The 57,671-nt window shown below is 45.2% G+C and carries 36 protein-coding genes and 6 pseudogenes (1 of these 42 running past the window's edge); 21 read left to right on the top strand and 21 right to left on the bottom strand.

Annotated features, from left to right (window positions below):
• From EJF25_RS15215 to EJF25_RS15200, 4 genes are all read right to left on the bottom strand, one after another.
• Positions 1-171, bottom strand: the start of a protein-coding gene (locus EJF25_RS15215) for a copper resistance protein NlpE N-terminal domain-containing protein (protein WP_200832922.1). Its footprint begins 306 nt before the window's first position; only the first 171 of its 477 coding nucleotides appear in the window; its start codon is at positions 169-171; the stop codon falls past the left edge of the window.
• 56 nt (positions 172-227) lie between these two features.
• Positions 228-1,523, bottom strand: coding sequence for a hemolysin family protein (locus EJF25_RS15210; RefSeq protein ID WP_125041871.1), 1,296 nt, complete (start codon positions 1,521-1,523; stop codon positions 228-230).
• Between the two features lie 367 nt (positions 1,524-1,890).
• Positions 1,891-2,667, bottom strand: a complete 777-nt coding sequence (locus EJF25_RS15205) for a M48 family metallopeptidase (RefSeq protein WP_125041870.1) — start codon at positions 2,665-2,667, stop codon at positions 1,891-1,893.
• Positions 2,668-2,707: 40 nt separating this feature from the next.
• Entirely contained in the window at positions 2,708-5,086 is a 2,379-nt protein-coding gene (locus EJF25_RS15200) for a TonB-dependent receptor (RefSeq protein ID WP_125041869.1), read from the bottom strand.
• Positions 5,087-5,185: 99 nt separating this feature from the next.
• On the opposite strand from EJF25_RS15200, the gene EJF25_RS15195 reads away from it, so the two are divergent.
• Together EJF25_RS15195 and EJF25_RS15190 are read left to right on the top strand one after the other, a co-directional pair.
• Positions 5,186-5,623, top strand: coding sequence for a putative signal transducing protein (locus tag EJF25_RS15195; protein ID WP_125041868.1), 438 nt, complete (start codon positions 5,186-5,188; stop codon positions 5,621-5,623).
• A 24-nt stretch (positions 5,624-5,647) separates the two neighbouring features.
• Positions 5,648-6,460, top strand: coding sequence for an alpha/beta hydrolase (locus EJF25_RS15190; RefSeq protein WP_125041867.1), 813 nt, complete (start codon positions 5,648-5,650; stop codon positions 6,458-6,460).
• A gap of 662 nt (positions 6,461-7,122) precedes the next feature.
• Here EJF25_RS15190 and EJF25_RS15185 read toward each other — a convergent pair.
• Positions 7,123-7,923, bottom strand: coding sequence for a DUF4595 domain-containing protein (locus tag EJF25_RS15185; RefSeq protein ID WP_125041866.1), 801 nt, complete (start codon positions 7,921-7,923; stop codon positions 7,123-7,125).
• On the bottom strand, positions 7,920-9,332 hold the full coding sequence (locus tag EJF25_RS15180; RefSeq protein WP_125041865.1) for a S41 family peptidase: 1,413 nt from the start codon (positions 9,330-9,332) through the stop codon (positions 7,920-7,922). Before EJF25_RS15180 ends, EJF25_RS15185 begins: the two co-directional genes overlap by 4 nt.
• Positions 9,333-9,496: 164 nt before the next feature.
• Here EJF25_RS15180 and EJF25_RS15175 point away from each other — a divergent pair, with 164 nt between their 5' ends.
• Positions 9,497-10,783 (top strand): O-acetylhomoserine aminocarboxypropyltransferase/cysteine synthase family protein, encoded by a 1,287-nt coding sequence (locus tag EJF25_RS15175; RefSeq protein WP_125041864.1) that lies wholly within the window; start codon positions 9,497-9,499, stop codon positions 10,781-10,783.
• A 94-nt stretch (positions 10,784-10,877) separates the two neighbouring features.
• Positions 10,878-11,957: a tRNA 2-thiouridine(34) synthase MnmA gene (mnmA, locus tag EJF25_RS15170; RefSeq protein ID WP_125041863.1), complete on the top strand. Its 1,080-nt coding sequence runs from the start codon at positions 10,878-10,880 to the stop codon at positions 11,955-11,957.
• 397 nt (positions 11,958-12,354) lie between these two features.
• Here the strand turns inward: mnmA and EJF25_RS15165 are convergent, their stop codons facing one another.
• The 8 genes from EJF25_RS15165 to EJF25_RS15130 all read right to left on the bottom strand — a co-directional run bounded on the left by EJF25_RS15165 (position 12,355) and on the right by EJF25_RS15130 (position 25,883).
• On the bottom strand, positions 12,355-13,011 hold the full coding sequence (locus EJF25_RS15165) for a response regulator transcription factor (protein WP_125041907.1): 657 nt from the start codon (positions 13,009-13,011) through the stop codon (positions 12,355-12,357).
• 86 nt (positions 13,012-13,097) lie between these two features.
• Positions 13,098-13,685 (bottom strand): DUF4251 domain-containing protein, encoded by a 588-nt coding sequence (locus tag EJF25_RS15160; protein ID WP_125041862.1) that lies wholly within the window; start codon positions 13,683-13,685, stop codon positions 13,098-13,100.
• A gap of 67 nt (positions 13,686-13,752) precedes the next feature.
• On the bottom strand, positions 13,753-15,180 hold the full coding sequence (locus EJF25_RS15155; protein WP_125041861.1) for a Na+/H+ antiporter NhaC family protein: 1,428 nt from the start codon (positions 15,178-15,180) through the stop codon (positions 13,753-13,755).
• A 70-nt stretch (positions 15,181-15,250) separates the two neighbouring features.
• Positions 15,251-16,123, bottom strand: coding sequence for a VIT1/CCC1 transporter family protein (locus tag EJF25_RS15150; RefSeq protein ID WP_125041860.1), 873 nt, complete (start codon positions 16,121-16,123; stop codon positions 15,251-15,253).
• An 11-nt stretch (positions 16,124-16,134) separates the two neighbouring features.
• On the bottom strand, positions 16,135-16,569 hold the full coding sequence (locus EJF25_RS15145) for a hypothetical protein (protein ID WP_125041859.1): 435 nt from the start codon (positions 16,567-16,569) through the stop codon (positions 16,135-16,137).
• A 50-nt stretch (positions 16,570-16,619) separates the two neighbouring features.
• On the bottom strand, positions 16,620-17,795 hold the full coding sequence (locus tag EJF25_RS15140) for an MFS transporter (protein WP_125041858.1): 1,176 nt from the start codon (positions 17,793-17,795) through the stop codon (positions 16,620-16,622).
• 25 nt (positions 17,796-17,820) lie between these two features.
• Positions 17,821-20,232: a penicillin-binding protein 1C gene (gene pbpC, locus EJF25_RS15135; RefSeq protein ID WP_125041857.1), complete on the bottom strand. Its 2,412-nt coding sequence runs from the start codon at positions 20,230-20,232 to the stop codon at positions 17,821-17,823.
• A gap of 14 nt (positions 20,233-20,246) precedes the next feature.
• The gene (locus EJF25_RS15130; protein ID WP_125041856.1) at positions 20,247-25,883 is read right to left on the bottom strand and encodes an alpha-2-macroglobulin family protein; all 5,637 of its coding nucleotides are present in this window, start codon (positions 25,881-25,883) and stop codon (positions 20,247-20,249) included.
• 356 nt (positions 25,884-26,239) lie between these two features.
• Between EJF25_RS15130 and EJF25_RS15120 the strand changes: the two are divergent.
• A pseudogene (locus EJF25_RS15120) lies at positions 26,240-27,474 on the top strand (site-specific integrase).
• Between the two features lie 11 nt (positions 27,475-27,485).
• The gene (locus tag EJF25_RS15115) at positions 27,486-27,848 is read left to right on the top strand and encodes a hypothetical protein (protein WP_004291423.1); all 363 of its coding nucleotides are present in this window, start codon (positions 27,486-27,488) and stop codon (positions 27,846-27,848) included.
• Positions 27,849-27,925: 77 nt separating this feature from the next.
• Here EJF25_RS15115 and EJF25_RS15110 read toward each other — a convergent pair whose 3' ends face one another.
• Positions 27,926-28,231, bottom strand: coding sequence for a helix-turn-helix domain-containing protein (locus EJF25_RS15110; RefSeq protein ID WP_004291424.1), 306 nt, complete (start codon positions 28,229-28,231; stop codon positions 27,926-27,928).
• A gap of 31 nt (positions 28,232-28,262) precedes the next feature.
• Positions 28,263-28,562: a helix-turn-helix domain-containing protein gene (locus EJF25_RS15105; protein ID WP_004291426.1), complete on the bottom strand. Its 300-nt coding sequence runs from the start codon at positions 28,560-28,562 to the stop codon at positions 28,263-28,265.
• A 138-nt stretch (positions 28,563-28,700) separates the two neighbouring features.
• Between EJF25_RS15105 and EJF25_RS15095 the strand changes: the two genes are divergently transcribed.
• From EJF25_RS15095 to EJF25_RS15025, 15 genes and pseudogenes are all read left to right on the top strand, one after another.
• Positions 28,701-29,126 carry a helix-turn-helix domain-containing protein gene (locus EJF25_RS15095; protein WP_004291432.1) on the top strand — a complete coding sequence of 142 codons (426 nt, stop codon included), beginning with the start codon at positions 28,701-28,703 and terminating at the stop codon, positions 29,124-29,126.
• Positions 29,127-29,129: 3 nt separating this feature from the next.
• Positions 29,130-29,480 (top strand): helix-turn-helix domain-containing protein, encoded by a 351-nt coding sequence (locus tag EJF25_RS15090; protein ID WP_004291454.1) that lies wholly within the window; start codon positions 29,130-29,132, stop codon positions 29,478-29,480.
• A gap of 20 nt (positions 29,481-29,500) precedes the next feature.
• On the top strand, positions 29,501-31,072 hold the full coding sequence (locus tag EJF25_RS15085; RefSeq protein WP_004291455.1) for a DUF3945 domain-containing protein: 1,572 nt from the start codon (positions 29,501-29,503) through the stop codon (positions 31,070-31,072).
• Between the two features lie 60 nt (positions 31,073-31,132).
• Positions 31,133-33,220 carry a type IA DNA topoisomerase gene (locus EJF25_RS15080; RefSeq protein WP_004291456.1) on the top strand — a complete coding sequence of 696 codons (2,088 nt, stop codon included), beginning with the start codon at positions 31,133-31,135 and terminating at the stop codon, positions 33,218-33,220.
• A 162-nt stretch (positions 33,221-33,382) separates the two neighbouring features.
• Positions 33,383-33,835: a DUF1896 domain-containing protein gene (locus EJF25_RS15075; protein WP_004304266.1), complete on the top strand. Its 453-nt coding sequence runs from the start codon at positions 33,383-33,385 to the stop codon at positions 33,833-33,835.
• Positions 33,825-39,640 (top strand): annotated as a pseudogene (locus EJF25_RS15070) (helicase-like domain-containing protein). Before EJF25_RS15075 ends, EJF25_RS15070 begins: the two are co-directional and overlap by 11 nt.
• Positions 39,641-40,302: 662 nt before the next feature.
• Positions 40,303-42,249: a tetracycline resistance ribosomal protection protein Tet(Q) gene (gene tet(Q) / locus EJF25_RS15065; RefSeq protein ID WP_032595419.1), complete on the top strand. Its 1,947-nt coding sequence runs from the start codon at positions 40,303-40,305 to the stop codon at positions 42,247-42,249.
• Positions 42,246-43,367, top strand: a complete 1,122-nt coding sequence (locus EJF25_RS15060) for an efflux RND transporter periplasmic adaptor subunit (RefSeq protein WP_005809248.1) — start codon at positions 42,246-42,248, stop codon at positions 43,365-43,367. Before tet(Q) ends, EJF25_RS15060 begins: the two co-directional genes overlap by 4 nt.
• Positions 43,364-46,476, top strand: a pseudogene (locus EJF25_RS15055) (efflux RND transporter permease subunit). The gene EJF25_RS15060 and the pseudogene EJF25_RS15055 overlap by 4 nt, the downstream one beginning before the upstream one ends.
• A complete protein-coding gene (locus EJF25_RS15050; protein ID WP_005809240.1) occupies positions 46,477-47,835 on the top strand; it encodes an efflux transporter outer membrane subunit in 1,359 nt (452 codons plus the stop codon).
• Positions 47,836-47,956: 121 nt separating this feature from the next.
• Positions 47,957-48,184: pseudogene (locus tag EJF25_RS15045) on the top strand (hypothetical protein); the annotation flags it as partial.
• 2 nt (positions 48,185-48,186) lie between these two features.
• Entirely contained in the window at positions 48,187-49,230 is a 1,044-nt protein-coding gene (locus tag EJF25_RS15040) for an ABC transporter permease (protein ID WP_005809236.1), read from the top strand.
• On the top strand, positions 49,230-49,481 hold the full coding sequence (locus EJF25_RS15035; RefSeq protein WP_005809234.1) for an efflux RND transporter periplasmic adaptor subunit: 252 nt from the start codon (positions 49,230-49,232) through the stop codon (positions 49,479-49,481). The genes EJF25_RS15040 and EJF25_RS15035 overlap by 1 nt, the downstream gene beginning before the upstream one ends.
• A gap of 301 nt (positions 49,482-49,782) precedes the next feature.
• A complete protein-coding gene (locus EJF25_RS15030; protein WP_004291474.1) occupies positions 49,783-50,205 on the top strand; it encodes a dihydrofolate reductase family protein in 423 nt (140 codons plus the stop codon).
• A gap of 238 nt (positions 50,206-50,443) precedes the next feature.
• The gene (locus EJF25_RS15025) at positions 50,444-51,049 is read left to right on the top strand and encodes an RteC domain-containing protein (protein ID WP_032543186.1); all 606 of its coding nucleotides are present in this window, start codon (positions 50,444-50,446) and stop codon (positions 51,047-51,049) included.
• 81 nt (positions 51,050-51,130) lie between these two features.
• Here the strand turns inward: EJF25_RS15025 and EJF25_RS15020 are convergent.
• From EJF25_RS15020 to mobA, 5 genes and pseudogenes are all read right to left on the bottom strand, one after another.
• Positions 51,131-52,219 (bottom strand): annotated as a pseudogene (locus EJF25_RS15020) (TraM recognition domain-containing protein); the annotation flags it as partial.
• Between the two features lie 121 nt (positions 52,220-52,340).
• Positions 52,341-53,993 (bottom strand): group II intron reverse transcriptase/maturase, encoded by a 1,653-nt coding sequence (gene ltrA / locus EJF25_RS15015; RefSeq protein ID WP_118275192.1) that lies wholly within the window; start codon positions 53,991-53,993, stop codon positions 52,341-52,343.
• A gap of 640 nt (positions 53,994-54,633) precedes the next feature.
• Positions 54,634-55,557, bottom strand: a pseudogene (locus EJF25_RS15010) (YWFCY domain-containing protein); the annotation flags it as partial.
• 11 nt (positions 55,558-55,568) lie between these two features.
• Entirely contained in the window at positions 55,569-56,834 is a 1,266-nt protein-coding gene (gene mobB / locus EJF25_RS15005) for a conjugal transfer protein MobB (protein ID WP_200832921.1), read from the bottom strand.
• Positions 56,813-57,241 (bottom strand): conjugal transfer protein MobA, encoded by a 429-nt coding sequence (mobA, locus tag EJF25_RS15000; protein WP_005809224.1) that lies wholly within the window; start codon positions 57,239-57,241, stop codon positions 56,813-56,815. Before mobA ends, mobB begins: the two co-directional genes overlap by 22 nt.
• Positions 57,242-57,671: the final 430 nt, after the last annotated feature.

The raw sequence follows: 57,671 nt of genomic DNA, 5'->3' as shown, positions 1-57,671 counted from the left end.
ACCCGGACCGTCAGCAGCAGGGAGTGTGCCTTCAAAGACTTCCGTCACTTCTGTGATCGGAGGCATTGCAAGTGCAAGACTGTCTGCTTCTGCCTCTGCGGCTTTGTTTGCTTTTGACTGGCAAGATGCCAAAGCAGCTACAACAGCTGCTAACATAATTACTTTTTTCATCGTTAAGTGCTTTAAGTTAATATAAATATAGTGAGCTAGTGCTCGGTTTATTGTTTTTAAATATCCTTTTCATCTTCCCGTTTGATGACCAGCAGTTTGTCTACTCGTCCACGGTCCATATCCACTACTTCAAATTGCAGGTTCTGGTAGGTAAAGATATCTCCGGCTTTCGGGATACGTCCTATCAAAAACATTGCCAATCCACCAAGAGTAGTAAAGTCTTCGTCTTCCAGGTCCTCATAAGATAAGATTCCCATCTCTTCCATGAAGTCCTTAATGTTCATCGAGGCTTCCACCAGCATCGAACCGTCCTGTCTTCTGACGATATCTTCTTCTTCCGTATCATCTTCTTCAAGAATGTCTCCGAAGATACTTTCGGTCAGATCGTGCAAGGTAATAATACCTTCCGTACTACCATACTCGTTTACAACAACTCCGAACTTATTTTTGTTCTTCTTGAATAGCTCTAAAATTTTATTAGCATATAAACTTTCTGGAATAAACAACGGAGGACGAGCTATTTCATACAAGTTAAAGACCTTTTTATTGCCTACCATCAAAATAATATCTTTAACGGATACAACACCGATAATTTCATCTTTTCGTTCGTCCACTAGCAGATATTTACTGTAATGCTCTTCTTCGATGGTTTTCATTACTTTCTCCTGAGAATCATCGGGGCGAAGTATGACTAAATCTCTGCGGTGAGTCATTAATTCATTAGCACGTTTGTCTGAGAAACGAAATACATCACGCAACATTTCCGTCTCTTCTTTGTCAATCACTCCTTGTTCTGAACTTTGGTGAAGGATCATTTTGATTTCTTCCTGTGTCATCGGGCGGTCTTCGTTCTTAACACCGATGATTTTGTTGAGCAAGCGAGTGGATATGCTCAGTAACCAAACAAAAGGATAGGAAACCTTTGTAAGCAAAATCATGATCGGACTAAATAGCGTTGCGTAGCGTTCCGGATTGCTGAGAGCAATCGATTTGGGTACAAGCTCTCCAATGATTAGTGACAGATAAGTGATAATGGCTACTGTGGTAATCATCGCCAGATTGCGGGCATATAACTCTGCTCCAGGAATCAGCGAAAAGAGAGGAACGAGATCATCTGCAATAGCAACGCCACCATACGCACCGGATACAATACCGATAAGAGTGATACCAATCTGAATAGTAGATAAGAACTTTTCAGGTTCTTCCAATTGTTTTAGTACACCGCGGGCAGATTTGTTTCCCTTACTTGCAAGGGTTTCAAGACGAGCTTTACTAGAAGATACTAAGGCAATTTCGTACATGGCAAAAATACCATTAAGTACAAGTAAGAGAATAATGATTAAAAATTCCATAAATGGAGTTAAATGGTTAATGCGTCGAATTTACATGAAATCATGACATTATACAAATATGTACTGTTATATTAATGAATTTTTAATAATACAGCGGTTGAAGCTTTTGACAAATACTTCTTAACATTATAGGAATGCTTTATTTATTAAGTAATGCATCCTGATTAATTGATTATATACGAAAGTCTCTGTCATCCGGAACGTAAGTGAAGGATTTCCTCTCTCTCTCTTGATATTAAAACGAAGAAGAGATGCTTCACTACGCTCCGCATGACAGAGATAGTAGCATCATTGAGGTCATTAAGCATACACGATGCTTTACTACGTTCCGCATGACAGAGGCTCTATTGATAATTATTTTGATATACTACTTTGCGTAGGTAGCAGCTTTTGCCTTGGCTCGCTCTATACGTTTCATAGTGTCCGGATGAGAAGAAAACATCTTTTGCAGATAGGAAGCTTTGGGAGCACCGGCAGACAGTTCTTCCAATTTGGTCAATGCCTTGGACATGGCATAAGGGTCGATATTGTTCTTTACACAAAATTCAACGCCATAATCGTCAGCCTCATTTTCTTGCTTCTGAGAAAACTGAGCACTGGATAAATTATCGGCTATTGTTCCTAGCTGAGATTCGGTTAATTTGGCTAGTTTCTCACTAATTATGCCTGCTGCGTTTTTTACGGCAGAACGAATATACGCATTCTTCATAGCATCTTTGGAGTCAGTGTGAATTACGTGACCGATTTCGTGACCTACTACTGCCATGACTTCTTCATCTGTCATGGCATCCATGAGTCCGGCACAAATGCGAACACTACCGTCTCCGCAAGCAAAGGCATTTACATCTGCTACTTCGTATACTCCAAAATTCACTTGTAAACCGTCTACCTCTTTAATATTTCCGGTAAGTCTCTCCAATCGTTGACCATATTCACTGTCTGGTTTTGTCAGCTTATTTATAGAATCCATCCATACCATATATTCTTTGCTTATTTTGACAATATCCGCATCTGATAGAGTTATGGCTTGTACAGCGTCCTTCCCTGCTTGGATTGCTTTGCCAAGTTTCTTAAATTGGGCGGCTACTTCAAAACTATTCAAGCTCAGGAATAACAGGGTCAGTAGTGTAATTTGTTTTTTCATTATTAGTGATTTTTTGATTTGTAATATATGTATAGTTGCATTAATATTCAAAAGTAATACCCAAAGTAGGTAATAATGTGCCACTTTCTTGTTTGATAGCTTTCATAATGTAACGTTGTTCATTTACGGGAGCCTCGGGATTCGCTATCTTTCCAGTACTCATTAGTACATCTGCCTGTTTCAGTTTGCTGGCTGTGATATTTTGAAGATCAATATAGAAGCCCAGCATACAACGTTTCAGATAGAATGTTTTGTCTACTCGAATATCCACTTGAGTAAAGGCGGGTAATCGCTCCTTATTATATTGGGTATAGTCATAATAAGGTTTCCCTTGGGCATTCCAGGCAGTTACCAGTGATGATTTATCAGTATCGTATGGAGTATAGGGAGTTCCGCCAATGCAACTTACTTTCATTCCGAAACTCCATTGGTGAGGAAAATAGTAAGTACCTCGTAGGTTGAAGATGAAACGGTTGTCCCATGCAGATGCAATGTATTCACTTTCTTTATTGTTGCGATATTCACTTTTAAAGAGAGTGAGGGATGAAGCTAAATTCAATTTTTGTGCAATTAGCCATTTTATTAATAACTCTGTTCCATATGAACGCCCTTGAGCGGTAGAAGCTAGGAGTTCGTTACCGATTACACCATAATCGTTTCCTTTACAGGCCAGTGGAATATTATCTACTATCGAAAGGGGGATTTTATCATAATCTTTATAGAATCCTTCGAGGGATGCTTCAAAGGTGTCTCCTTTCCGCCAAGTGATTCCCAGACTCTCCTGACTGACTTTCATGTATTGAAGTGTATATTTATTGGCAAATAGTCCATTGTTGTTCTTAAAACCAAGAGCAGTGTAAGGAGGAAGTTGATAATAGAGTCCGGCATTTCCACTTAAAGCCCAATGATCGGTCAATTGATAGGAGAGGGACAGGCGGGGCGATAACTGATTGGAGAGGTCTTTCATTGCTGACGAATAATTATTAGCGTCTGTTCTTAATCCTAAAGAAGCAGTGAAACGATCATCTGTTGAAGTGTAATTGAATGTTCCGAAAATTCCCCAACGCATTATTCCCAGATAAGTATGATAATCGAACGTTTGCGCACGATCAGTATATACTTGTTGGAAAGTTGTGTTAGTGTATTGGCTATAGTCCAGATTAACACCAAGTTTAATTCTCCAGTTGCCGAAGGATGAACTATTTTCGAAACGTAATTTAGTTTCCTGCTCGGTAGAACGCAGACGGAGCATTAAATTATCCGGATTACTTTCATCATTTTGAAGATACTTGGTGTTACGGTTATTCATGTAACTATGACTCACTACGACCGATTGTATATGTGCACCCGCATAATGACGGTAAACAGTTCCTAAAGTGAAAGTGTTTTGTTCTATTTTGGGGAGATAACTCAAAATGTATTCGTTATCCTCATTATCGGCTTTGGTATTTAACTTCATCTTATCGATTCCACCCAACCCTAACACAATTAGCTCATTTTGAGCGTTAAACCGGGTTTTTATCTTGAATTGTGCATCAGTAAAAGTAGGCAGGAAAGGAAGTCCTAACATATCGAACAGAAATTGCAGATAAGATTGTCGTACTGATACCAGATACGATGTTTTTTTGCCAAGATGACCATTTGAAGCTAGAGAGACTTCGGAAGCTCCGAGAGTGGCTTTCACAGAATTACGTTCCATGTCTCCATCCCGTAACTTAAAATCGAGCACCGAACTGAGGGCATTTCCTTTATCGGCGGGAAAGGCACCGGTATAGAAATTTACTTCGCGAATCAAGTCTGCATTTAAAATACCTACCGGACCACCGGAAGCTCCTTGCGTACTGAAATGATTGATATTGGGAATTTCTACTCCATCAAGATAGAAACGGTTCTCGGACGGAGATCCGCCGCGTACAATCAGGTCATTGCGATAGCCTATTGGCGAGAAAGAAACCCCCGGATAGGATTGAACGATTCGGGAAATATCCCGATTGGCTCCCGGACTTTTTTCTATTTCCTGTAAACCAATGATTCGTAGGCTGACAGGGCTTTCTACATCGCGTCGGAAAGGTGATGTGGTGACTGTTACTCCATCGAGTTCGGTCAGATTCTCTTCCATCTCTATGGAGATATTCAGATTTTTGGTTGATAAGATATATTCAGGAGTCGTTACACTTTTGTATCCTATTGCGGTAGCTTGTAAACGATAGATGCCCGGTGGAACTTTCTCAATGGTGAAATGTCCTTCTGCATCGGTGACAGCACCTAGATCCAAACCAATGATCATTACATTTATGAATTCCAACGGCTCACGACTGTTTTTGTCAATCACAGTTCCTTTCACCTGATGGATAGGTTGTGCAGAAAGTAGATTGATTGCTGTGCAGAAAAGTAATAAGAGTGCCGAAAGTCTTTTCATAATGCTATTGTAGTTTAGTAAATGCAAAGTTAGTTGAATTTTGTTTTATCATCTCATTTTTATATCTTATTTTTGTGCAAACGATAAAACTTGTTCGCTATGAAAACAGTAAGATTAATTACTTGTAATGATGCGATGACAGCTCATATTCTTCAGGGAGCATTAGAAAATGAAGGTGTAGAATCTGTTTTGCACAATGAAAATTTCTCTTTCCTTTATAGATGTTTCGTGCAGAATATATCAGGAGTAGATGTATTCGTTATGGAAGAAGACTATGAAAAGGCAGTTCAAATATTAAAAGATAACCAGAGTTGGCCTGAAGATTTGAAATATTGTCCCTATTGCGGTTCATCAGACATTAAGTTTGTGCTGAAAAAAAGTACTCGTGGACGTGCAATAAGTGCGGCAATTATTTGTGCGTATGCATGTGTGCCTCCTGGAAATAGTTATTGGGAATATGTTTGTAAACAATGTCATCGGGTGTTTGAAATCCCTGCTTCTAAAGTCTTGCCCTCGGAGGAGGAAAAAGAAGAATAATCTATAATAATTATATATGTAAAGATGAAAAGATTTCTATTAATTTCCTTATTATTAGCTTTGGTAGCTCCTTCTTTTGCTGCCAAAGTAGATACTTTATTAGTTAAAAGCCCGTCTATGAACAAAGATGTGCAGGTGGTAGTTGTAACTCCGGATGTTGCAATGGGGAATAAGGCTGTGGCTTGTCCGGTGATTTATTTACTTCATGGTTTTGGAGGAAATGCTAAAACATGGGTCAGCATTAAACCTAATCTTCCTCAGATAGCAGATGAGAAGGGCATTATATTTGTTTGTCCGGATGGAAAGACAAGCTGGTATTGGGATTGTCCGAAGAATCCGTCATTTCGTTACGAAACATTTGTATCGTCAGAATTAGTGAAGTATATTGATGAGCATTATAAAACGATTGCTGACCGGAAAGGACGTGCAATCACCGGACTTAGCATGGGTGGACATGGTGGTATGTGGAATGGCATCCGACATAAAGATATATTTGGTGCCTGTGGAAGTACCAGTGGAGGAGTTGATATTCGTCCGTTCCCAAAGAATTGGGATATGGCAGTTCAGTTAGGCGATTACGACTCTAATAAGGAGATTTGGGATGCTCATACAGTGATTAATCAGATTGATAAGTTGCAGAATGGTGACTTGGCTATTATTTTCGATTGCGGAGAAGCCGATTTCTTTATCAATGTAAATAAGGATTTGCATAATCGTTTGTTGGAACATAAGATAGATCATGACTTTATCACTCGTCCGGGTGGACATACAAGTGAATATTGGAATAATTCTATTGATTATCAGATTCTCTTTTTTGATAAGTTTTTTAAAAAATGAATCTTAATTTAAGCTGAGTCTGTTATAATATTGAAATGGTAAGAATAGTAGATTTGTTCTTACCATTTTTTGTTCTCAGTCAATTAAAATATGTCCAATAAACATATTCATATTTCATTTTTTGTTATTATATTTGTTTTAATAATAAGTGATCTTATTATCTATAAATTAGTCGTTTAATTTATGAATGATTATATAAAGAATAGATGATTTGTTGTTTTTAAGTTGTTACTAACGTAGAACTGCTGTACTAAATCTTAAATATAACAGTATGAGATCCTTTAATTTTTGTGTTTTAAGTATTATTGTATGCTTGAGTTTCGGATTTTCTTCATGTAGTAACGAATAAGAAGCTGAGTTTGAACAAACCAATGGTAATCTTGGGAAAATAGTTATGCTTTACAATATATAATCGTTTACAATTTCAGTATCGATTGGCACCGGACCGCTATGAAGACTATCATACTGTAGAAGAGGCACCTGATTCTAAATGGCATAATATTGGTAAAGTATATCCTAAGGAACGTTATGAGGGTGGAATCATTAAAAGGACTGGAAATGTTTGTGAAGTAGATATAGATTCATATCATTTCCCAAAGGCTAAGTTAAATATACGTTATCGGTTGCTAAATAGAGATACTCATTTAAGTAGGTATCTCTATTTAATTATTATAACTTATTGAGATAGTACGGTAATTAGGATAATAACTACCGGAATCTCCCCCCGGATAAGTGGTTTGACTATGTATTTGAGTTAAGTTTCCTTCTTTATTAACTTGGTAGGTATAAGTTGTATATTCACTGTCATTTCCTTCTGGAGTAGTACAAACTGTAAAGTGATGGGGTGCTTTTCCTAATAATCCGGCATAAAGAGCCTCAGTATGAAATGTAAATGGATAAGTATCTAGTAAACTTAAACAGGGAATGTAATATTGCGAACTTTGTTCACCGGGTTTATAAAGGATTTTATTACTTATATCATTTATGTGAGAAGTGACTGATTCCAAGTTATCTGCGTTGTAGGTTAATGTTATTGTAGAATAGAGTTTGCCATTTATATTCTCAATGACTTTCGTCAGATATCCATCTGCAGAATAGTCAAACTGGTATTCACGTTGCTGGTCATCCGATTCGTTGTATATACATTGGTTAGCATATCCTTCAGCATTTAATGTATAGGTTAAAGTAGTCATTTCAGTGGCGACTATTACCTTATTATCAGAATAAGCAAGATTAACTTCATAATTAATCTCGCTTTCGAGTACGGTTTGCCGGACAGTGTGTTGTATCAATCGATCATGATCGTATAGGAACTTTTCAGTTTTTGTTACCGGATAGGAATCACTTGTCATCACTTCATTTAAAGTGATGACTCGTTGGTTATTTGTAGTATTCTCATCATTGTCGTCCGAGCAACTGACTACTCCCCATAGGACAGATAATAAAATAATGACCTTTTTCATTTAAGTTGTAATCCTCTGATAAATTTCCTGCTAGCGGGACTACTTACACTCTTTTCTATTTTAATGCTTTTGCCGGAGGTCGTTTCCGTCTCTGGCTCGTCCGGATTTGTTGGTGGATAGGTACCTTCTAATACTCCGATAGCTACACTCAACAATGCTTCTTTGGGATCGCCAAAAGGTAAGAATGTAGAATAATCTGTTGAAGAACTAACGGAATAATGAGGTTGGAATCCTCCGCTAAAGGTATCATGTTCCGAGTTATATACGGTACATACTACGGGATTAACTGCCCAAGAAAACTCTTCATTAATAAATTTTTCTGTAGCTACATTCTGACCTTTCGTAGAACTGCCGATTCCAATTAGCTTTTGTACCTTGTTATTTAAGTTATTCATTAACATTTCCGGTGCCCCTGCTGTTTCTCCGCTGATTAATACAATCAGAGTGTTCAGATCAAGATTCTTTCCATTCTTAAGAAGTTGTTGATCGAAAGTTAAAGTTGCATCCTTATCTATATTCTTGTCATTATATTCTAAGAAAGTCATATTCTGATCCAAGTAATAAGAAGGAGCAAGAATAGTGCTTAACAACTGTACACAATCTAGGGTTCCTCCTGCATTGTAGCGAAGGTCAAGAATTACTTTATTAATATTCTGTTGAGCAAGTTCGGCCGACCATTTACGTAATTCATTGTTATATTTTTCCGGATCATCTTTCGTACCGGCCGTAAAACTGTTGTACATGAGATATCCCACCCTTCCTGTACTTAAATCAAGTATTTCAGATTTATGGAGAGGGTTATCTTCTACTATTTGGGCTGCACCCATTTTTAAAGTGATATCATTGGGCACTACCTTATATACTGGCTCCGGTTCTTCTTCCCCTTCTTCTACTTCAGGAATTACTTCTTTCCAGACTCCCATAACCAAGTCTCTAGCCTGAGTACCTTGCAGTAGTGCTGTTTCATATTTCTTGCTGATATATGATGTATCCACTTTCATAATCCAGTTACCTCGTTGTAATCCGGCTTTTTCTGCTGGTGAGCCGGGGATAACATAAGTGATCAGTGCGTTGTAAGCAGTGTCAATGTCCTGACTACGAACCAGTGAATAGTCGAACCCATAAGTAGGCAACGGAGTTTCCATAACGGAATCAACAAATGAGTAACTGTCATTACTTGCTTTTACTTTAGCTAAAAAGCCAGCCGGGTCTAAAAACAGGTTTACATCATTGTAAGAAGGCATACTCCCATACCACAGATAATTCTGTTGCATAATATCGTACATCCAGGAGTCCAGAGCAGTTTGGTGAGCATATTCCGGCCAGCGGTCTACACCACAAGAGATAAAACCACTGATAAATGTGACAATCAGTGCAGGTATGAGGATTATCTTTTTTAAATTCATCATTATAAAAAGCTTTTCAGTGCGCAAATGTAGGAAATACTTTGCTTATGTACCACATTTATGGTATAAAAATACCTTCAATATGTGATAGGCTGTTAGCGAATCTTCCTTTACCTTTGCAACATCAAGTTTTACAAATAGGTATTAACTCTAAATATAGAAAACAGATGGAACCCAAGAAATTGCATTTTGAAACACTACAAATTCATGTAGGACAAGAAACACCCGATCCCGCAACAGATGCGCGTGCTGTCCCCATTTATCAAACAACGTCTTATGTATTTCGTGATTCGGCGCATGCAGCTGCACGTTTTGGCTTGCAGGATCCGGGAAATATTTATGGGCGTCTGACTAACTCTACCCAGGATGTATTCGAAAAACGAGTAGCCGCTCTTGAGGGTGGAGTAGCTGCGTTGGCTGTGGCTTCCGGTGCGGCAGCTATTACGTATGCCTTTGAAAACATTACTCGTGCCGGTGATCATATTGTTGCTGCTAAAACAATTTATGGCGGTACATACAATCTGTTGGCACATACATTGCCTACTTACGGAGTAACTACTACATTTGTAGATCCTTCTGATCTTGAGAACTTTGAGAAAGCGATTCAAGAGAATACAAAAGCCGTTTTTATAGAAACATTCGGTAATCCGAACTGTAATCTGATTGATATCAAAGCAGTGGCTGAAGTCGCTCATCGCCATCATATTCCTTTGATTATCGATAATACTTTCGGTACTCCTTTTTTGATTCGTCCGATTGAGTATGGTGCTGATATTGTAGTACATTCTGCAACTAAGTTTATCGGTGGTCATGGAACTTCATTAGGAGGTGTAATTGTCGATTCCGGAAAATTTGATTGGGTAGCATCCGGAAAATTTCCACAATTGACGGAACCGGACCCGAGTTATCATGGAGTACGTTTTGTGGATGCGGCAGGTCCTGCGGCTTATGCTATAAGAATCCGTGCTGTTCTGCTTCGTGATACGGGTGCAACCATTAGCCCTTTCAACGCTTTCATTCTTCTGCAAGGTTTGGAGACTTTGTCTTTGCGTTTAGAACGTCATGTGTTCAATGCCTTGAAAGTGGTAAACTATTTGAAGAATCATCCGAAAGTGGCAGTTGTAAATCATCCATCTCTACCGGAACATCCTGACCATACTTTATATCAGAAGTATTTTCCTAATGGAGCTGGTTCTATCTTCACTTTCGAAATAAAAGGAGGAAAAGAAGAAGCTCATAAAGTGATCGATAGTCTCGAGATCTTCTCTTTGCTGGCCAATGTGGCCGATGTAAAATCACTTGTAATTCATCCGGCAACGACTACCCACTCTCAGTTGAATGAAGCAGAACTTGCCGAACAAGGAATCAAGCAAAGTACCATCCGTCTATCTATCGGTACAGAGCATATTGATGATATTATTGCGGATTTAGATCAGGCTTTGGCGAAGATTTAATGGTATGATATGTTGAATAGAATTATATCCAGGAGGTTCCTAATCAAAAAACTGTTGATGAACGTTATAATACCAAGATGAAATTGGAACTAAAATGGAACATAATAAAAGTATAGCTGCATTATTATCAGGAGGTGTAGACAGTTCGGTTGTCGTACACCTTCTTTGCGAACAAGGATTTAAGCCCGAACTATTCTATATTAAGATTGGTATGGATGGCGCGGAGTATATGGATTGCTCGGCAGAGGAAGATATTGAATTGGCGACCGCGACTGCCCGCAAATATGGTTTATCTTTGCAAATCGTTGATTTACATCGTGAATATTGGGAGAATGTCGCTGCTTATGCAATTGATAAGATTCGGAAAGGATTGACTCCTAATCCGGATGTTATGTGTAATAAACTCATTAAGTTTGGCTGTTTCGAACAACAGGTAGGTAAGGATTTCGATTTTACAGCAACCGGACATTATGCCACTACAATACAGCGTGATGGTAAAATCTGGTTGGGGACAGCAAAAGATCCTGTAAAAGATCAGACCGATTTCCTGGCTCAAATCGATTATTTACAGGTTTCCAAACTCATGTTTCCCATTGGGGGATTAATGAAGCAAGAAGTGCGTGAGATTGCTCAAAAAGCAGGATTGCCCAGTGCTAAAAGAAAAGACAGTCAGGGGATTTGCTTTCTGGGAAAGATTAATTATAATGATTTTGTCCGTCGTTTCATGGGAGAAAAGGAGGGAGCGATTATTGAGTTGGAAACAGGGAAAAAGTTAGGTACACATCATGGCTATTGGTTTCATACCATCGGACAACGTAAAGGTTTGGGATTGAGTGGCGGTCCTTGGTTTGTGATAAAAAAAGATATTCAGGAAAATGTGATTTACGTATCTCATGGATATGGAGTCGAAACACAGTATGGTAATGAATTCCGAATGAATGACTTTCACTTTATTACGGATAATCCCTGGAATCCGGCAGAGAAGGAAATAGAAATAACCTTTAAGATTCGCCATACTCCTGAGTTTACACAGGGAAAATTAATACGAGAGGGTGATGGTCTCTTCAGTGTCTTGTCTTCTGAAAAGATACAAGGTATTGCTCCGGGACAGTTTGGAACTGTCTATGATACGAAGTCGGAGATATGTATTGGTAGTGGAGAGATAAGGTATTAATAGATAAATTCCATTACATTAAGACTAAACTTCTTTTCCTTTAGTAGTAAACCTTCTTTTTACTTAGTATGAATTGTAAATGAAACCTTTGATTGTATAACCGAAGCTTTCGGTTATACAACCGGAGGTTTCAATTATATAATTGAAACTTGCATTTATAGATTTGTCTTAAGCGATAATAATTTCTCTATTAAAGCAGAAGAAGTTTATTAAAGGGCAAGAAGAAGTTTTCTATTAATAGATTGAGAGGGAACTAATAATACTGTCGATGATATTATAGGTATTGCTACATAAAGAAATTGTTAAATCGACTGAGTTTAGAAAATTACGACTAACTAATAAGCTTAGCAGCGATTCGGACTTTTTAGATGATTTCAACTGCTTAAATTCTCTTTTGTCAAATATAATATTCCGCAAGATCTACAATACCTGCCCGCATCGCATATTTAGTAGCTTCATGTACATTGTTTACTCCTAATTTGCGGAAGATATTTTTTCTGTGACTGTTGATGGTGTGGAAACTAAGATTTTTCTCAGCAGCAATTTCTTTGGTTGTTTTACCTAATGCAATTTCTTTTAGAATGTTCTTTTCCGTTTGGGTTAATAGATGATCTTCGACAGCTGTTGCAGCGGGAGTGTGATTGCCTGAAAGTAGTAGATTACTGACATGGTTACAGATATACCTTTGTTTACGCGTGGCGCATTGGATAGCAGTCATGATTTCCTCTTTGGAGTTGTCTTTCATTACTACTCCGAAAGCCATACTACTGAATAATATTTGTCGTAGGAAGTTTATACTTAACTCATCAGAAAATAAAATCCAGTCTGCTTCTTTGAACCGTTCTTGTAAAACAATTAACTCATCCGCTCCTGCAAAATCGAATAAAGTATAGTCCAGAATAATCACTGCTTGTGGATGCAATCGTAGCAGTTGGATCAGTTCAACTTTATTGTCAGCTTCCAGAAGGGTAGTTACATCCTTCTGTTTGCTTAATAGGAACATCATTCCTGCCTTACTGATATCTTGGTTGTCTGCAATGATATATTCTCTCATAGGAATCGGATAAATTAAAAACTCCGCTACAAATGTACGCATTTTGCGTGATTTGTAGCGGAGTAATTATAAGAATCTTATACTTATTACCAAGAACGTCCTTTGAAGATATTAGATTGGTTCAAAGGAATAATGTTTCCGTTCAATGTCAGATTGTTACTATTAAAGTTTGGACTGACAGTAACTGAAGCATTGTTGCTACCACTGCTCATGTTTATAAATACCTGAGCTGAGATACCTATACCCTGAACATTGAATGAGCAGAATACATTTCCTTTTTTATCGATATTCATTTTCATATCTGCTGAGTTACCATCTACTGTCACACCACCGATACCGTTAGGACCAGGATAAGAGGTGTTGAAAGCTGTTTGTACAGTAGCTCTGTTACCATTCATCAAGACAAAGTTGGTATTGGGGGTAACAAATGCAGTCATACCATTTTTGAAAACAACCTGATTGGCTTCCAGAACAAATTGTTTGTTTTTTAAAGCCTGTATAGCCTCTTGATAGGAAGCCATATCCTGAACCTGTTCTTCAGCACGGAGTTTTGCTCTTTCTGCGTCTCTTTGAGCTTTTCTTTCTGCGCGGCGTGCGGCTGCGTCACTTTGTGCATACATCATTGTGCTTGCACTCACTAATACTAATGCTAATAATGCAATAAACTTTTTCATAACTTTTTTTTGTTTAGGTTTAATACGTTGTCCGTTTATTGCAAAAACAAAGTGTATGCCAGATTGTTCACGAACGTCTTGCAATTTTATATCCGATAGCAGCGACAGCAATACTCATTAACGGGCTGATAATGTTGAAAAAACAATATGGAAGATACACAATTGTGGGGACACTCAAAATGGTTGCTTGCGTCATTCCGCAACTGTTCCAGGGAATCAATACGGATGTAACAGTTACTGAATCTTCGGTAGTCCGACTTAACAAACAACTTTCGTATCCTTTTTTATAATATATATTGCGGAATATGTTTCCAGTTAGAATAATACTAATGTATTGATCGGCAGTTGCCATATTCAGGAAAAGGCCGGAACATACGGTTGAAGCTACTACACCGACAGTATTCTTCATAAAGCGAATAAAGAGTGAAGTGATACTTCCCAACATTCCACTTGCTGTCATAGCTCCGCCAAAACACATTGCACATAAAATCAACCAAACAGTATTCATCATTCCGGACATACCTCGTGTCGAGATTAAATCAGACAAGATGACATTATCTGTTTGCAAATTTGTCTTTCCGTAGATGGTCATCATAAAGCCTTTATATAAGGATTCAAAATTAGATGTTGTAGCTCCTGCAATCTCTTGTAGTAAATCGGGTTGGAGAATCAATGCAAAAATACCGGCTAGTAAGGTTGATAAGAATAAGGTGATGATAGAGGGAATTTTCCGGGCGATCAAAATTCCTGTTGCTACAGGAACAATCAGTAACCAGGGAGTGATCAGGAATTTCTCTTTCAAGGCAGCTGCTACTTCTGGGATATGTTGAGAGTTGCCTGCATCATGTGAGAAACCGGCTACTGTAAATATAATTAAAGTAATGACAATCGAAGGAACTGTTGTGATCATCATATAGCGGATATGTCGAAAGAGAGGTGTATCTGTGACGGATGCGGCTAATATGGTTGTTTCTGATAAAGGAGAGACTTTATCACCGAAGTATGCACCGGAGATAATAGCGCCCGCAATCCATCCTTCTTCGAATCCTTGTGCTTTTCCAATTCCCATCAATGCAATACCAATAGTGGCAATGGTAGTCCATGAACTTCCTGTCATAACAGATATTAGAATGCAAATGATGCAGGTAGAAGCAAGGAAGAAACTGGGATGGATAATTTGCATACCATAATAGATTAGGGTTGGTACTACTCCACTGATCATCCAGATTCCACTTAATGCACCGATAATTAGCAAGATAATAATAGCTGTTGCAACTCCGGCAATGTTATTCGTTATGGCTAGTTCATAATCTTTCCAAGGTTTTTTATAGATAGCCATGCCTATGAAAATGCAGACAGCGGTAGTGGTGAGCAGCGATATTTGGCTTCCACCATTTAAGGCATCACTGCCAAATGTGTGGATAGTACCAAAAAGTAATATTACCAGAACGATGATGGGTAATAGAGAAACGAGAGGGGAAGGGATCTTCTTCATTCTAATTTTATATCGCTTTATTATTTGAAATTATCTTTGAATTATTTGATGTATATGAAATCGTTTGTTATTAAGCATCTATACCGGTGAAAGTTTTCAGGGCATAGCCGATCAGAAAACTGATACCAGCTACACTAAAGCTGAGTACAGCCATTTCGGTAAAACGCTTTCGGAAGCTTTCACCACGAGCTACTGAGTAATAGTAATTGAACAATGCAATAATAATAAGTGCCATTGTAAGCATAATTCCTAAGGCTAGAATTACATTGCTGATAAGTATGAAAGGAGCAACTAAAGCTGCTACAGTTATCAGGTATGCAATACCGGTATATACTGCTGCTTTTACCGGACGTTTCTTTACATCTCCTTCAGATTTCGTAGAAAGATATTCGGATGAGGCCATGGATAGAGCCGCAGCAATACCTGTTATACTACCTGTCAGTGCAATTAACCGGTGATCACTGAGTGCTAATGTGAACCCGGCTAGTGCACCTGTAAATTCTACTAATGCATCATTCAGACCTAAGACAACAGAGCCCATATATTCCAGTCGTTCTTCATTAATTAGGGAGATTAACTTCTGTTCGTGTACTTCTTCGTCACGAGCGAGACGTTGCAGGTCGGGAATATTGGTATATTTATCGTAGTTGTGATGCGCATTCTTTTCGCTGGACTCCATTAATTTAATGGTGAATGTAATCCCCAGTATATGCGCCAGGAAATAAAAGCGGGCAATACGCTGGCGATCAGGTATCACATCTTTTCCTGTATATTTTTTAAAGATTTCATAATGTGATTTTTCTTCGATTGCAATTTGGTGGAGAACTTTACGATTGTTTTCATCTTTTTCGATAGAAGCAAGTCGTTCGTATACAATACTTTCTGTTATTTCATTTCGTTGAAAGCGGATAAACTTTTCAATGTCTTGTTTGGATATGTTCATCTTATTATGATTTAGTTGTGTAATATCTTACGTTTTTGCCACCAGTAGCGTATAAAAAGTATCCCGGTCAGGATCAGTGCTATGGATAGTCCGGTATAAAAGACAGATATGAAACTGTCAGCCAATAAATGCAAACTGCGGATAGTTATGCCTAATGCAATCATGAATGCCATCATAATCCAGCTTTTTACATCGAAAAAAGAAAAAGGGCAGTTTTTTTCTTCTTTCTTTTCTTCAATTCGACGGGTATGTTTATAATACAGCTTTCTGAAGACAAATACAAAGAATAATAAAAAAACGACTGTTGCTTCGCCTATTTTGAACATCCAATCCTGTGTACTATTTATCCAAGTGACAATTCCTATTCGCAATATATTAGTGCCGGCTATAATCCACACGATACCTGCAGTGATAAGTAAAAACTGTCTATTCACTCCGTATTTCATAGCTTACTTTTATTTTCTTATTAAACGGTTTTATCATCTGTTTTGTTGAGTCATTTCTTTGATGAAATCGTAATTAGTAACGAGATACAAGTCAGAAAAGCTCCTACACCAATAACACCATGCCAACCATGAAGTTGCCAAAATGTGCCTGCTAGAAAGGTGCCTGTTGCCCCCCCAATAAAATACGTGGTCATAAAGATAGTGTTTATACGGTTGGAAGCACGAGGATTTAGCTCAAAAATACTGGTTTGGTTGCTGAGCTGGATACATTGCATACCTATATCGATGCTAATAATTCCGGCTATAATACCTATATAACTGTTTTCTCCGATAAAGAATAACAACCAAGAGAATAGAATCAGTCCGCAACCTATAAAATTAAAACGGCGTACGCCTACTCGTTTTACATATTTTCCAACGAAAGAGGCGGTTAATGCACCGGCGATTCCACAGAGTCCCAGAAGTCCAATAGTGTTACTGTTTGCATAGAATGGTGCTCTTCCCATTTTGAAAGCCAGACATGACCACATAGCGAGAAAAGAACCGAAATTTAATGCAGCACGTATGGAATAAATGCTTAGCCGAGGATATTCTTTCAGTAAGGAGAATAGAGATTTCATCAGATCGCTATACTTTCCTTTGAAATTCGGTTGGATATCCGGAAGGATTTTCAATACAATGATTGCACAAACAAGCATCATGCAGGCAGCAATATGGTACATTTCCCGCCACCCGAACAATTCTCCGATAAATCCACTGATAACGCGTGAGGCAAGGATTCCGGTTAAAAGCCCGGAAACAACTATTCCTACGTTTCTTCCTTTGTTTTCAGGACGGGAGAATTGAGAGGCAATCGGTATAAATATCTGAGGTATCACTGAGCAGATTCCGGTAAAAAAGGAGGCAATGAGTATCAGATGAATATTTTTCCCAAATGCGATGGATAGTAATGAGAGAATAAGAATGGCAAAATTAGTGAGTATAATTTTCTTACGTTGATATAAATCGGCGAGGGGAATGATAAATAATAATCCAACTGCATAGCCTATCTGTGTAACCATGGCAATCAGGTTCGTTTTGAATTCCGATACACCTAATTCCTGGCGTATCATATTTAGTAAAGGTTGGTTATAATAGAGATTGGCTACCGATATGCCTGCAACAATAGCTAGGGTCCACAGGATAGAAGCCGGCAATCCTCCGTTTTCTTTTAATGGCTGTTTCATTTTGCAAAGATAGTAAATCTGTAGGTCACTCAATAAAGAATGTTGTGGAAACTGTATTTCCTTCGTTATCTACAGCTGTCAACAAATGTTTGCCGGGTGATGGTTGTAACGAGATATTGTGGAAGTTTTGTGTCTGAGCTATATAACTGTTGTCAAGATGCCAAAAGATAGTTTCATTAGCACTGGTATGTGCTAACTCTACAGTCATGAATCCTTTACTGCCATCCAATTGTTTCGGAAGCTTGATATGCGCATTCATTGATGGATAAATGAACTGCATTGTTTGAATAGCGTCTTCACCACAACCGGCTTTGAAGGGAGGTAACGGTTTGTATTCAGGATGATGTTGTTTGTAATACCATTCCCATACAGGTGGAAGAGTAAACCATGATTTCTGAATAGTTGGCTCTGTATTAGCACAGTTTTCGTAAACGCGGTGACTTTCATCTGCAGATAAGGTGATTTGACGATGATACGGACAAGCCTCTGTCCGTAATCCGACGGGGAGAATCAGGAGAGTATCTGTTTCTTCACAGAATCTTCCTTTCAAATGGCCGGATTGTTTGCACACTTCTGCTTCAACGAAGATTCCGGTAGGACGTTCAAACCAGGATGAAGAAGGAAGAAGGTTAAATATATCGAATAAAACGGGACCGGCAGTTTGTGCACCGACTAAGCCGGGTTTTCCTTCTCCGGTAGCATTCCCAACCCATACGCCGACTGCATAACGAGGAGTAACACCAACAGCCCATGCATCCCGGAATCCATAACTAGTACCAGTTTTCCAGGCGATTGTTTGCATAGAGGGTATTGATTTCCAATCAATTTCTTCCGGGCGATTTACTTCTGTTAATGCGGATAGTGTTTGCCAGGCAGCACCGGAAGCTTCTTTTATTTCTTCCTTTTTTATGATGAATGAACCTTGCTCATTATTAGTATGTTGATTGAATCGTTCGTAAGTATCTGTTTCCTCTTCACCATTCATTTCAAGTAGCATATGTGCCTTTTCATTTTGGGAGAGATTACTGTAAGCGTCATCTTTTTGTACAAGTAATATCCGTCCCATTTCGGCATACGCATTCGTCACATCCCATAAAGTGGCTTCTGCACCTCCCAGAATAAGTGATAAACCATAATGAGATGAAGGTTTATTGATTGTTTTAAATCCTATTTGTTGCAGAAAATGGTGAAATTTAGGTACTCCATATCTTTGTAACATAGTAACTGCCGGTATGTTTAATGAACGCGCAAGTGCTTCTGAGGCTGGAACGGCACCTTCAAATTGCAAACTGAAATTTTGAGGAGTAAATCCATTGATATTGATAGGGATATCCGGTAAAAGTGTGTGTGGTAATAGACTACCTTCTTTTAACATTGCATAGTAGAGGAAAGGTTTTAGTATGCTGCCCGTACTTCTGGGGGCTTGAATAATATCGACCTGATATCCTCCTTTCTGTTGTTCAAAGTGTACATTGCCACAATAAGCGATAACCTGATTGGTGGGAATGTCAATAATCAGAATCGCAAGATTCCGGATATCACTTCGACTGAATTCATTACTCCATCGTTCTGCCATGTCCTCTATTTGAGTTTGGATACCTCGGTCGATGGTTGAACGGGAATATGCTCCATTTCGTTCCTGATAAAAGTGGCTAACTAGGTGAGGTGCTATTTGAGGTAATGGGTGTGGTTCGTCCGGAAGCGGTTCACTGATGGCTAATTCATAGGTTGATGAATCGATTATTTTCTTTTCAAGCAGTTGTTTTAATAATCGGTTACGTTTGGCTAACAGAGTGGTTCTTCTTTTTGATAAGTGGATCATGGCAGGTGCATTGGGTAAAACGGCCAACATTGCCGATTCAGCCCATGATAAATCTTCGGCAGAATGTCCAAAGTAACGCCAGGAGGCTGCATCCAGACCTACAACATTACCTCCGAATGGTGCATGTGATATATACATGGATAGAATTTCCTCTTTAGTAGCCCGAAACTCTAACCGGGTAGCTAACCCCATTTCTATAAGTTTTTCGCTGACGGTGCGTGATTTGTTTCTGGCTAACCGGATTGTTTGCATAGTAAGAGTACTTCCTCCACTTACTACGCGTTTGTTTTTTATATTCTGATAGAACGCTCTTCCAATAGATAACGGATCCACTCCCAAATGATGATAAAAATGTTTATCTTCAAAAGTGATAAGACATTGCTTTATTTTCTCCGGTGTTGTTGTACGTGGAGGAAAACGCCATTGACCGTCAGATGCAATACGGGCTCCCAACAGTTCTCCGTTTCGATCTGTAACGACTGTGGAATAGGGGACATGGAATAGTTGTCTGGGTAGGCAAAAAATATATCCGATCACCAGAAGAGTAATGCAACTAAGCATTACTTTCCGGGTGATGGATAAATGTTTTAAGAATTTTAATAGCTTACCTCCCATAAACTATATGAATGTTAGCGACTAACAGTCGTTCTTCCCGCTTTAGTACGTGCCTGCACAGCTGCGTCGTACATCGCTTCACATTGAATTGCAGGAAGGATAAAGTTACCTGCATAGGTGGCTTGTAACCTTACAGTAAATGTTTTTTGTTCGCCACGACGCAAATTGAAATAAGTTAGTACCCGGTCGTCACGAATATCCTGATAAGTAAATGGACGATTTTTATTTTCTGGAGTACCAGCTGATTCCGTAGTTGCTGGCTCTTCAGGAATAAATATACGTTCATTATATATTTCCCATCCGGATGGTATAATATGTGTCAGAGCCAGATTGTTATAATCGGAAGTTCCACTAATGTTAGATACGGAAGTGATAGCCATAAAGTCAGTTCCTTGTTTGATGTCTTCAATGGAAATAGGTAGTCCTTCTGTACTGACGTATCTCACATCCAGACGAATGTTATCTGACATAGCAGGTAAAGTATCGTTTATGAGTTGGATACGTGTAATAATATCTGCATTCAGAGTTCCTTTGCCCTGATTTTTGATAGAAACAGTTCCGGACTTCGGAGAAGTAGCAAGCTCTTTCTCGAATACAGCTTTAGCCGATTTTACAACAGGTTGTTGTTTGCCATTCCATTTCCATGCAAAATCCAGAGTTCCGGATAATTTTTCAGCCAGACATCCCATTGCCATGAGAGCAAAGGCTGTTGATTGGGTACTGAACCAATTTTCCTCTGCCAGATTTTGAGATACTTTCTTTGCTTGTTGTAAAGCTTCCCGTTCGCGATTCATTAGAAGCAATGTTTCTAGAATCATGGCTTCGTCTCTATCATATGAACCATAAATTTGGTTTGTAGAAGAATAGGGGATTACTGTAGTTTCTGCATTATATACCAGTTCTTCTGCTGGCTTCATCTTTCCGGTTAATGCATAGGCTGCTGCCAGTCTCCATTTTGCCTGAAGAGATAGCCCTTTTTGTTCCTTCATTCGGTTCATAGCTCCATACTCCGGTGCATCGGCTAGCGCAAGGGTGTATAGACGGAATGCTTGTTGCAACTCAGATTGCCATAATTGCCATTCACTGGCATCCTGGGGCATTCGCCAATTTTGTGCGGCTGCTCGTTGGAATCGTTTCCATTTGTTAAATACATTTGGATGAACAGCATATCCTTTTTCTTGTGCAAGTGTCAAGAACATTCCAGTGTAAGAAGTAATCCATTCGTCGGCGACAGCATTTCCTGGCCAATAGACAAATCCTCCGTTAGGAAGTTGGCGTGTGTAAATCTGGCGGATAGCTTCCTGGACATTTGTTTTTATCTTTTCAGCCTCTTTCTTATCCACTGTTTTGAATTGGGAAACAAATAAGAGAGGTAATGCTTTAGATGTTAATTGCTCCGTACATTGGTGCTGATAATTATACAGAAAATCGAATCGACGGTTGATATCTACTGACGGTATACGTGATACTTCCAGTTGTACATGATTGTTGGCAGATGAAGAACCTTCTAAGTTATAAGATAATTCAGCTTCTTTTCCTGTTTCAATCCATTGGCTATTACGTAATGTAACTACCGGATTCGGATTTCGTACTTCTATTTCAATAGTCTCCTGACTCTGTTGTCCTCCGCCACTTGCAGTCAGATGAATGGTTGCTTTTCCTATTTGGTTACCCGTTTTCAATGTGAAGAAGGTTAATTGATCTCCGGGTTGATTGAATGTAAGTGTTTGTTGTTGTGGACCGCTAATCTGTACACCTTCACCGGAAACTTTTAATGATACGGTTACATTCTTTACCTGATTCTCCATTGCAAAGATATTTACTGGAACGGTAATTTCCTCCTGCGTACTGAGTACTCGTGGTAAACTGGATAGCAACATCAGAGGAGTTCGTACAGATGATGTTTTTTCAGCATTGCCGTATGCACCATCTTGTCCGGCAATTACCATTGTACGTACGGAACCTACATACATTGGAAGTTTCAATGTATGTGTCTGTTGCTTGCTTTTTCCTAAATAGAATGGGCCGATAAACTTGACTACTGGTTTGAAACGATTTGCCTTAGTATCTGCTGGTTTCAGTGTTACATCACCACCTATACTGAATAATGAACTGTACTGACCTGCTGAGGCTCCCAATACATTATCATACATATCCCATGTACGGATACCGAGTGCTTCACGTGCATAAAAATCACTCCAAGGATCGGGAGTCTTGAAATTGGTTAGATCCAGTAATCCGTCATCTACGATGGCTAAAGTGTATGTCATCGGTTTTCCTGTTTTCTCACTAACTGTTACATTGAAATCTGTTTCCGGGCGTAATACATCCGGCATTTTGATTTGTGGTTGCAGTATGGTCTGGCTATTGGTCACGAATACCGGAACAATTCCATACATCCGAATGGGTAGGTCATTGACTGTTTGTGCATGTGGTTGCAGCAAACTAATATGTAGGTATACATTCGGAGCCATTTCCGGAGTTGTTTTGAAAGTGATTTTGGTATCTCCTTCGTTAGATACTTCCGTCCACTTCTGTTGTAAAACCGTAGAACCATTTTCTATGGAAACCAATGCGCGTCCTCCTGCAGAGGCCGGAATAATGGCTGTAACTGTTTCTCCTATTTCATAAGAATCTTTGTCCAATGAGAATGCCAGCATTTTGACTCCACTTGGATTACTTCTATTGGAACGTCCACGCCAGTCGGGCCAATCTACATAGATAGTACCTCCTGTTGCATGTCCGCTTTCTTTGTCTTGTACATATACCAGATAACGTCCCCAATCCGGATAATTGACACGAAATTTAAAGGATGCTTTTCCTCTTGTCGTTTGTAGATTGCCACTGGCTACAGGAGTAAAGGAACTGCTATTGATGTAGGTCCCAATTGATGCTTCACTATTATCCCACCACCAACTCCAGTCGATTCGATATATTTTATATTCCAAATTGGAGCGGTCTACCAACTGTCCTTGTTCATCGACAGTTACAATATCGAATATATGGTCTTTATCTGTCTCGATATATTTCCCTTTTGGCTGATTAAGATTAATTCCTACATATGAATCAAATGGGGAGAATGGAACGCTATGAGTGTAAATACTTGCATCTCCTCCTGGTTCAAAAACACGAGCGATGAAGGTGGCATTCAACATACCTGGCGCTTGAGTTGCTGCCGGAAGATTTATACTGAATCCTACCATTCCTTTCTCGTCTAATACACCGTTGAATACATCAGATTTCATTGTCGTAAAATCTGTTGCTGGATTATTAAAAATATATTGGCTGTAATTCTTGAATTGAGTATTAACTTTAGATAAGGTCATTTCAACTTTGGTTTTCAGATGAGACGCCTTAGCACCAGTCAGCCATGCGGAGGTAAGAATTGCATAGGATTCCTTATAGGTAGCTTGTAAAATGGTAGGCATAGACAGGTCGATCTTTAATCGGTTGGGCTTTACGGTTTCAATCAACAGGCTCTTGTGAAAGGTAGTTCCTCCCACTTTAACATACGCATTCCATCTTCCTGTCGGATCACTTGTTTGTGTCGGGACATCAAATGTATAAAAACCATTCATACCTTTAGATGAAACCAACTTGGTGTAAAACTGTCCTTTGGGATTGTAAATTTCCAATGCTACAGGATGTCTGTCAGGGATTCTTTTTTCACGATCTTCCAGAATAAAGGAGATATGAAGCGTATCCCCGGGTCGCCATACTCCTCTTTCGCCATATATAAATCCTTTTAATCCTTTTTGAATATCTTTACCTCCTACGTCAAAACGACTAACGGATTGTTCTTCTCCATCTACAACGCGAACGTATGCCTTTTGCTTATCAAATTCTGCAACAGCAATAAAAGGTACTCCTTTCGGAGAGATTTCTACGAATCCTTCTCCGTTGGTTTCTCCTTTCCCTATTGGCTGTAATTGGAAGTTGTATATGGTTACTTGCGCTTTCTCGATAGGGTTAGTGTCTAATATATTGTTTACAGCAATCCATAATTTATTGAGTGAATTCTTTTTCACAATCATTCCTATGTTGGAAGCGAAAACGTTACAACTAGCTGCCCGATTAGAAAACATATAATAGGATGGGTGACAAGGATTATCACGCTCATTCCATTTATATTGACTCCAATCCATAGCTACACTGCCGTTATAATAGTAATATGCCTCCGGAGTATCCCAAACGGCTTCTTCTTCGTCGGACAATGTTTCGCTACTGATTCTAGTCAAACCGTTTGCTGTATCATTGTTTGTAAACTGTAATTCTTTATTTTCTCCTCCACAAGGATATGCTGAATACTCCTGACGGAAAGATAGAATAACCCGATAAATAGCTCCCGGTTCTTGTCGAATCAGTCCGGCAAGATCAATAGAATAGTCTTCCCAACGATGGATGTCTTTCGATGAATCTTTTGCGAGCCATAGTGTTTTTTTATAGACTAGTCTTCCTGAACGGCGTAATTCATTAGCTGATGAAAGCGAATTTGTCTGCATGAACATTAATACATTATTTTCAAAAATGCGAATAATGTTAATGTCTACTGCGGATAGATTTACAGCACGGAATGGAATAATCAGACTTTTGGAATCGGGTAGAATAGCAGCAGAAGTACCCATTTCTACCTGTGGTTTTAGATTCTGTTCGCTGAATGAGATCGATTGGAATGTATTTAATGTCTTTCCTTGACTGCTTTTTACTCCTTCATGAATTTTTAAGGTTAGTTGATTTAGTTGGTTGGCGTCGAAATATATAAGGACTTTATTGTCTTTAATTTGCGAGATGGAAGATGAGACTTCCGGAACTTCAATTAACCCTTTTAAGTCTTGTGTATTGGAAACAGGATCGGAGAAAATAACTTCAATCCCATTTTCCGGTTGGTCAATACGCTTAGCAGAAAGAAAACGGAAGTTACCTTTGGCAGGAATTAATACCTCTTCTTCTTGTATCCGGTCTATGTCGGCTACTTTTCCATTGGCTGTTATTTTTAACTGATAGTTTTCTTGTTTTCTTGGAACTTGGTTAATGACAAATTCATAGCAGGTAGGATTATCTGTTGCAGTTATTTCAATTGGGCTATTCCCACCATTCCCGATAGTCAACATTTTATCAACTTCTTCTTTTTTTACAGCGTCACTGAAGCGAATCGTTCCATTTATGGTGACTACATCCGGTTGAGTAGCGGTGATCGTTATTGGTTCTGTATGTAAAGTAAAGTTGTGTTCTTGTACCCGGAATGAAAAATTGAATTTTTTCAAGCGTTTATCCACTTCTACGAAGTTTCCTAATTCAAATATTCCTTCGTAAAATTCTCCGGGTTTTAAGGCTCCTTCTTCGGGAATGAATTCAATGGTATTATTATTAATCCAATATGCTTTTCCTTTTATAGAAGGAGAAAAATGAAAAGGATCATCTTTCAACTCGTTGTTAAGATCTACCATTGGTTGCTCTTGGGCTAGTTCAATTCGTATGGTAGAACTTTGTGAAATTACTCCCCCTGTATAAGCATTCACATATGAAGCATACTCAGCAGAAGGTATAATGTCTTTCTGACTGCTACTTGAGCATGAAGATAGGCCTAAGATCATCGAAATAAAAAAGAATAGTCCGGCAGCTTTGCTGCATCTAGTTCTGGTTAGTTCCATAACGAAGGTGTTTTTAAGATTCAATAAGCAAAGTTACTACAAAAAAGTGAAATGCGGAAAGATATAGTGATAGAATTGAGTTACAAGGGTTTTGGTTGAAGTGGCGATAATCCGTGAAGCCATTACAATCCCTGCCGAAGCCAAATCCTGACGCCGCTACGTTACTTGTTCGTAACCATGCCCGAAAATGCGACAAACGGGTACGAATAGCGAAACAAGGCTCTAAGGAATAGTGAGTTATCCATAACTCATGCGAAAAATCAGGTTACGGAAAAAGATTGCGCCGTTCCTCCCCGTTTTGCGTACCAACACCGGACTCTTCACCAACTAATTTTGAAACCCAAAAATTAAGGACAATGAAGAGTACATTTTCAGTAATCTACTACCTCAAGCGTCAGGTAGTGAAAAAGGACGGGACAGTTCCCGTCATGGGACGCATCACGGTGGACGGCAGCCAGACACAGTTCAGCTGCAAACTGACTGTCGATCCGAAACTGTGGGACACCAAAGGTGGACGTGTCACGGGCAGAAGCACGGCGGCACTCGAAACGAACCGTATGCTTGACAAGATGCGGGTACGCATCACAGGCATTATCAGGAAATCATGGAGCGTGACAACTTCGTCACGGCGGAGAAGGTGAAGAACGCCTTTCTCGGACTGGAACACCGCTACCACACGCTGATGCAGGTGTTCCGCCAGCACAACGAGGACTACGAGAAGCAGGTGGAGGCAGGCATGAAAGCCAAAGGCACGCTGCTGAAGTACCGCACCGTTTACAAGCACATGCAAGAGTTCCTCGACATCCGCTACCATGTGAAGGACATCGCCCTAAAAGAGCTTACCCCGGCTTTCATCTCCGACTTCGAGATGTTCCTGCGCACGGACAAGCACTGCTGCACCAATACCGTGTGGCTGTACGTCTGCCCGTTACGGACGATGGTATTCATCGCCATCAACAACGAGTGGCTGACGCGCGACCCGTTCCGCGAGTATGAAATCAAGAAGGAGGAAACAACACGCAGTTTCCTGACCAAAGATGAGATCCGCCTGCTGATGGAGGGGAAACTGAAAAACGCCAAACAGGAATTGTACCGCGACCTCTACCTGTTCTGCGCCTTCACGGGGCTGTCGTTCGCGGATATGCGCAACCTTACGGAAGAGAATATCCGCACCTACTTCGACGAACACGAGTGGATAAACATCAACCGCCAGAAAACGGGCGTGGTGTCCAACATCCGCCTGCTCGACATCGCCAACCGCATAATCGGCAAATACCGGGGACTGTGCGGGGACGGCAGGATATTTCCCGTTCCGCATTATAACACGTGCCTTGCCGGTATCCGTGCCGTCGCCAAGCGTTGCGGCATCACCAAGCATATCACGTGGCATCAGAGCCGCCACACGGCAGCCACGACGATATTCCTCTCCAACGGTGTTCCCATCGAAACGGTCAGCTCCATGCTCGGACACAAGAGCATAAAGACGACGCAGATTTACGCAAAGATAACCAAAGAGAAGCTCAATCAGGACATGGAGAACCTTGCCGCAAGATTGAACGGCGTCGAGGAATTTGCAGGTTGCACCATCTAAAAAGAAAAGCCATGAAACGTGACACAATCATCATCGAGGACAAGGCAGTCAGCGTAACCGGTAACGACGTGTGGATGACCGCCACCGAAATAGCCGGATTGTTCCATACGACCGTCCCGGCAGTGAACGCCGCCATCAGAGCCGTCCGCAAGTCGGACGTGCTGAACGACTACGAGGTGTGCCGCTACATGCAGCTTGAAAACGGGCTGCACGCGGACGTGTACGCCCTTGAAATCATCATCCCGGTCGCTTTCAGGGTGAATACCTACAACACCCACCTGTTCCGCACATGGCTGGTGGGAAAGGCACTCTCACAAGAGAAACGGCAGACATACGTGATGTTCATACAGAACGGAAAAGCCGGGTATTGCTGATTGCACATACCCCATAAGACAAGTAAACGGGTAGCACCACAAAAGGTGTCACCCGTTTACTTTTTCATGAAACCGCCTCACTCCAGCGGCTTGCGGTAGTTCGCTTCCAGTACCCCGCGCAGCCCCGTTTCCGGGTAAAGCACCTTCCCTCCCAAAAGTATGAAGGGCAACACGCGGTTGTTGCGGTATTCCTGCAAGGTGCGCCGGCTCACACGGAGCAGTTCCGACACCTCGCCGTCCGTCAGGTAACGTTCCCCGTCCAGCGGAGGACGGTAGCTTTCCAGAAATGCGGACAGCCATTTCGAGCCTTTGCGCATATCCTGCACCACAGAGGCTATCGGCTCGTCTTCCATCGTAAAAACATCGTTGTTCTCGTTCATCATAACTTCGGATTCAGTGGGTGAATAAATCAAATCATCTGCCGTGCGGATAGAGCGTGCCGACAAGCGGTATCAGCCGCTTCACCTCCTCTGGCTTGTAATAGAACCTGCGGTTTATCTGCGAGTAGCCGATAAGCCGCCTGTCACGCAGCGTCTGCAACGTGCGCGGGCTTATTCTCAACTGCCCGCAGACCTCCTCGCCCGTGAGCCATCTTTCCATGCGCCCCGTGTCGCTTTTGCGCCTCAGGGCGGCGACCTTCTCCGAGAGTGCGCCGAATGCCGCCACCATCATCTCGAAAGTCTTTTTCTCGATAGATACTATTTCCATATTCATGTCATTTAGAGTTTGCCGCAAAGGTAACGAAACGGCATACAAGACGTATCGTTTTCCGCTGAAAGGCTGCCTGTTGCGCCGTTTGACCGGGTTACGGAGCCATCTTCCGCAAAAATCTTACGTGAGTCACGTAGTGAGTTGTTAAAGCCCCTTTTGTTTATTGCCGAATTTTGTCGCAGAAACAAAAAGAAAGGACTGAACATGAAAGTGATAACAATGGAAAGTTCCGCCTACAAGGAGATGATGGCGCAGATTGCGAACATCGCAGGGTACATCCGCGAGGCAAGGGACGAGAAGAAACGGAAGCGGGAAACCGAAGACAAGCTGCTTGACACGGCACAGGCGGCGAAGATGCTCAACGTGAGCAAGCGCACCATGCAGCGTATGCGCACCGACCACCGTATCGAGTATGTGGTGGTACGCGGAAGCTGCCGCTACCGCCTTTCCGAGATACTGCGGCTATTGGAGGACAACACAGTAAGGAACGAGGAAGGGACAATAGACACCCTGTTCCACAACCACACGCTGCGCACGGGCGGCAAACCAAAAGGAAGGAGGACATAGGTCATGGAACTGCTCACACGAAACAACTTCGAGGGCTGGATGCAGAAGCTGATGGAACGGCTCGACCGTCAGGACGAACTGCTGCTGGCGATGAAGGCTGAGGGGAAACAGCCCACTATCACGGAAAGCATCCGCCTTTTCGACAATCAGGATTTGTGCATGTTGCTCCAGATAAGCAAACGCACCCTCCAACGCTACCGCAGCGTAGGCGCATTGCCCTACAAGACGCTGGGCAAGAAGACCTATTACAGCGAGGAGGACGTGCTGACATTCCTTTCCAACCATATCAAGGACTTCAAAAAGGAAGATATAGCCTTCTACAAGGCTCGTATCCATAATTTCTTTCATAAATAACCCATTAAAACATTTTTCAGATGGCAAAGAAAAAAGACGAAAAGGACGTGCTGGTAGTCCGTGACGAGAAGACAGGCGAGATCAGCGTGGTAGCCGGGCTGAACGCGGACGGCACACCCAAGCGCACCCCCGCAAAAGCGGAGAACGCGCAGAGTTTCCTGCAATTCGACCGACATGGCGACGTGCTGGACAACTTCTTCAAGAACTTCTTCCGGCAGTGCAAGGAACCCAGCCGCTTCGGTTTCTACCGCATTGCGGCAGACCAAGCTGAAAATCTCTTAGAGGTGATGAAGCAACTGCTGAAAGACCCCGAAGCGAACAAGGAGCTGCTCGCCCCTCACAAGGTGGACACCTCCGACTATGAGAAGAAGGTGCAGGAAGAGATGGCAGCACAACAGACAGAGAAACAAGAACCTCAAAAACAGGAGAACATGGAACAACGGAAAGAACAGCAACAGGACAAATCCGAACAGATGCAGGGCAAACGTGGCTACCAGCCCATCGACGAGAGTAAAATCAACTGGCAGGAGCTGGAGGACAGATGGGGCGTAAAGCGGGACAACCTTGAAAAGTCCGGCGACCTTACGAAGATGCTCAACTATGGCAAGTCCGACTTGGTAAAGGTCAAACCGACCTTCGGCGGCGAATCATTCGAGCTGGACGCCCGCCTCTCCTTCAAGAAGGACGGTGAGGGAAACATCAGCCTCGTGCCGCACTTCATCCGCAAGGAGCAGAAGCTGGATGAGTACAAGGAACACAAATTCTCCGACAATGACCGGAAGAACCTCCGCGAAACGGGCAATCTCGGTAGGGTCGTGGACATTGTGGACAGGGAAACGGGCGAGATCATCCCCTCCTACATCAGCATCGACCGCAAGACGAATGAAATCACGGACATTCCGGCAAGCAGGGTGCGCATCCCGGAGCGCATCGGCAAGACGGAAATCACCACGCAGGAGCGGGACATGCTCCGCGCCGGACTGCCCGTACGCGACAAGCTCATCGAGCGCAACGACGGCAGAAAGTTCGTCACCACCCTGCAAGTGAACGTGGAGCAGCGCGGCGTGGAGTTCGTGCCGGGAACCGGCAAGTCGCCCCGTACCGCACAGACACAGGAAACCAAAGGCGACACATCGAAAAGTCAGGCGCAGGGCGGGGAAAATGCCGCACAGACCAAGAAGGAGCAACGCCGCAACACGTGGACGAACGAGGACGGCAGCATCCGCCCCATCAGCAAATGGAGCGGCGTGAGCTTCACCGACCAGCAGAAAGCCGACTATGTGGCGGGTAAAGCCGTGAAGCTGGAGAACGTGACCGACAAGCAGGGCTTCCATGCCACGATGTATATCAAGTTCAACCCGGAGAAGGGACGCCCGTACCGCTACGACACGAACCCTGACAATGCACAGCAGGTTGCTCCGTCCAACGAGAGCCGCACGCAGGTGGCGGTGAACAACGATGGCAAGACCAACGAGGCTACAAAGAATCTGAGAGAGCCGTTGCAGAAAGGTCAGACCAACCCGAAGGACGCCCGCCAGCAACAGCAGCAGGAGAAGCCGCAGAAGAAAACGGGCAAGGGCATGAAAATGTAATCCCGTGTCCGCCACTGAATCCAAAATAAAATCCAAAGTATCAACAAAAAAGAAGAAGACATGAAGACAATCATTGCAGAAAAGCCCTCCGTGGCACGTGAAATCGCCCGCATCGTGGGCGCGACAAAGAGAGAGGAAGGATATTTCGAGGGAGGCGGTTATGCCGTGACATGGGCATTCGGACACCTCGTTCAGCTTGCCATGCCCGACGGCTACGGCGTGCGCGGATTTGTCCGTGACAACCTCCCGATTATTCCCGACACATTCACGCTCGTCCCCCGTCAGGTCAGGACGGAGAAAGGTTACAAGCCCGACAGCGGCGTGGTGTCGCAGATAAAAGTCATCAAAAGACTGTTCGACACAAGCGAACATATCATCGTGGCGACCGATGCCGGACGCGAGGGAGAGCTTATCTTCCGCTACCTCTACCACTATACGGGTTGCACCACTCCTTTCGTGCGCCTGTGGATCAGCTCTCTCACCGACAAAGCTATCCGCGAGGGACTGCGGAAACTCGAAGACGGCAGCAAATACGACAACCTCTACCTCGCCGCCAAAGCGCGGAGCGAATCCGACTGGCTCGTGGGCATCAACGGCACACAGGCGTTATCCATCGCCGCCGGACACGGCACGTATTCCGTGGGGCGGGTGCAGACACCAACGTTGGCTATGGTATGTGAACGCTACTGGGAGAACCGCCGCTTTACGTCCGAAGCATTCTGGCAGCTCCATATCGCAACGGACGGTTGCGACGGCGAAGTCGTGAAATTCTCATCCTCCGAGAAATGGAAAGAGAAAGAACCGGCGATGGAACTATATAATAAGGTAAAGGCGGCAGGTTGCGCCACTGTCACGAAAGCCGAGCGCAAGGAGAAGACGGAGGAAACTCCCTTGCTCTACGACCTGACCACGCTCCAGAAAGAAGCCAACGCCAAGCACGGCTTCACGGCGGAACAGACGCTTGAAATCGCGCAGAAACTCTACGAAAAGAAGTTGATAACCTATCCGAGAACGGGAAGCCGCTACATCCCCGAAGACGTGTTTGCCGAAATTCCCAAACTGCTCGCTTTCATCGGCACACAGCCCGAATGGAAAGACAAGGTGCGGGCAAAAGCCGCCCCGACACGCCGCAGCGTGGACGACGGCAAGGTGACAGACCACCATGCCCTGCTCGTCACGGGTGAGAAACCGCTCTTCCTCTCCAAAGAGGACAATACCATCTATCAGATGATTGCCGGGCGCATGGTCGAGGCATTCTCTGAGAAATGCGTCAAGGATGTGACCACTGTCACGGCGGAATGTGCCGGAGTGGAGTTTACCGTAAAAGGCAGCGTCGTGAAGCAAACCGGATGGCGTGCCGTCTATGGCGAGGAAAAAGAGGAAATTACCATCCCCGGCTGGCAGGAAGGCGACACGCTGACACCGAAAGGCTCGTCCATTACCGAAGGAAAGACCAAACCCAAGCCGCTGCATACCGAAGCCACCCTGCTCTCGGCAATGGAAACGGCGGGCAAGGAAATTGAGGACGACGCACTGCGGCAGGCGATGAAGGACTGTGGCATCGGTACTCCCGCCACACGCGCCTCCATCATCGAAACGCTTTTCAAGCGCGGTTACATGGAACGCTGCAAGAAGTCGCTTGTTCCCACCGAAAAAGGACTTGCCCTCAATTCCGTCGTCAAGACGATGCGCATCGCCGATGTTGCCATGACGGGCGAATGGGAAAAGGAGCTGGCGCGTATCGAGCGCGGGGAACTGTCCGACGACACCTTCCGCAAGGAGATAGAGGCGTACACACGTGAGATAACCTCCGAACTGATCTCGTGCGACAAGCTCTTCGGCAGCCGTGACTCCGGCTGCGCGTGTCCCAAGTGTGGCACGGGCAGGATGCGGTTCTACGGCAAGGTGGTACGCTGCGACAACACGGAGTGCGGACTGCCCGTGTTCCGGCTGAAAGCGGGACGCACCCTGTCCGACGATGAAATCAAAGACCTGCTCACCGAAGGGCATACCAAGCTGCTCAAAGGGTTCAAGAGCAAACAGGGCAAGAGTTTCGATGCTGTTGTCGCCTTTGACGGGGAATATAACACGACTTTTGTGTTCCCGGAGGCTAAAAAGGACAAGAAATTTTCAGGACGGAAGAAATAGTATTAACTTTGCCACTTGTTCAGAGTAATGAATTGTTCTTCGATACCGGATTACACTCATACTTTGGATTTAGTGGTGGCACTCGGAGGGATACCGAGTGCCTTTTTCTTCCTTTTTCCAACCGATTATCCCGTTAATTATCAATCCGCTAAATCCAAAGTAATGAACAACAAGAAGAAAAACGAGGGTCAGACCGACTTTTCCTATTACGGTCTGTACCTGCTGGACTATCTCCGCACGAACAAGTTTGAACAGGCTGACGACACCGCTTTCATACGGGAACGGGCCGACCGTGCCGCCGAAACGTATGAGAGGGCACGGCTTGAAGGCTATCCCGCCGATGGTGCGCAGGAACTGGCGATGGACACGCTGCTGCGCGGGCTGCATTATTCCCGTTACGCCATCCTCCGCGAAGTCGTGGAAAACGAGTTTGCCGATGAAGTGCCGGAAGAGAAGCGTGAAGCCTTTGTCCTGAAACTGCTGCCGCTTGTCGGCAACGTGTTCTCCGTCTATGACCTCTCGGATGACAATTTCGCCCTGTCTTCCGATTACGACCTGCTCTACACGGAGCTGACGGGAGCAACCGTCCTTTACTTAGACGAATATGGCGTTTAACCGCAAACAGAAACTGCGGGACAACATCGAGGCGATACGGACGGCATTCATCCTTGACAGGGAAAATAGGACAGCGACAACCGAAGAGCGTGCCATACTTCAAAGGTACTGCGGTTTCGGCGGTCTGAAATGTATCCTCAACCCTGCAAAGGAACTGACGGATGCCGTCCGGTGGGCGAAATCCGACCTCGAACTGTTCGCCCCGACGGTGGAGCTGCACAGGCTTATCCGTGAGAACAGCAAGGACGAAACAGAGTACAAGCGGTTTGTGGATTCGCTGAAAGCGTCCGTGCTGACCGCTTTCTACACCCCCAAAGAGATAACCGACACCATCGCGGACGTGCTGGCAGATTACAGCGTCCGCCCCGCCCGTATGCTCGAACCGTCGGCAGGTGTCGGCGTGTTCGTGGATTCCATGCTGCGGCACAGCCCCAATGCGGATGTGATGGCTTTCGAGAAGGATCTGCTCACGGGTACAATCTTGAGGCATCTCTATCCCGACCAGAAAATGCGCACCTGCGGTTTTGAGAAAATCGAAAGACCGTTCAACAATTATTTCGACTTGGCGGTGTCCAACATTCCGTTCGGTGACATTGCCGTGTTCGACGCGGAGTTTCAGCGGAGCGACTCTTTCGGCAGACGCTCCGCCCAGAAAACCATCCACAACTATTTCTTTCTCAAAGGACTGGATGCCGTGCGTGACGGCGGTATCGTGGCGTTCATCACCTCGCAAGGGGTATTGAATAGCACCAAGACCTCCGTGCGTAACGAGCTGTTCAGTCAGGCCAATCTGGTATCCGCGATACGCCTGCCCAACAACCTGTTCACGGACAACGCGGGCACGGAGGTGGGCAGTGACCTGATTGTCCTGCAAAAGAACCTCAGCAAGAAGGAAATGTCGCAGGACGAGCGGCTGATGACCGTGATACAGACGGACACGAAAACCGCCCTGACCGACAACGCCTATTTCATCCACCACCCGGAACGCATCGTGCATACGATGGCGAAACTTGACACAGACCCCTACGGGAAGCCCGCTATGGTTTATCTGCACGAGGGCAAGGCAGCAGGCATCGCCGGGGATTTGCGCCGTATGCTCGACGAGGATTTCCATTACAGGCTTGCCATGCGCTTGTATTCGGGTTCAATCCGGCAGGCAGGAACGGAAGAAAAAGTTGCCGTTCAAAATAAAGTAGAGCGTCCTGCCATAAAATTGGAAACAGTATCCTCGGCGCAGACGGTGGAAACTCCGACAGAAAAGCCGCAACCCGCAGATGAAAAGCCGGAGATAGAACCGCGCCCGCAATATTCCGCAGGCGTGCAGCTCACCCTGCTTGACCTCTGGGGGATGACGGAAGAGGTCAGCCAACCGAAAACCTCCAAAAAGAAAAAGACGGTGAAAAAGGCAGTTACGGCAAAGTCCACTCCGCCCAAACCGAAAGTCACGGTTACACCGACAGCTCCAACTGCAAAACCCGCAATGGAGAATAAGGAGGTGAAAGCGGAGAACACCGCCAAGCCTGCCGACCCGGACGACATCTATGCCACACTGGACTGGGATACCAATCCTCCCATCAACGGTTTCTATGAAATGATGATGGGTTTGACGCCGGAGCGTAGGAAAGAACTTCGGGAACTGGCAAGGCAGCATAACGAGAAACAAGTGGCGGAAAAGACGGAAGTGAAAGCCGTGCCGGAAACTTCCCGTGAGCAGCCACGACAGGAGGAAACACAGCCGGAGGCAGTCGCCGCACCTGCCGTTACAGATACCCCATCGGAAGCGGTGGGGACTTTCCTTTTCCCCGACATCGAAGCGGAAAAGCCGAAGGAGGAAGTCGTGGACCTTTCTCCGCGTGCCTACCACCGCACGCCGGAGATGCACCTGCGCGAAGGGTCGCTGGTGGCTGACCGGGGGCGTCATAACATCGGCTACCTGAAAGACATCACGCCATACGGGGCGACATTCCAGCCGCTCGACCTGAAAGGATACCAGAAGGAAAAGGCGTTGTTGTATGTGTCGCTGCGTGACGCCTACGAGCGTCTGTACCGTTATGAATCGCTCCGGCGCGAGGCAAATGTTCCGTGGCGAGAGCATCTGAATACCTGTTACGATGAGTTTGTCATGCGCTACGGCAACCTCAACGCCAAGCAGAACGTGAAGTTAGTGATGATGGATGCGGGCGGGCGCGACATCCTTTCGCTGGAACGGATGGAAAACGGAAAGTTCGTCAAGGCGGACATCTTCGAGCATCCTGTTTCCTTCGCGGTGGAGAGCCATGCCAACGTAGGCTCTCCCGAAGAAGCCCTGTCTGCGTCGCTCAACAAATATGGTACGGTCAATCTCGACTATATGCGGGAGATAACCGACAGCACGGCGGAGGATTTGCTCACTGCCCTGCAAGGGCGCATCTACTACAATCCGCTCGTGACCGGTTACGAAATCAAAGACCGTTTCATCGCCGGAAATGTCATAGAGAAAGCGGAACGCATAGAGGCATGGATGGGTGACAATCCCGAAAATGAGCGTATGCCGGAGGTGAAGCAGGCGTTGGAGGCTCTGAAAGATGCCGAGCCGCAGCGCATCGCCTTCGAGGATCTGGACTTCAATTTCGGGGAACGCTGGATTCCGACGGGTGTCTATGCCGCCTACATGAGCCGGCTGTTCGACACGGAGGTGAAAATCGCCTATTCCGCAAGCATGGACGAGTTTTCGGTGGTGTGCGGCTACCGCACCATGAAAATCACGGACGAGTTTCTGGTGAAGGGGTATTACCGGAACTATGACGGTATGCACCTCCTAAAACACGCCCTGCACAACACCTGCCCTGACATGATGAAGTCCATCGGCAAGGACGAGCATGGCAACGACATCAAGATGCGCGACAGCGAGGGAATACAACTCGCCAACGCCAAGATTGACGAGATACGAAACGGCTTCTCCGAATGGCTCGAAGAGCAGTCGCCACAGTTCAAGGAGCGGCTGACGACGATGTATAACCGCAAGTTCAACTGTTTCGTGCGCCCGAAGTATGACGGCTCGCATCAGACTTTTCCCGACCTCAATCTGAAAGGGCTGGCAAGCCGGGGCATCAGGAGCGTCTATCCCTCGCAGATGGATTGCGTCTGGATGCTGAAACAGAACGGCGGCGGAATTTGTGACCACGAGGTTGGAACCGGCAAGACGCTGATAATGTGCATCGCCGCGCATGAAATGAAGCGTCTGAACTTGGCGCACAAGCCGATGATTATCGGGCTGAAAGCCAATGTTGCGGAGATTGCCGCCACCTATCAAGCGGCATATCCCAACGCGAGGATTCTGTACGCTTCGGAGAAAGACTTTTCGACCGCCAACCGCGTGCGTTTCTTCAACAACATCAAGAACAACGACTACGATTGTGTCATTATGTCGCACGACCAGTTCGGCAAGATACCGCAGTCGCCGGAGTTGCAGCAGCGCATCCTGCAAGCGGAGCTTGACACGGTGGAGGAAAACCTCGAAGTGCTGCGCCAGCAGGGAAAGAACGTATCGCGGGCGATGCTGAAAGGTCTGGAGAAGCGCAAGCATAACCTTGAAGCGAAATTGGAGAAGGTGGAACACGCCATAAAGTCACGCACGGACGACGTGGTGGACTTCAAGCAGATGGGCATCGACCACATTTTCATTGATGAATCGCACCAGTTCAAGAATCTGACTTTCAACACGCGCCACGACCGTGTGGCGGGATTGGGGAACAGCGAGGGAAGCCAGAAGGCACTGAACATGCTCTTTGCTATCCGCACCATACAGGAGCGCACGGGCAAGGACTTGGGGGCGACCTTCCTCTCCGGCACGACTATCAGCAACTCGCTGACTGAGCTGTACCTGCTGTTCAAGTACCTGCGCCCGAAGGAGCTGGAACGGCAGGACATTCGATGTTTTGATGCGTGGTCGGCGATATTTGCCAAGAAGACAACGGATTTTGAGTTCAACGTGACGAACAACGTGGTGCAGAAGGAGCGTTTCCGCTACTTCATCAAAGTGCCGGAGCTTGCCGCCTTCTATAATGAAATCACGGACTACCGCACGGCGGAGGATGTGGGCGTGGACCGTCCCAACAAAACGAGATACTGCACCACATACCGCCCACGCCGGAGCAGGAGGACTTCATACAGAAGCTGATGCAATTCGCCAAGACGGGCGACGCCACCCTGTTGGGCAGACTGCCGCTTTCGGAAACGGAGGAAAAGGCGAAGATGCTTATCGCCACGGACTATGCCCGGAAGATGGCACTCGACATGCGCATGATAGACCCGCATTACGAAGACCACCCCGACAACAAGGCGAGCCACTGTGCCAAAATAATCGCGGAGTATTATCAAAAATACGACGCGCAGAAAGGCACGCAGTTCGTTTTCTCTGACTTGGGGACTTACCAGCCGGGCGATGGGTGGAACGTCTATTCGGAAATCAAGCGCAAACTGACGGAGGACTACGGCATACCGCCAAGCGAGGTGCGCTTCATTCAGGAGTGCAAGACCGACAAGGCTCGGAAGGCGGTGATAGATGCCATGAACGCCGGGACGGTGCGTGTGCTGTTCGGCTCCACCTCCATGCTCGGAACGGGTGTGAACGCACAGAAACGGTGTGTGGCAATTCATCATCTCGATACGCCGTGGCGACCGTCCGACTTGCAACAGCGTGACGGACGCGGAGTTAGGGCAGGTAATGAGATTGCCAAACATTTCGCCGGGAACAACGTGGATGTAATCATCTACGCGGTGGAGAAGTCACTGGACAGCTACAAGTTCAACCTCCTGCACTGCAAGCAGACTTTCATAAGCCAGCTCAAAAGCGGTGCGATGGGTGCGCGTACCATCGACGAGGGGGCAATGGACGAAAAATCGGGCATGAATTTCTCGGAATACATGGCGTTGCTCTCCGGCAATACCGACCTGTTGGACAAGGCGAAACTGGAAAAGCGGATCGCATCGCTCGAAGGGGAACGCAAGTCGTTCAACAAGGGCAAGCGTGATTCGGAGTTCAAGCTGGAGTCAAAGACCGGCGAGTTGCGCAACAACACGGCTTTCATAGATGCCATGACGGAGGACTGGAACCGCTTCCTGTCGGTGGTGCAGACCGACAAGGAGGGCAACCGCCTTAATATAATAAAGGTGGACGGAGTGGATTCCGCCGATGAGAAGGTCATCGGAAAGCGTTTGCAGGAGATAGCCAAGAATGCCACGACCGGAGGGTTGTACACGCAGGTCGGTGAACTTTACGGTTTTCCGATAAAGGTGGTGAGCGAAAGGATACTCAAAGAGGGATTGGAGTTCACCGACAACCGCTTCGTGGTCGAGGGGAACTACAAGTACACCTACAACAACGGGCATCTGGCGATGGCTGACCCGTTGGCCGCCGCCCGCAACTTCCTCAACGCGATGGAGAGGATACCCTCCATCATCGACCAGTACAAGGCGAAGAACGAGGTGCTGGAGATGGAGATACCGCAGTTACAGGAGATAGCGGGTAAGGTGTGGAAGAAGGAGGACGAGCTGAAGCAGTTGAAGTCCGAACTTGCCGCCCTTGACCGAAAAATTCAGCTGGAGCTTGCGCCACCCACGCCCGAAGTCGCAGAAAAGGAGAATGAAGGGCAACAGCTCAAGCCGGAAGCGGAAGATGTGAGGAACAGGCAGGCGCAATATCCCGAAAATGCACCGCCGCAGATACGCAGTCCGGCGGATAGTATCGTTGCCAACCATGTCATAATCGGGCGTCCGGGACTGTATGCCAAGGAGGAAACCCGGTCCAAAGGATTGAAAATATAACCTAAGGAATTTTATCTGAAGTATTAATAAGGGCTATCCCAAAAGGTCTAAAAGTAAATTTTATCCTTTCTGCAAGTATCTGTAGGATGGCAACTGCATTTTTTTTCTTTTTGGGCAGCCCTTATTAAAATTTATTCTTATTTTAGGTTATATACATTCATGTCCATTTATGTAAAAAATCCTGCTGACCTTGTTTATGTCTTGTCAGTCACCATTTGCAAAACCATATTTGACCCTCAAAGAGGCTGAATTTGATAAGCAACTTGCTACATACTCATAATAAGGAGCTAAATAGAACACGAATGGGAAATACTCAAATGCCAAACTAAAGAAGATATTGGCCAAAATAAACGTTATACCGAGAGAGAAACTTGATTTTTTTCAACTTCCTAAAACGTTGTTGTTCAAACATTTCTACTTATTTGTACTTACCAGTTGAACCTACGCTTCCCTAATAAAATGTCTATGGTAAAAAAAGTTAAAAAATCCTCCCACTTTTGTTAGATATATTTTTTTTGTGTAATTTTGCAATCGTTATGCGGCAGTAATAATATACATATTAATACGAGTTAGTAATCCTGTAGTTCTCACATGCTACGAGGAGGTATTAAAAGGTGCGTTTCGACAATGCATCTATTGTAGTATATTATTGCTTAATCCAAATGAATATTATAAATTTAGGAATTCTTGCTCACATTGATGCAGGAAAAACTTCCGTAACCGAGAATCTGCTGTTTGCCAGTGGAGCAACGGAAAAGTGCGGCCGTGTGGATAATGGTGACACCATAACAGACTCTATGGATATAGAGAAACGTAGAGGAATTACTGTTCGGGCTTCTACGACATCTATTATCTGGAATGGAGTGAAATGCAATATCATTGACACTCCGGGACACATGGATTTTATTGCGGAAGTGGAGCGGACATTCAAAATGCTTGATGGAGCAGTCCTCATCTTATCCGCAAAGGAAGGCATACAAGCGCAAACAAAGTTGCTGTTCAATACTTTACAAAAACTGCAAATCCCGACAATTATATTTATCAATAAAATTGACCGTGACGGTGTGAATTTAGAGCGTTTGTATCTGGATATAAAAACAAATCTGTCTCAAGATGTCCTGTTTATGCAAACTGTTGTCGATGGATTGGTTTATCCGATTTGCTCCCAAACATATATAAAGGAAGAATACAAAGAATTTGTATGCAACCATGACGACAATATATTAGAACGATATTTGGCGGATAGCGAAATTTCACCGGCTGATTATTGGAATACGATAATCGATCTTGTGGCAAAAGCCAAAGTCTATCCGGTACTACATGGATCAGCAATGTTCAATATCGGTATCAATGAGTTGTTGGACGCCATCTCTTCTTTTATACTTCCTCCAGAATCAGTCTCAAACAGACTTTCAGCTTATCTCTATAAGATAGAGCATGACCCCAAAGGACATAAAAGAAGTTTTCTAAAAATAATTGACGGAAGTCTGAGACTTCGAGACATTGTAAGAATCAACGATTCGGAAAAATTCATCAAGATTAAAAATCTAAAGACTATTTATCAGGGCAGAGAGATAAATGTTGATGAAGTGGGTGCCAATGATATCGCGATTGTAGAAGATATAGAAGATTTTCGAATCGGAGATTATTTAGGTGCTAAACCTTGTTTGATTCAAGGATTATCTCATCAGCATCCCGCTCTCAAATCCTCCGTCCGGCCAAATAAGCCCGAAGAGAGAAGCAAGGTGATATCCGCTCTGAATACATTGTGGATTGAAGACCCGTCTTTGTCCTTTTCCATAAACTCATATAGTGATGAATTGGAAATCTCGTTATATGGTTTGACCCAAAAGGAAATCATACAGACATTGCTGGAAGAACGATTTTCCGTAAAGGTCCATTTTGATGAGATCAAGACTATCTACAAAGAACGACCTATAAAAAAGGTCAATAAGATTATTCAGATCGAAGTACCACCCAACCCTTACTGGGCCACAATAGGGCTGACTCTTGAACCCTTACCGTTAGGGGCAGGGTTGCAAATCGAAAGTGACATCTCCTATGGTTATCTGAACCATTCTTTTCAAAATGCCGTTTTTGAAGGGATTCGTATGTCTTGCCAATCTGGTTTACATGGATGGGAAGTGACAGATCTGAAAGTAACTTTTACTCAAGCCGAGTATTATAGCCCGGTAAGTACACCTGCTGATTTCAGACAGCTGACCCCTTATGTCTTCAGGCTGGCTTTGCAACAGTCAGGTGTGGACATTCTCGAACCGATGCTCTGTTTTGAGTTGCAGATACCCCAAGTAGCGAGTTCCAAAGCTATTACAGATTTGCAAAAACTGATGTCTGAGATTGAAGACATCAGTTGTAATAATGAGTGGTGTCATATTAAAGGGAAAGTTCCATTAAATACAAGTAAAGACTATGCCTCAGAAGTAAGTTCGTACACTAAGGGCTTAGGCATTTTTATGGTTAAGCCATGTGGGTATCAAATAACAAAAGACGGTTATTCTGATAATATCCGCATGAACGAAAAAGATAAACTTTTATTCATGTTCCAAAAATCAATTTATGAATTAATACAAAACAAGAAGAAAATATGAACAAGCAATTCATTATCACGAATTTCGCCGCATTTGCTCTCATGCTGTTCCTGCCGACCGGATGCAGGCAGGCGGACGGCAAGCAGGATGCGGTGCAGAGTTATCGGGTCATAAAGGTCGCGGCAAGTCCGGTGGAAATCTCCGAGTCCTATTCCGCCGCCATACGCGGACGGCAGGATGTGGACATCCTGCCGCAAATATCCGGGCGCATTATCCGTCTGAAAGTGAAAGAGGGTGAACGGGTGAAGACCGGTCAAGTATTGGCTGTAATTGACCAAGTGCCCTATCGGGCGGCATTACGCACGGCGCAGGCCAATGTCAGCGCGGCACAGGCAAAAGTGGAAACGGCAAGAATCGAGCTGCGGGGCAAGCAGGCATTGTTTGACGAGAAGGTCATATCCGACTACGAGCTTTCTCTCGCCCGGAACCAACTGGCAGTGGCGTGTGCTGAACTCGAACAGGCAAAGGCACAAGAATCGGATGCACGCAACAATCTCTCCTATACGGAAATCAAAAGCCCGAGCAACGGAGTAGTAGGCACATTGCCCTATCGCATCGGTGCGCTTGTCGGTCCCAATATGGCACAGCCTTTCACGGTCGTGTCCGACAATGCGGAGATGTATGCCTATTTCTCCATTTCGGAGAATATGCTACGGCGATATTCGGCTCGCTATGGCTCGATTGACAGCATGATAGCCGGGACGCCGGAAGTGGGCCTGCAACTCAACGACGGCAGCCTGTACAAGGCGAAAGGACGTATTGAAACCGTAAGCGGCGTGGTGGATCCTGTTACCGGAACGGTACAAATCAAAGCCCTGTTCCCCAATCCCGACCGCGAACTGTTGAGTGGCAGCATCGGCAATGTCATCCTTCAAAACCCGAAAACGGAGGCCGTAACCATTCCCATGACCGCCACCGTGGAACTGCAGGACAAGATTATCGCTTACCGTCTGAAAAACGGACAGGCGGAAGCCGCCTATCTCACGGTGGACCGCCTGAACGACGGCAACCGGTTTATCGTAAAAGAAGGTCTTTCGGTCGGTGACACCATTGTCGCCGAAGGCGTGGGACTGGTGAGAGAAGGCATGAGCATAACCCCTAAAAACGAAACGAAATGAACCTGCGATTTTTTATAGACCGCCCGGTGTTTTCGGGCGTTATCTCGGTGGTGATTGTACTGTTGGGCATGATTTCCATGTTTTCCTTGCCGGTGGAACAATACCCGACATCGCACCTCCGACCATCAACGTATTCGCAACTTATCCGGGAGCAAACGCTGAAACCGTGCAGAAGGCAGTGATAACCCCTCTGGAAGAAGCCATCAACGGAGTGGAAGACATGACCTATATGACTTCCACGGCATCGAATACGGGAGATGCTTCCATCAACATCTATTTCAAACAGGGAACCAACGCGGACATGGCGGCGGTAAACGTGCAGAACCGCGTGAACGGCGCACTGAGCCAACTTCCGGCGGAAGCCACCAAGACCGGTGTCACCACTGAAAAGCAGCAGAATGCCGAACTGATGACTTTCGCGCTCTATTCGCCCGATGACCGCTTCGACCAGACCTTCCTGAGCAATTACGTGAAAATCAATGTCGAGCCGAGGCTGAAACGTATCAGCGGCGTGGGAAAGGCACAGTTGTTCGGTTCCAACTACAGCATGCGACTTTGGCTGCGTCCCGACAAGATGGCGCAATACGGGCTTATCCCCGATGACATCTCTGCCGTACTTGCACGACAGAACATCGAGGCCGCCACCGGCTCCTTCGGTGCCAATCATCCTACCGCCAATGAATACACGATGAAATACCGCGGACGCTTGTCCGGAGCGGAAGAGTTCGGTGAGCTGGTCGTCAAGTCACTGCCGGGCGGCAATGTGCTTCGGTTGAAAGAGGTTGCCGATGTGGAACTGGGCGATGAATACTACAACTATTCCTCCGAGGTGAACGGGCATCCGGCAGCTATGATGCTCATCAACCAGAAAGCCGGGTCCAATGCATCAAGCACCATCAAGGAGATTCACGAAGTGCTTGACGACCTTAGCCGGGACTTGCCCGAAGGGACGGAATTCGTGGTGCTTACCGATACCAACAAGTTCCTGTATGCCTCCATCCACTCTGTCCTCCGCACCTTATTGGAAGCGATACTTCTGGTCATCGTGGTGGTGTATGTGTTCTTGCAGGACATCAAGTCAACGCTTATCCCTACCATATCCATCTTCGTTTCCATCATCGGCACATTTGCCGTGATGTCCATGATTGGATTCTCCATCAACCTGCTCACCCTGTTCGCGCTTGTGCTTGCCATCGGAACCGTGGTCGATGATGCCATTGTGGTGGTGGAAGCGGTGCAGGCGAAGTTCGATGAGGGCTATCAATCAGCAGTTCTCGCGGCTGATGATGCCATGAAAGGCGTTTCGTCGGCTATCCTGACCTCTACCATAATCTTTATGGCAGTGTTTTTCCCCGTAGCCATGATGGGCGGGACTTCGGGAGCGTTCTACACGCAGTTCGGTATCACGATGGCTGTTGCCGTGGGAATCTCGGCAGTCAATGCCTTCACACTCTCACCGGCACTTTGCGCGCTGCTGCTGAAACCCTATATCGATGAGCAGGGCAACACTAAGAACAATTTTGCAGCCCGTTTCCGTAAAGCGTTCAATGCCGTCTTCGACAGTCTGAGCCGACGCTATGTACGTGGAGTGATGTTCATTATCCATCGCCGATGGCTGTTGTGGAGCATCATAGGCATTTCTTTCGGGTTGCTGGTGCTGCTGGTCAATGTCACAAAGACGGGACTTATTCCCGAAGAGGACACCGGGACGGTCATGGTGAGCATGAACACGAAGCCCGGCACATCCATGGCTCAGACAAGTAAGGTGATGGAGCGTATCAACAGCCGTCTCGACAGCATCGGCGAGATTGAATACAGCGGTGCGGTAGCCGGTTTCTCTTTCAGCGGTTCCGGTCCCTCGCAGGCGATGTATTTCGTGACACTCAAAGACTGGGAGGATCGTAAGGGAGAGGGGCAGTCGGTGAATGATGTCATCGGAAAGATTTATGCCGCCACTTCAGATATTCCCGATGCCACGGTGTTCGCCATGTCGCCTCCGATGATTGCCGGGTACGGCATGGGAAACGGTTTCGAGCTTTATTTGCAGGACAAGGCGGGCGGAAACATCGCCGCTTTCAAGGAAGAGGCGGACAAGTTTGTCGAAGCCTTGTCGCAACGACCCGAAATCGGCGAAGTCTATTCCTCCTTTGCCACGGACTATCCGCAATACTGGGTGGATATCGATGCCGCCAAATGTGAGCAGTCGGGTGTGTCGCCCGCAGATGTGCTTTCCACATTGTCGGGCTATTATACCGGACAATATGTTTCCGACTTTAACCGGTTCTCCAAGCTCTACCATGTGACCATGCAGGCTCCGGCGGAATATCGTGTGAATGCGGAATCCCTGCACCACATGTATGTGCGCGCCTCCGATGGCGGCATGTCGCCTTTGAGCCGGTTCGTGCGCCTGACCAAGACCAACGGCCCGTCAGACCTCACCCGTTTCAACCTGTTCAACGCCATCTCGATTAGCGGGTCGCCGGCGCAGGGTTACAGTTCAGGGCAGGTGCTCGAAGCCATCGGCGAGACGGCACGTGAAGTGCTTCCGTCAAATTACACATACGAGTTTGGCGGCATTTCGCGTGAGGAAAGCAAGACGACCAACAATGCCACGCTTATATTCCTGCTCTGCATGGTTCTGGTCTATCTGATTCTGTGCGCCTTGTATGAGAGCGTGTTCATACCCTTCGCGGTTCTGTTGTCGGTGCCTTGCGGACTAATGGGCAGTTTCCTGTTTGCGTGGCTCTTCGGTCTGGAGAACAACATCTACATGCAGACCGGATTAATCATGATTATCGGCCTGCTTGCCAAGACCGCCATCCTGCTTACCGAATACGCCGGCAAGCGGCGGTCGGAAGGCATGACGCTGGCACAGGCAGCATACAGTGCGGCAAAAGTCCGCCTGCGCCCTATATTGATGACTGTGCTGTCCATGGTGTTCGGTCTTGTCCCGCTGATGATGGCGCACGGAGTGGGTGCCAACGGCAGCCGTTCGCTTGCCACAGGTGTAATCGGTGGAATGATTGTCGGTACTTTGGCTCTGTTGTTCCTTGTGCCGTCATTGTTTATTGTATTCCAATATATTCAAGAACGTGTTAAGCATAATTAAATGAAGAAGACAGTAATATATATCATATTGTCAGGATGGATGTTTGCCGGTTGTGGCACATACAGCCGGTATCATCGTCCTGACCTCTCAACGGAGAATCTGTATCGGGACGTACCGGCGGACATTGATACAACGACCATCGCGTCCCTGTCGTGGCGGGAAATGTTTACCGACCCGAAACTCCAGTCCTTGATTGAAACCGGACTTGAACGGAACACAGACCTCAATGTGGCACGGTTACGCGTGGAAGCGACAGAAGCCGTCCTGATGACTGCCAGACTATCATATCTTCCATCACTGGGACTGACTGCCGAAGGTAATGCCAATAAACATGACGGAGCAACGGCAAAGACATATAATGTGGGAGCGTCGGCAAGCTGGGAACTGGACATCTTCGGCAAACTTACGGCGGCAAAGCGTGGTGCAGCCGCCGCGTTACAAGGAAGCCGTGCCTACCGGCAGGCCGTACAGACACAGCTTGTCGCCACTATTGCAGACAGTTACTACACCCTTGCCATGCTTGACGCACAAATGGCAATAAGTAACCGGACTTTGGAGAACTGGCGGACTACCGTACGTACTCTTGAAGCGTTGAAAAAAGTGGGGAAATCAAACGAAGCCGGCGTATTGCAGGCAAAGGCGAACGTGATGCGACTCGAAGCATCCCTGTTATCCATACGCAAGAGTATTTCCGAAACAGAAAATGCCCTGTCTGCGATACTTGCCATGCCGTCACACTCGATTGGACGAAGTAATCTGGCCGAGGCTGCTTTCCCCGATACTGTCTCGATTGGAGTCCCTTTGCAACTGCTTTCCAACCGTCCCGACGTGCGTCAGGCTGAAATGGAACTGGCGCAGGCGTTCTACGCCACCAATGCGGCTCGTGCCGCCTTCTATCCCAATATTACCCTCTCGGGGACTCTTGGATGGACTAATAACGGCGGTGGCGTAATCGTAAATCCCGGACAATGGTTGCTCAATGCCATCGGTTCCCTGACACAGCCCTTATTCAACCGGGGCACAAACATCGCCAACTTGAAGATAGCCAAAAGCCGTCAGGAAGAAGCCAAACTGTTGTTCCGGCAATCATTGCTGAACGCTGGAAAAGAAGTGAACGATGCTCTGACTGCATGGCAGACGGCAAAATCGCAAATTGAAATCAATGCTCGACAGGTTGAAACATTATGCGATGCTGTGCGAAAGACAGAATCGCTTATGCGTCATTCCAATGCCACCTATCTGGAAGTGTTGACCGCCCAACAGTCTCTTCTCGAAGCGGAAGTGCAACAGCTACAAACTCGTTTTGAACGCATACAAAGTGTAATCAAACTTTATCATGTGTTGGGAGGAGGAATGTAACTGCAATAAATAGAAAAATTTGAAATTATTATTAGTGTTATTCATCTCGGATATTTTTCGTGATTCTGCCGCATGTAGATATTGTACGAAAGCAATATTTGGATTGTAAAATATCAAGCCAATGAAAATACTTTTGCAGCATAAAATATTTATAGGATACTTTCTTTTAATGGCGATCATTGGCAGCATGGTCGCTATTGTTCTGCACGAGCGTAGTCGTGTACAGAAAATAGAGAATGAATCAATCGCTATTTTTCAAACCCAGCACAATATCAATACCACACACCGCTATGTGACCACGTTAGTAACTTATGGTGAATCCGTCATGGTATGGAATGATGAGGATTCTGGGTGAAGTATAAGAATATCAGAGAAGGGGAACAATTGCATTTCGATTTGCATTTTCTTAACCGCATAAAGAAACAGTTCCCGGGGATAAAAGCTATTTCGCCTGAAATAACAGGACCTTATTCGCAAGTGATGAATAAAGCTAAAAGCGGACTTTTTAAGATTATAGGAATCAATGAAAACTATATGGGAATTAAGATACTTAAAATCAACGAAGATGGACGATATTTTAATAAAGGAGATGACGAGAATACCCGTAATGTTACCATTATCGGCGAAAATGTCAGTACGACCTTATTTAATAATCAAAAAGCGTTGGGTAAGTCGATCAACATTGCCGGTATTGATTTTAAGGTGATAGGCGTACTAAAGAATGATGATATTTTCAGCGCTTCGGAAATCAATTCGGTATATGTGCCCTTCTCAAGTTACATAAACTGTATTGACAATAAGACTCCATTGCGCGCTTTCTGTTTATATCTGAACAAAGAAGTTGATTCCAAGCGATTTGAGAATGAGCTGAGAGCCTTCATCGCTAATAAATACCAATTTGCTTATTCTGATAAGCAAGCCTTACAGATAATCAATTTTGAGACACAAACATCTGCTTTTGAGGGACTCTTTGATGGATTGAAAATGTTTATCTGGATCGTAGGAATTTGTTTTCTGATAAGTGGTATTGTTGGAGTAAGCAACATCATGTTTGTCGTGATCAAAGAAAGGAGTAGCGAAATAGGCATCCGTAAGGCTGTAGGAGCAACTCCTAAATCCATTCTTGTGTTAATGCTGACGGAATCTGTCATCATAACTGTAATCTCCGGTATCATCGGATTGATATCAGGTGCAGCTATTCTTGAGATTATAAATTGGTTGCTCGAAAGCGCCCGTCACGCGACAATGATAAAGCATGCAGAAATAGATATAAATGTAGCTGTTCTCGCTTTGGTTATCTTGATTTTGTCCGGTGTCATTGCCGGAGCATTTCCGGCTATGAAAGCATCTGTTATACAACCCATTGACGCCATTAGAAACGAAAATATAGGATAATGAAGACATTTAAGATTATATTAATTTGCATCTTTTCCGCCACACTGGCATTTGTTGCTTTTCGTTCTTCGCTAAGAGGTACAAAGGCAATTTACGAAACTACACAACCACAATATCGCGAGATCAAAGAGGAAATAAACATATCCGGCAATGTTTTTCCGATGAAGGAGATCGAAATAAAATCGCAGATATCGGGAGTCCTGGACAAGATTAATGTTTCGATAGGAGATAAAGTGCGCATAGGAGATTAAATATAAATTCAAGCAATCATAGCCCGTAATTCACTGAATTTGGCTATCTTTGCATAACATTTGAGAAAAACGGCGATTGGCAGGAGCTTTTCGCCGCCAACATATAGGATAAGACCGCAAGGCGTTTCAAGCGAAAATCTGGTAAATTGGAACTACGGAGACGATTGCGTGATGCTTATGCTATGCTTACGCATAGCGTGCATTCACGTACTCTCCGTAAAGGCTTTACCAGAGCCATCGCTTGAAGGTAGTGTGAATTGCACGCTACTTTTTTACCCTTGCCTAACGAAAGGAAACGATTATGGGTAAAGTTCAGATTCTCGCCGTACTGACGATGGACGGATGTCTTTCTTCAGAGTTATATGATAAAGCACATCAGGATTTGTGCCTTGACCGTTGCGGTCTTGATGAAATCAGGAAGAAAGCCTTTTACCGTGTGACACCGGACTATTCCATTTCAATGCTGCACGAATGGAGAAAAGACTGCACAAACATCCGTTACCTCGCGGAAGCCACACCGGACACGGCAGACTATATAAACGGACTGCTGCGGATGCACGCTGTGGATGAAATCATACTATACACCGTTCCTTTCATATCCGGAAGCGGACGACATTTTTTTAAGTCGGCTCTGCCAGAGCAACACTGGACGCTTTCCTCTTTGAAAAGCTATCCCAACGGTGTATGTCGCATTATCTATATCCTTGATAAAAAAGCAAGATAGCCAAAATGTGCGGCAAGCATACATTTCTATTTTCAGGAATAGAATAAATGTTCCGATTACAAACAATTTAAGTCGGAGATAATTTGTCCTTGTGAAAAAATACTGAATTTTATACCTCTGAAATCCAGCACTTTGTAAAATTGAGTGTTGGATTTTTTATTTTCTGCCGCGTTTTTTGCCAATTATATTCATGTGCGCACGCAGAAAACAAAGTGTAATTTTCAAAATTGACAGAACCATGAATTATTTCTTGCTGGCGGAAACCGACTTTTTCCGCCTGATAAACGAAGCCGGCGACTGCAATATGGAAACGGCATACACGGCTTTCGCCACCCAAGTGATCGAACTGTGCAACGGCGGCATGGACATGAACCTTACCGTCATCGCGCTTGCCTACATCGAAATCGAGTTGCAGCACCATCCCGTACGTAATCTGTCAGAAGAAAAAAGAGAGATTGCCGCCTACGTCAGCAAGGCTCTGTCTTTCGTAAGAAAGATGCAGAAATTCCTTGCCACGCCCCAAGTGCCACCACTAATATCCGCCAACAACGCAACAGAAACCACCGCCAGCCTTCTTCAATGGACGGGCAATGCCATCGACCTCGTGGAACTTATCTACGGCATAGACGTGATGGGCTGCATCAACAACGGCAATATGCCGCTCAAACAGCTCGCCCCACTTCTCTATAAGATATTCGGGGTTGATTCTAAAGACTGCTACCGCTTCTACACTGATATCAAACGCCGGAAGAACGAAAGCCGCACCTACTTCCTTGACAAAATGCAGGAAAAACTGAACGAGAAGATGCTCCGTGACGAAGAGATGGAGCGTATGAGAAGATAGACTAAGAATCCCTAAAGAATAACGGGCGGAGCAAGTTTGATACTTTGTTCCGCCCGCTTTCATTGCCTCACGTCAGCCCGGTTATTTCTGCTGTAACAGGTGTTTCAGATTGTCGTCGTTGGCAATCCGCTCCAGTTCCTCCTGAACAATCTGCTTGACTTCCTCCTTGATGCGCCTGTAATTCGCCTGCACCGTTTCCTTCATGTGGTCGTTGCCATCCTCGTCCGTGAAGTCGGTAATGACGGGTATCTTCTTGTAGGCTTTTTCCTCGCGTTTCACCTTCTCTGCATCCACGACAATCTCGCAGTGAAAAATCTTCTGTTCAATGCGCTCGTTGAAGTTATCGGACACAGAACCGACAAACATTCCCTGCGTCAAGCCGGAAATCTTGCTGGGCGGGATAAGCGCGTCCATCTGCGTATTGATAGAGGTGGAAACGTCCTGCCGGTTGATGGAAATGGACTGCCGTTTCTGCAAGACCTTTCCGAAGCGTTCGGATAGCGTCTTGGCGGTTTCACCCACCACCTGCCCGGAGAAGATATTACCGACGGTGTTCATCACGACTTTAGCTTCCTTATCGCCATAGTCGCGCACCAACTGGCTGAAATCCTGAAAGCCCAGACACACGGCAACCTTGTTGCTTCGTGCGGTGGCAATAAGGTTGTCCAGCCCCTTGAAATATATCGTCGGTAGTTCATCTATAATGACCGACGACTTCAGCATCCCCTTCTTGTTGATGAGCTTTACGATACGGGAGTTATACAGACCGAGAGCCGCACCATAAATATTCTGACGGTCGGGATTGTTACCCACGCACAGGATTTTCGGCTCTTCGGGATTGTTGATATCCAGCGTAAACTCGCTGTCCGACATTACCCAATAGAGTTGCGGGGAAATCATGCGCGAGAGCGGAATTTTCGCCGATGCTATCTGCCCTTGAAGCTGCTCAGCCGCCCCACCGAGCCAAGCATCCATGAATGGTGAGAGGTAGTTTTCAAGTTCGGGATATGAAGAAAGAATCGGGAAAATATCCTCGTAACGGCGGTTCAGGAACTCAATGGCATGGGGAAACGTGCAATACTTACCACCCTTATAGATTTTGAGATACCATATAATACTGGCAAACAAGATAATAGGTGATTCCACGAAGAAGTCACCCTGCTTCTGCACATCGGGTAAGTCAAGGGCATTACTGCCCCCTTCTCCCCTAAGAACCGTACGTGAGAGTTTCCCCTCATACGGCTCAAGCAACTCAATATTTCTATTTGTTGTTAGAAATCGGCTCATACTTTCAACAGTTTCGTTTATTTCGCTTGTAGCAGTTGTTATGGACAAGTTGCCGTACAATTGAACCACCAACAGATATTTCATTGACGTTCCATGCTTTTGTACAATCTATCTCCTTGCCGCATAACGGACAAGTCCGCTTCTGCTTGTTCCATAAATATAAGAGTGACTTACGTCCTTTGAGAGATTCCAGCATTTGTTGCTCCTTTCGCTGAAAGAAATAATCATCATATTCCGGGTCGAAAGGGTTTGCCTCCCCCTTGACTTGCTTGTACGGAGTATAATGTATATCCGACAACCTTTTAAGGGTCAGGTAGTTCACTTTCTTGCTTTTTGTTTCATATTTCCATGCAAACGTCCATTTACGCCCCCGAATTTCATGCCAATACTTATCTGCAACCCAAGACTTGCGTTTCTTTGGGTGGCGACGTAAAGCCCATTTCTTTGTGAGGTTGTAAATGTGATTGTCGCAACCGTGAAAAGCATTGGTTGATGCACCATATCGGTAATAGTTTCCCCAACCTGTTATCACAGGATTGAGCATTCGTATCAGCGATTCCTGCTTACACATTTTATGTCCTTTAACGATGTCACTGATTTTTGCCCTAAAGCGTTTCTGTGCATCTTTGGACGGAGATGTGTACAGCCTTTTGTCGAACTTCCTTACATTGAAACCTAAGAAATCAAATCCATCGTATATGTTCGTAATGGTAGTTTTCTCTTCGGATAAGGTAAGACCCCTTTCTTTGAGAAATTCTATCACCATTGGTTTGACCTCGTTTTCCAATAATTCCTTATCTCGACCTGTGATTATAAAGTCGTCCGCATACCTGATAAGATTCACTTTGTAGTGGAATGTCTTATAGTTGATGAAACGTCTTTTGAATCTTTCAGCCAAGAGTGGTTGAAGTCCGTCAAGTGCCATATTTGCAAGTGTCGGTGATATGATACCTCCTTGTGGTGTACCCTCTTCTGTCGGGAACAGTTTACCATTGAATACAGCTCCACATTTCAGCCATTTTCTGAGTATTGTTTTATCCATAGGGATATTTTCAATAAGCCAGTCGTGACTGATGTGGTCGAAGCAACCCTTAATATCTCCCTCCAAAATCCATTCGGGGGAATGCTGGCGATTTAGAACCGTATCAATCTGACGAATTGCGTCCATTGTCCTGCGCTTCTTTCGGAAGCCGTAAGAAAAACGGTCGCCTGTCGTTTCGGCTATCGGTTCCAATGCCATGAGATATAATGCTTGCATCGCCCTGTCTTTCATGGTCGGTATTCCCAACGGTCGGAGTTTACCGTTCTTTTTCTTGATGTGAACCCTACGGAGCGGCTGTGGATGGTAGCCACGACGTCTAAGTTCACCGATTGCTTTGTACTTGCGCTTGGGAGAGTCCCAAAGCTGTTTATCTACTCCAGACGTATTCTTCCCTTTGTTGGAAGTAACCCTCTTTACTGCCAATGCCTTGGCGTAAAAAGAGTGAGTAAGCATCCACTGCAAGGTTTTCACCTTGTTATGTCTGCCTTCTTTCTGAGCCTTTACAATACGCGCTTGTAGCTTTCGGACATAGGTTTCACACTTAGACCAGTTCATACCGTCCCAAGTCAGATTCCTGCTGTCAGCAGGCGCACACGATGTTTTAATCTCGTTCATTTGCTTTCCTCCTTTTGAAAGTTCTAAAAGTTATCTTGTAAAGAGTTACCATATACGGAAGTCTGCCCACTTTCGTGTCGGATGATGTTACCCTCATTAACTCGTGATGTTGGTTCAATCCGTATCCTCCCCATTACAGGGCGGCATTCGCTTTCTCCGTTATCTCATACCTGCACCCCATTCGGCTTGCCTTGCGGTTCGCTTACTCGCATTATTACGAGAGAGATACAGGCTTGCCCTGTTCCACGCAATTGACAAACGGATAGTTTAGGTTCTGCCAAGTCCGCCGGCAGTGCTATGTCCGTGTAACCCCAACATGGGCGAGGGTTATCCGACTGCTTACCTTTTGGTGAGAGCTAAAGTATCTTGCGCTCCTTCAAACCTTACGACGGCTAAAGTCAGTTCACATTACGTTAACCATGCTATCCAGCCTCGCCACTCGACGGTATGATACTAACCGCCCTTGACGTTTCCTCACGGTTCAGTCTTGTCCTTTCGGAAAGTGTACTTTGTCCTATAAGCTTAGCACAACCCATCACTGGAGATGCACCTTATAGTAGGCTACCGCTGACGGAACAGCGGGTTAAATCTTGCAATATACATTGCTGTTTAACAATCAATTACGTGACTTTTCAGGTCACACCCACGTTTTATTGAGATTGAGCATAATCGTGTACGCACTCTCGTAAGCGTCTGTAATATCCTCCATGAAATCCGGGTGAATGGGATTGCACCGATGAGAGCGTCGCGGGTCGTCGAAGTTGATCACATAGAACTTCGGCTTTACCTTGTAGCCGTCCGGGTGGTTCAGCAAATGGTTGTAGGCAATAGTAGATAGGTCGGGATACTTGAAATCGTAGATGTATTGACTAAAGCCCTTTTCAATCTGTTGCTTGATAAAATTGTTTACCACGGCATAGGACTTGCCGCTGCCCGGCGTACCCAACACGATGGACGCACGGAAGGGATTAACTACATTGATCCAACCGTTGTTCCAGCGTTTCCTGTAATAGAAACGTGTCGGCAGATTGACCGAATACTCACTTTCTATGAGCCGTGTTTCCTGCATGAAACTCTCGTTCTCGTTGTTGAATACATCGTCCATGAGGTTGTGCTTCAACAGGCGGCTCATCCACAGACCACCCATCAACAGGCAGACATAGCCCGTTCCAATGGTAAGGACATACAGTCCCGTCACCGCTTCAAGCGGCAGCGGCAGGGGCAGCAACCACCAGTTCAGGAAAAACAGCACGAACCCGACGGCAAATGCTGTCCAGATTCTCCCCCAAGTGATTTTCTCACCCTTGACACCCTTCGTACCCAGACAGGACAAGGCAAGCAAAAGGACGGAAAACAGCTTCGTGTAGAGAATGGAATGGAACAGCCCCGCCGTGCGGTCGAAGTTCAGAAGGATTTTGTCCACCACGCCGATGTTCACGCCCCACAGCCGGATGGCTTCGTAGCAGAACCAGTACACGTTCATGACCACTAAAATGATACTCACGGCACGCAGAAAATCCATGATTTTCGCCAATGCCCTCAAATCGTCTTCTTGTTGTGACATACATTGATTTTTTAATTGTTGATACTCTGATTACATACCCAAGCCCTTGCGTTTTTCTTCTTTTTGCGCTTCATCGCCCGGATGAAGGCTTCCTCTTCAGCGTCCACTGCCGGACCTTCGGGGGCAAACAGGTTCATGCCGCTGGAATGGCTTTCGTATTCCCCTCCGGAATATCCTTGCCTGTTCTCCAGTTCCTCCACCGGAACGGAGAGCGGAATCGGCGGCTGTCCGGCATAAGGCAGCGTGAAGTGTTCCTGCAAGGCGTTGGCAGAAAGTTCCTTGCCCATGCGTGAGCCGTTTAACACGCAGCCCGTGCGGTGGTCGATGAACGTGGCTCCATAGATGCGCCCTTCCTCCGTGTAGCGTAGCACGGTGTCGATGCCCTTCCTTTTGAGCGTGGCAACAAACTTCTCCTTGTCATACGTGCCTTCCAGCACGGAAAAGACGGTGCGTTTCGTCATGTCAGCAAGTTTCCTGTCCTTAATCTCCTGCTTGGAACGGGCAAACTTCTTCTGTACGGCTTCATAGCCGACGGACTTCCCGAACAGTGAGGACTTGAAAGGATTACCGACCTTGTTACCCTTATCGTCCGTGACGGAATAGACCAGCCCGTGATACTCACGTCCGCGCACATTGCCATGCGCTTCCTCCACCGTCATATTATATAAGGAAAGAAGGGCGCGGTATTCGCCCATCGTCTGAAACTTGTATCTGCGGTTCAGTTCTCTAATCAGATTCCCCGCCTGCTTCTTCACGTCGCCCGCAGAAGCGTCCACTTTGCGCAGCGGCGTATCAAGACGGCGGTTCTTGCGTTCCGCGTCGTGCAGCCCGTATTTCCGTTCCAGTTCGCGTGTTATCTGCTTGCTCCGGTAAAAGTTATTCCGGGTGTCTATGCTCCTGCCTTCCTCGTCCACCCTGACCGTCACAATATGCAGATGGTGGCGGTCGATGTCCTCATGCTTGAAAACGAGATACGGCTGGTTGCCGAACCCCATCTTCTCCAGATACTCCCGTGCGATGTCCTGAAGTTCTGTGTCCGTCAAAATATCGTCGGGATGCGGATTGAGCGAGATATGCACCACCGGTTTCTTCACCTTCGACCGCACGGGCATCAGAGCGAGAAAGTCCTCCATAGCCCGGTGGATATCCACCGTCCCCGAACCGTCATTGTAGATGCGGTTGGTTGTCAGAAGCCGCCCTTTCGCCTCGTTGATCTTTTCCCCGTTGTAGGCAAGTGCGCCGTACAACGAGTTTCCTACACTGATTTTTGCGACCATTTTTCCTGCATCTCTCTTGAAAGTTCCACAATCCGGCGGCTCAGTTTCACGAGTTCGACGGTCTGTTGCTCCAGCTTGTAGAGCAACGCCATCGCCTTTTTCTCGGAAAAATGCAGCCTCAGTTCCTTCACGACTTGGTTGTAGTTCGTGCCTATCGCGCGGAACTGCGCATGAAAATCGGACAGTTTGGTGTAGTAATCCACCAGCGTCTTGTCCACTTTCAGCACTTTGAACGGCTGCCCGAAGAAGTGCGCTTTCAGGAAGACCGACTTGGCGTAAACGCCCGACTTCTCGAACATGGAGAGGAAACGGTTGTGTTCCTCCTCGCTGAAACGGACGGTGTAGCGGAACACCGCCGGATCGAGTTTGGGATTTCTCCCGCCTTTGTTTCTTCTTTTTTCACTCATATTACTTTGGATTTAGCGGTTTGACGGCATAAGCCGCCGCTTCGAGGCACAGCACCGCAGGTTTGAGAGGCTTCCCGACTTCGGAGGGTAAGCCCGCCCCCCTGCAAGGGCAAGGCGTTTTCGTGGCTGCTCAAAATATTTTGAGCGGCTGAAAACATACCTTGCTATGTTCAGGTGAACATAAAAATCCGTCGGGGACGGATTGGGGATGATTCCTTTCAAACTCCGGGCTGCGCTACCTGCGGCGTACCCTGCCGTTCGGGTGCAAAGTTACGCCCTTAAGGCGATGTCCGACAGAGGCTTGACCCGGACAATCAGTGCCAACCGGCGCAACGTGCTGCCACTTGCCGGAGAAGTGATACAAGTTCCAAAATATCCTTGTTTATTTGCAGTGTGATTCGGATGTGGGACTGAAAATACACTCCTTCCG

It is taken from the genome of Bacteroides faecalis (assembly GCF_003865075.1).
GTDB classification, from domain to species: Bacteria; Bacteroidota; Bacteroidia; order Bacteroidales; family Bacteroidaceae; genus Bacteroides; species Bacteroides faecalis.
This window is presented reverse-complemented; position numbering and strand designations above follow the sequence as displayed.

What these genes read in the sequence shown, in the direction of transcription:
- EJF25_RS15210 (WP_125041871.1), bottom strand. Translation starts at nt 1,523, where the DNA reads ATGGAATTTTTAATCATTATTCTCTTACTTGTACTTAATGGTATTTTT.
- EJF25_RS15205 (WP_125041870.1), bottom strand. Translation starts at nt 2,667, where the DNA reads ATGAAAAAACAAATTACACTACTGACCCTGTTATTCCTGAGCTTGAAT.
- EJF25_RS15200 (WP_125041869.1), bottom strand. Translation starts at nt 5,086, where the DNA reads ATGAAAAGACTTTCGGCACTCTTATTACTTTTCTGCACAGCAATCAAT.
- EJF25_RS15195 (WP_125041868.1), top strand. Translation starts at nt 5,186, where the DNA reads ATGAAAACAGTAAGATTAATTACTTGTAATGATGCGATGACAGCTCAT.
- EJF25_RS15190 (WP_125041867.1), top strand. Translation starts at nt 5,648, where the DNA reads ATGAAAAGATTTCTATTAATTTCCTTATTATTAGCTTTGGTAGCTCCT.
- EJF25_RS15185 (WP_125041866.1), bottom strand. Translation starts at nt 7,923, where the DNA reads ATGAAAAAGGTCATTATTTTATTATCTGTCCTATGGGGAGTAGTCAGT.
- EJF25_RS15180 (WP_125041865.1), bottom strand. Translation starts at nt 9,332, where the DNA reads ATGATGAATTTAAAAAAGATAATCCTCATACCTGCACTGATTGTCACA.
- EJF25_RS15175 (WP_125041864.1), top strand. Translation starts at nt 9,497, where the DNA reads ATGGAACCCAAGAAATTGCATTTTGAAACACTACAAATTCATGTAGGA.
- mnmA (WP_125041863.1), top strand. Translation starts at nt 10,878, where the DNA reads ATGGAACATAATAAAAGTATAGCTGCATTATTATCAGGAGGTGTAGAC.
- EJF25_RS15165 (WP_125041907.1), bottom strand. Translation starts at nt 13,011, where the DNA reads ATGAGAGAATATATCATTGCAGACAACCAAGATATCAGTAAGGCAGGA.
- EJF25_RS15160 (WP_125041862.1), bottom strand. Translation starts at nt 13,685, where the DNA reads ATGAAAAAGTTTATTGCATTATTAGCATTAGTATTAGTGAGTGCAAGC.
- EJF25_RS15155 (WP_125041861.1), bottom strand. Translation starts at nt 15,180, where the DNA reads ATGAAGAAGATCCCTTCCCCTCTCGTTTCTCTATTACCCATCATCGTT.
- EJF25_RS15150 (WP_125041860.1), bottom strand. Translation starts at nt 16,123, where the DNA reads ATGAACATATCCAAACAAGACATTGAAAAGTTTATCCGCTTTCAACGA.
- EJF25_RS15145 (WP_125041859.1), bottom strand. Translation starts at nt 16,569, where the DNA reads ATGAAATACGGAGTGAATAGACAGTTTTTACTTATCACTGCAGGTATC.
- EJF25_RS15140 (WP_125041858.1), bottom strand. Translation starts at nt 17,795, where the DNA reads ATGAAACAGCCATTAAAAGAAAACGGAGGATTGCCGGCTTCTATCCTG.
- pbpC (WP_125041857.1), bottom strand. Translation starts at nt 20,232, where the DNA reads ATGGGAGGTAAGCTATTAAAATTCTTAAAACATTTATCCATCACCCGG.
- EJF25_RS15130 (WP_125041856.1), bottom strand. Translation starts at nt 25,883, where the DNA reads ATGGAACTAACCAGAACTAGATGCAGCAAAGCTGCCGGACTATTCTTT.
- EJF25_RS15115 (WP_004291423.1), top strand. Translation starts at nt 27,486, where the DNA reads ATGAAACGTGACACAATCATCATCGAGGACAAGGCAGTCAGCGTAACC.
- EJF25_RS15110 (WP_004291424.1), bottom strand. Translation starts at nt 28,231, where the DNA reads ATGATGAACGAGAACAACGATGTTTTTACGATGGAAGACGAGCCGATA.
- EJF25_RS15105 (WP_004291426.1), bottom strand. Translation starts at nt 28,562, where the DNA reads ATGAATATGGAAATAGTATCTATCGAGAAAAAGACTTTCGAGATGATG.
- EJF25_RS15090 (WP_004291454.1), top strand. Translation starts at nt 29,130, where the DNA reads ATGGAACTGCTCACACGAAACAACTTCGAGGGCTGGATGCAGAAGCTG.
- EJF25_RS15085 (WP_004291455.1), top strand. Translation starts at nt 29,501, where the DNA reads ATGGCAAAGAAAAAAGACGAAAAGGACGTGCTGGTAGTCCGTGACGAG.
- EJF25_RS15080 (WP_004291456.1), top strand. Translation starts at nt 31,133, where the DNA reads ATGAAGACAATCATTGCAGAAAAGCCCTCCGTGGCACGTGAAATCGCC.
- EJF25_RS15075 (WP_004304266.1), top strand. Translation starts at nt 33,383, where the DNA reads ATGAACAACAAGAAGAAAAACGAGGGTCAGACCGACTTTTCCTATTAC.
- EJF25_RS15060 (WP_005809248.1), top strand. Translation starts at nt 42,246, where the DNA reads ATGAACAAGCAATTCATTATCACGAATTTCGCCGCATTTGCTCTCATG.
- EJF25_RS15050 (WP_005809240.1), top strand. Translation starts at nt 46,477, where the DNA reads ATGAAGAAGACAGTAATATATATCATATTGTCAGGATGGATGTTTGCC.
- EJF25_RS15035 (WP_005809234.1), top strand. Translation starts at nt 49,230, where the DNA reads ATGAAGACATTTAAGATTATATTAATTTGCATCTTTTCCGCCACACTG.
- EJF25_RS15030 (WP_004291474.1), top strand. Translation starts at nt 49,783, where the DNA reads ATGGGTAAAGTTCAGATTCTCGCCGTACTGACGATGGACGGATGTCTT.
- EJF25_RS15025 (WP_032543186.1), top strand. Translation starts at nt 50,444, where the DNA reads ATGAATTATTTCTTGCTGGCGGAAACCGACTTTTTCCGCCTGATAAAC.
- ltrA (WP_118275192.1), bottom strand. Translation starts at nt 53,993, where the DNA reads ATGAACGAGATTAAAACATCGTGTGCGCCTGCTGACAGCAGGAATCTG.
- mobB (WP_200832921.1), bottom strand. Translation starts at nt 56,834, where the DNA reads ATGGTCGCAAAAATCAGTGTAGGAAACTCGTTGTACGGCGCACTTGCC.
- mobA (WP_005809224.1), bottom strand. Translation starts at nt 57,241, where the DNA reads ATGAGTGAAAAAAGAAGAAACAAAGGCGGGAGAAATCCCAAACTCGAT.